Source organism: Microbacterium sp. NPDC055903 (assembly GCF_053615555.1).
Window position 1 is genome coordinate 1395912 of the sequence record NZ_JBSHCA010000001.1, and the last position, 57671, is coordinate 1453582.

50 protein-coding genes and 1 tRNA gene (2 of these 51 cut by a window edge) are annotated in these 57671 nt (G+C 68.3%); 25 read left to right on the forward strand and 26 right to left on the reverse strand.

Annotated features, from left to right (window positions below):
- Window positions 1-641 carry the 5' portion of an alpha/beta hydrolase gene (locus ACWGJP_RS06450; RefSeq protein ID WP_452328922.1) on the reverse strand. 184 nt of this gene lie to the left of the window's left edge, so 641 of the gene's 825 nt are visible here — the first part of the coding sequence; it begins with the start codon at window positions 639-641; its stop codon lies off the left edge, out of view.
- A gap of 136 nt (window positions 642-777) precedes the next feature.
- On the opposite strand from ACWGJP_RS06450, the gene ACWGJP_RS06455 reads away from it, so the two are divergent.
- The 3 genes from ACWGJP_RS06455 (at window position 778) to ACWGJP_RS06465 (ending at window position 4076) form a co-directional block, all read left to right on the forward strand.
- Complete coding sequence (locus tag ACWGJP_RS06455; protein WP_452328923.1) at window positions 778-1356, forward strand: TetR/AcrR family transcriptional regulator; 579 nt, start codon at window positions 778-780, stop codon at window positions 1354-1356.
- 352 nt (window positions 1357-1708) lie between these two features.
- The gene (locus ACWGJP_RS06460; RefSeq protein ID WP_452328924.1) at window positions 1709-1996 is read left to right on the forward strand and encodes an HU family DNA-binding protein; all 288 of its coding nucleotides are present in this window, start codon (window positions 1709-1711) and stop codon (window positions 1994-1996) included.
- Between the two features lie 85 nt (window positions 1997-2081).
- Entirely contained in the window at window positions 2082-4076 is a 1995-nt protein-coding gene (locus ACWGJP_RS06465; RefSeq protein ID WP_452328925.1) for a cytochrome c oxidase assembly protein, read from the forward strand.
- A 6-nt stretch (window positions 4077-4082) separates the two neighbouring features.
- Here the strand turns inward: ACWGJP_RS06465 and ACWGJP_RS06470 are convergent, their stop codons facing one another.
- Window positions 4083-5153 (reverse strand): hypothetical protein, encoded by a 1071-nt coding sequence (locus ACWGJP_RS06470; RefSeq protein ID WP_452328926.1) that lies wholly within the window; start codon window positions 5151-5153, stop codon window positions 4083-4085.
- 72 nt (window positions 5154-5225) lie between these two features.
- Here ACWGJP_RS06470 and ACWGJP_RS06475 point away from each other — a divergent pair, with 72 nt between their 5' ends.
- Window positions 5226-6614 (forward strand): ATP-dependent DNA helicase, encoded by a 1389-nt coding sequence (locus ACWGJP_RS06475; RefSeq protein ID WP_452328927.1) that lies wholly within the window; start codon window positions 5226-5228, stop codon window positions 6612-6614.
- A 65-nt stretch (window positions 6615-6679) separates the two neighbouring features.
- Here ACWGJP_RS06475 and ACWGJP_RS06480 read toward each other — a convergent pair whose 3' ends face one another.
- Window positions 6680-7327, reverse strand: a complete 648-nt coding sequence (locus ACWGJP_RS06480; protein ID WP_452328928.1) for a biliverdin-producing heme oxygenase — start codon at window positions 7325-7327, stop codon at window positions 6680-6682.
- A 44-nt stretch (window positions 7328-7371) separates the two neighbouring features.
- Complete coding sequence (locus ACWGJP_RS06485; RefSeq protein ID WP_452328929.1) at window positions 7372-7686, reverse strand: DUF2470 domain-containing protein; 315 nt, start codon at window positions 7684-7686, stop codon at window positions 7372-7374.
- A 96-nt stretch (window positions 7687-7782) separates the two neighbouring features.
- Between ACWGJP_RS06485 and ACWGJP_RS06490 the strand changes: the two genes are divergently transcribed.
- Entirely contained in the window at window positions 7783-9063 is a 1281-nt protein-coding gene (locus ACWGJP_RS06490) for a serine hydrolase domain-containing protein (protein ID WP_452328930.1), read from the forward strand.
- 3 nt (window positions 9064-9066) lie between these two features.
- On the opposite strand, the gene ACWGJP_RS06495 is transcribed toward ACWGJP_RS06490, so the two are convergent.
- The 10 genes from ACWGJP_RS06495 to ACWGJP_RS06540 form a co-directional block, all read right to left on the reverse strand.
- Complete coding sequence (locus ACWGJP_RS06495; RefSeq protein ID WP_452328931.1) at window positions 9067-9744, reverse strand: response regulator; 678 nt, start codon at window positions 9742-9744, stop codon at window positions 9067-9069.
- Window positions 9741-11027, reverse strand: coding sequence for a sensor histidine kinase (locus ACWGJP_RS06500; protein WP_452328932.1), 1287 nt, complete (start codon window positions 11025-11027; stop codon window positions 9741-9743). Before ACWGJP_RS06500 ends, ACWGJP_RS06495 begins: the two co-directional genes overlap by 4 nt.
- 27 nt (window positions 11028-11054) lie before the next feature.
- Window positions 11055-11870 carry an ABC transporter permease subunit gene (locus ACWGJP_RS06505; protein ID WP_452328933.1) on the reverse strand — a complete coding sequence of 272 codons (816 nt, stop codon included), beginning with the start codon at window positions 11868-11870 and terminating at the stop codon, window positions 11055-11057.
- Window positions 11867-12796: an ABC transporter ATP-binding protein gene (locus tag ACWGJP_RS06510; protein ID WP_452328934.1), complete on the reverse strand. Its 930-nt coding sequence runs from the start codon at window positions 12794-12796 to the stop codon at window positions 11867-11869. Before ACWGJP_RS06510 ends, ACWGJP_RS06505 begins: the two co-directional genes overlap by 4 nt.
- Window positions 12797-13022: 226 nt before the next feature.
- Window positions 13023-13526: a hypothetical protein gene (locus ACWGJP_RS06515; protein ID WP_452328935.1), complete on the reverse strand. Its 504-nt coding sequence runs from the start codon at window positions 13524-13526 to the stop codon at window positions 13023-13025.
- Window positions 13527-13628: 102 nt separating this feature from the next.
- The gene (locus ACWGJP_RS06520; RefSeq protein WP_452328936.1) at window positions 13629-14435 is read right to left on the reverse strand and encodes an ABC transporter ATP-binding protein; all 807 of its coding nucleotides are present in this window, start codon (window positions 14433-14435) and stop codon (window positions 13629-13631) included.
- Between the two features lie 7 nt (window positions 14436-14442).
- On the reverse strand, window positions 14443-15333 hold the full coding sequence (locus ACWGJP_RS06525; protein WP_452328937.1) for an ABC transporter permease: 891 nt from the start codon (window positions 15331-15333) through the stop codon (window positions 14443-14445).
- 2 nt (window positions 15334-15335) lie between these two features.
- Complete coding sequence (locus ACWGJP_RS06530) at window positions 15336-16310, reverse strand: ABC transporter substrate-binding protein (RefSeq protein ID WP_452328938.1); 975 nt, start codon at window positions 16308-16310, stop codon at window positions 15336-15338.
- Window positions 16311-16360: 50 nt separating this feature from the next.
- Window positions 16361-18082 (reverse strand): allophanate hydrolase, encoded by a 1722-nt coding sequence (atzF, locus tag ACWGJP_RS06535; protein WP_452328939.1) that lies wholly within the window; start codon window positions 18080-18082, stop codon window positions 16361-16363.
- Window positions 18079-18810: a GntR family transcriptional regulator gene (locus ACWGJP_RS06540; RefSeq protein WP_452328940.1), complete on the reverse strand. Its 732-nt coding sequence runs from the start codon at window positions 18808-18810 to the stop codon at window positions 18079-18081. The genes atzF and ACWGJP_RS06540 overlap by 4 nt, the downstream gene beginning before the upstream one ends.
- A 170-nt stretch (window positions 18811-18980) precedes the next feature.
- Between ACWGJP_RS06540 and ACWGJP_RS06545 the strand changes: the two genes are divergently transcribed.
- From ACWGJP_RS06545 to ACWGJP_RS06565, 5 genes are all read left to right on the forward strand, one after another.
- Window positions 18981-20144: a MalY/PatB family protein gene (locus ACWGJP_RS06545; protein WP_452328941.1), complete on the forward strand. Its 1164-nt coding sequence runs from the start codon at window positions 18981-18983 to the stop codon at window positions 20142-20144.
- 31 nt (window positions 20145-20175) lie between these two features.
- Window positions 20176-20952, forward strand: coding sequence for an alpha/beta fold hydrolase (locus tag ACWGJP_RS06550; RefSeq protein WP_452328942.1), 777 nt, complete (start codon window positions 20176-20178; stop codon window positions 20950-20952).
- Between the two features lie 112 nt (window positions 20953-21064).
- The gene (locus tag ACWGJP_RS06555) at window positions 21065-21625 is read left to right on the forward strand and encodes a Dps family protein (protein ID WP_452329503.1); all 561 of its coding nucleotides are present in this window, start codon (window positions 21065-21067) and stop codon (window positions 21623-21625) included.
- A gap of 183 nt (window positions 21626-21808) precedes the next feature.
- Entirely contained in the window at window positions 21809-22813 is a 1005-nt protein-coding gene (locus tag ACWGJP_RS06560) for a TerC family protein (RefSeq protein WP_452328943.1), read from the forward strand.
- A 97-nt stretch (window positions 22814-22910) separates the two neighbouring features.
- Window positions 22911-24212 carry a hemolysin family protein gene (locus ACWGJP_RS06565; protein WP_452329504.1) on the forward strand — a complete coding sequence of 434 codons (1302 nt, stop codon included), beginning with the start codon at window positions 22911-22913 and terminating at the stop codon, window positions 24210-24212.
- On the opposite strand, the gene ACWGJP_RS06570 is transcribed toward ACWGJP_RS06565, so the two are convergent.
- The 3 genes from ACWGJP_RS06570 to ACWGJP_RS06580 form a co-directional block, all read right to left on the reverse strand.
- Window positions 24202-25188 (reverse strand): aldo/keto reductase, encoded by a 987-nt coding sequence (locus tag ACWGJP_RS06570; RefSeq protein ID WP_452328944.1) that lies wholly within the window; start codon window positions 25186-25188, stop codon window positions 24202-24204. The genes ACWGJP_RS06565 and ACWGJP_RS06570 overlap by 11 nt on opposite strands.
- Window positions 25189-25517: 329 nt before the next feature.
- Entirely contained in the window at window positions 25518-26609 is a 1092-nt protein-coding gene (locus ACWGJP_RS06575) for a zinc-binding dehydrogenase (RefSeq protein WP_452328945.1), read from the reverse strand.
- Entirely contained in the window at window positions 26606-27250 is a 645-nt protein-coding gene (locus tag ACWGJP_RS06580; protein WP_452328946.1) for a TetR/AcrR family transcriptional regulator, read from the reverse strand. Before ACWGJP_RS06580 ends, ACWGJP_RS06575 begins: the two co-directional genes overlap by 4 nt.
- Window positions 27251-27522: 272 nt before the next feature.
- Here ACWGJP_RS06580 and ACWGJP_RS06585 point away from each other — a divergent pair, with 272 nt between their 5' ends.
- Window positions 27523-29169 (forward strand): alkyl/aryl-sulfatase, encoded by a 1647-nt coding sequence (locus tag ACWGJP_RS06585; protein ID WP_452328947.1) that lies wholly within the window; start codon window positions 27523-27525, stop codon window positions 29167-29169.
- A gap of 52 nt (window positions 29170-29221) precedes the next feature.
- Here ACWGJP_RS06585 and ACWGJP_RS06590 read toward each other — a convergent pair.
- Window positions 29222-29295, reverse strand: a tRNA-Gly gene (locus tag ACWGJP_RS06590).
- A 113-nt stretch (window positions 29296-29408) separates the two neighbouring features.
- On the opposite strand from ACWGJP_RS06590, the gene ACWGJP_RS06595 reads away from it, so the two are divergent.
- A complete protein-coding gene (locus ACWGJP_RS06595) occupies window positions 29409-30083 on the forward strand; it encodes a GAP family protein (protein ID WP_452328948.1) in 675 nt (224 codons plus the stop codon).
- Between the two features lie 66 nt (window positions 30084-30149).
- Here the strand turns inward: ACWGJP_RS06595 and ACWGJP_RS06600 are convergent, their stop codons facing one another.
- Entirely contained in the window at window positions 30150-30566 is a 417-nt protein-coding gene (locus ACWGJP_RS06600; RefSeq protein ID WP_452328949.1) for a GNAT family N-acetyltransferase, read from the reverse strand.
- Between the two features lie 79 nt (window positions 30567-30645).
- On the opposite strand from ACWGJP_RS06600, the gene dcd reads away from it, so the two are divergent.
- Window positions 30646-31251, forward strand: a complete 606-nt coding sequence (gene dcd, locus ACWGJP_RS06605; RefSeq protein WP_452328950.1) for a dCTP deaminase — start codon at window positions 30646-30648, stop codon at window positions 31249-31251.
- A gap of 38 nt (window positions 31252-31289) precedes the next feature.
- Here dcd and ACWGJP_RS06610 read toward each other — a convergent pair whose 3' ends face one another.
- Window positions 31290-32120, reverse strand: a complete 831-nt coding sequence (locus tag ACWGJP_RS06610) for a DUF1684 domain-containing protein (protein ID WP_452328951.1) — start codon at window positions 32118-32120, stop codon at window positions 31290-31292.
- A gap of 177 nt (window positions 32121-32297) precedes the next feature.
- On the opposite strand from ACWGJP_RS06610, the gene ACWGJP_RS06615 reads away from it, so the two are divergent.
- Entirely contained in the window at window positions 32298-34061 is a 1764-nt protein-coding gene (locus ACWGJP_RS06615) for an FAD-dependent oxidoreductase (RefSeq protein ID WP_452328952.1), read from the forward strand.
- Between the two features lie 68 nt (window positions 34062-34129).
- On the opposite strand, the gene ACWGJP_RS06620 is transcribed toward ACWGJP_RS06615, so the two are convergent.
- Window positions 34130-35107, reverse strand: coding sequence for an LLM class flavin-dependent oxidoreductase (locus ACWGJP_RS06620; RefSeq protein ID WP_452328953.1), 978 nt, complete (start codon window positions 35105-35107; stop codon window positions 34130-34132).
- A gap of 161 nt (window positions 35108-35268) precedes the next feature.
- Here ACWGJP_RS06620 and ACWGJP_RS06625 point away from each other — a divergent pair, with 161 nt between their 5' ends.
- Window positions 35269-36807, forward strand: coding sequence for an ABC transporter substrate-binding protein (locus ACWGJP_RS06625; protein ID WP_452328954.1), 1539 nt, complete (start codon window positions 35269-35271; stop codon window positions 36805-36807).
- Between the two features lie 44 nt (window positions 36808-36851).
- Here the strand turns inward: ACWGJP_RS06625 and ACWGJP_RS06630 are convergent, their stop codons facing one another.
- On the reverse strand, window positions 36852-38297 hold the full coding sequence (locus tag ACWGJP_RS06630; RefSeq protein WP_452328955.1) for a DUF222 domain-containing protein: 1446 nt from the start codon (window positions 38295-38297) through the stop codon (window positions 36852-36854).
- Between the two features lie 175 nt (window positions 38298-38472).
- Here ACWGJP_RS06630 and ACWGJP_RS06635 point away from each other — a divergent pair, with 175 nt between their 5' ends.
- The 7 genes from ACWGJP_RS06635 (at window position 38473) to ACWGJP_RS06665 (ending at window position 46844) form a co-directional block, all read left to right on the forward strand.
- Window positions 38473-40005, forward strand: coding sequence for an ABC transporter substrate-binding protein (locus tag ACWGJP_RS06635; RefSeq protein ID WP_452328956.1), 1533 nt, complete (start codon window positions 38473-38475; stop codon window positions 40003-40005).
- Window positions 40006-40170: 165 nt separating this feature from the next.
- A complete protein-coding gene (locus ACWGJP_RS06640) occupies window positions 40171-41190 on the forward strand; it encodes an ABC transporter permease (RefSeq protein ID WP_452328957.1) in 1020 nt (339 codons plus the stop codon).
- A 1-nt stretch (window position 41191) separates the two neighbouring features.
- Window positions 41192-42103, forward strand: a complete 912-nt coding sequence (locus tag ACWGJP_RS06645; RefSeq protein WP_452328958.1) for an ABC transporter permease — start codon at window positions 41192-41194, stop codon at window positions 42101-42103.
- Window positions 42100-43068: an ABC transporter ATP-binding protein gene (locus ACWGJP_RS06650; RefSeq protein ID WP_452328959.1), complete on the forward strand. Its 969-nt coding sequence runs from the start codon at window positions 42100-42102 to the stop codon at window positions 43066-43068. The genes ACWGJP_RS06645 and ACWGJP_RS06650 overlap by 4 nt, the downstream gene beginning before the upstream one ends.
- Window positions 43061-43906, forward strand: coding sequence for an ABC transporter ATP-binding protein (locus tag ACWGJP_RS06655; protein WP_452328960.1), 846 nt, complete (start codon window positions 43061-43063; stop codon window positions 43904-43906). Before ACWGJP_RS06650 ends, ACWGJP_RS06655 begins: the two co-directional genes overlap by 8 nt.
- A gap of 107 nt (window positions 43907-44013) precedes the next feature.
- Window positions 44014-45384, forward strand: a complete 1371-nt coding sequence (locus ACWGJP_RS06660) for an NtaA/DmoA family FMN-dependent monooxygenase (protein WP_452328961.1) — start codon at window positions 44014-44016, stop codon at window positions 45382-45384.
- 104 nt (window positions 45385-45488) lie between these two features.
- Window positions 45489-46844, forward strand: a complete 1356-nt coding sequence (locus ACWGJP_RS06665; protein WP_452328962.1) for an LLM class flavin-dependent oxidoreductase — start codon at window positions 45489-45491, stop codon at window positions 46842-46844.
- 76 nt (window positions 46845-46920) lie between these two features.
- Here ACWGJP_RS06665 and ACWGJP_RS06670 read toward each other — a convergent pair whose 3' ends face one another.
- Window positions 46921-47709, reverse strand: coding sequence for a MarR family winged helix-turn-helix transcriptional regulator (locus ACWGJP_RS06670; protein ID WP_452328963.1), 789 nt, complete (start codon window positions 47707-47709; stop codon window positions 46921-46923).
- Between the two features lie 88 nt (window positions 47710-47797).
- On the opposite strand from ACWGJP_RS06670, the gene ACWGJP_RS06675 reads away from it, so the two are divergent.
- Window positions 47798-48340: a MarR family winged helix-turn-helix transcriptional regulator gene (locus ACWGJP_RS06675; RefSeq protein ID WP_452328964.1), complete on the forward strand. Its 543-nt coding sequence runs from the start codon at window positions 47798-47800 to the stop codon at window positions 48338-48340.
- 27 nt (window positions 48341-48367) lie between these two features.
- Here ACWGJP_RS06675 and ACWGJP_RS06680 read toward each other — a convergent pair whose 3' ends face one another.
- Entirely contained in the window at window positions 48368-50383 is a 2016-nt protein-coding gene (locus ACWGJP_RS06680) for an acyltransferase family protein (RefSeq protein ID WP_452328965.1), read from the reverse strand.
- Between the two features lie 343 nt (window positions 50384-50726).
- Between ACWGJP_RS06680 and galE the strand changes: the two genes are divergently transcribed.
- Window positions 50727-51731 carry a UDP-glucose 4-epimerase GalE gene (gene galE / locus ACWGJP_RS06685; RefSeq protein WP_452328966.1) on the forward strand — a complete coding sequence of 335 codons (1005 nt, stop codon included), beginning with the start codon at window positions 50727-50729 and terminating at the stop codon, window positions 51729-51731.
- Window positions 51732-51733: 2 nt separating this feature from the next.
- Window positions 51734-54445: a bifunctional glycosyltransferase/CDP-glycerol:glycerophosphate glycerophosphotransferase gene (locus ACWGJP_RS06690; protein ID WP_452329505.1), complete on the forward strand. Its 2712-nt coding sequence runs from the start codon at window positions 51734-51736 to the stop codon at window positions 54443-54445.
- A gap of 4 nt (window positions 54446-54449) precedes the next feature.
- On the opposite strand, the gene ACWGJP_RS06695 is transcribed toward ACWGJP_RS06690, so the two are convergent.
- The gene (locus ACWGJP_RS06695) at window positions 54450-56984 is read right to left on the reverse strand and encodes a bifunctional glycosyltransferase/CDP-glycerol:glycerophosphate glycerophosphotransferase (protein ID WP_452328967.1); all 2535 of its coding nucleotides are present in this window, start codon (window positions 56982-56984) and stop codon (window positions 54450-54452) included.
- Window positions 56974-57671, reverse strand: partial view of a glycosyltransferase gene (locus tag ACWGJP_RS06700; RefSeq protein ID WP_452328968.1) — the final stretch only. Its footprint extends 1213 nt past the window's final position; only the last 698 of its 1911 coding nucleotides appear in the window; the start codon falls outside the window, past its right edge; it ends in the stop codon at window positions 56974-56976. Before ACWGJP_RS06700 ends, ACWGJP_RS06695 begins: the two co-directional genes overlap by 11 nt.

Genomic DNA, 57671 nt, shown 5'->3' on the forward strand with positions numbered 1-57671 from the left:
ACGACGTGGTCGATCTCGCCGGTGAGCACGAACAGGGGCGCCCTGTCGCTGCGGCCGTAGTCGACGTGCGTGACTCCGCCCGCCTCGTTGAACGCGGAGGCCACGCCCTCGAAGAAGACCCGATTGTAGGAGTTCACGGCGTACTCCTCCCACAGGCGATCGGATGCCTCGCGCGACAGGTCGTTGCCGAAGGTGAAGTGGAAGTGCCGCTTCGAGAGCGGCTTGGCGCCGTTGCGGCCGAACGGGTTCGAGAGGATCGGTGTTCCGGTCCACAGCGTCGACAGCGGAAGCGTGGTGATGCCTGCGGTCTGCCCAGGGGCGACGGCGACGTACGCCGCTCCGACGCCCCGGTCGGCGAGCATCTGCGTGATCACGCCGCCGAACGAGTGCCCCATGATGATCGGCTTCTCGGGCAGCGCGCGGATGATGCGCTCGTAGTGGTCGACGATCTGCTTCAGGCCGATCCCCTTGAGCGCGGACGGATCGCGACGGATGTCCTCGACGCTGCGGTCGTCGATCCCGGGCCAGCCCGGGACGATCACCTCGTGGCCGCGGGCGCGGTAACGCTCCGCCCAGGTGTTCCAGCTCTTCGGGGTCATCCAGAGGCCGTGGATGAGAACGATGGGGGTCTGAGTGCTCATTGCTTCTTCTCCTTGTCCGAGCCCTCGTGTCGGGGCTGCGATAAGCTGATAGTAGACCGAACGTTCTATCTACCGCAACCTCTTTCTCAGAAAAGATTTCTCCGGAACGTGCCACGATGTTCCAGGAAGGATCCCTATGACCACCCCGCACACCACCAGCAGACCCAGCGCAGCGCGCACGCGCCTGCTTGATGCCGCAACCCGGCTCTTCTACGAGCAGGGCATCCACGCCGTCGGAGTCGACCGGGTGATCGAGGAGGCGGGCGTCACGCGTGCCACCCTCTACAAGCAGTTCGCGGGCAAGGAGAACCTCGTCCTGGCCTATCTGCAGGGTGAGGATGAGGCGTTGCGGAGCCTGTTCGCTGCCGTGGGAGCGCAGACCGATGACCCCGATGCGCTCCTCGCCGCAGTCATCGACGGCATCGCCGCCGACGTAGAGCACCGCCACACCCGCGGCTGCCCGTTCATCAACGCCGCCGCCGAGTACCCCGATGCGGACGGCCCCGTCCGCGCCCTCATCGCGGCGCATCGAGAGTGGTTCCGATCGACGCTGGAGGGCCTCGCTGAAGCGGCAGGGCTCACGGATGCGGCGGATGCTGCGGCATCTCTCGTCCTGCTCCGCGACGCCGCCCTTGTCGGCGGATACCTCGACGGGTTGACGCCCTCCTTCGCGCGCAGCGCGCGCACCCTCATCGACGCGCACCGTCCGCGCTGAGCATCCCGCCCGAACCGGAGGAGAACGCCGGAAAGGGAGGAGAGAACGCCCGCATCCGCTCCTCCGAATCCTGTCTTCTCCTCCCTTCGAGACGTGCGAGCGACCCCGTCGAGACGTGCGAGCGACCCTTTCACGACGCGCGAGCGACCCCTTCACGACGCGCGAGCGACCGCGACTGCTGTGACGAATGGGGCCAAAGTGGCGCGACACGCCAAGGAAACGGCCAAAACCCGCGAAATGACGCGGAAATGTCGGTCAACATTGATACATTCGAGGCGGTCGACCGACCGACGGAGGCATGAGCCCCCGTTTCCCAACGAATGCGACGGGATCTTCGTCGCTGGAGGATGACATGGCTGACAAGTCCATCACCAAGACCGAGCTCGTCGCGAGCATCGCTTCCGCCACCGGCCAGAGCCAGGCCACCGTCTCCGGTGTTCTCGACGCGCTGTTCGGCACCGTCTCCGAGGCCGTCGCCAAGGGCAGCAAGGTCTCGATCCCGGGCTGGATCTCGTTCGAGCAGGTCGACACGGCCGCCCGCACGGGCCGCAACCCGCAGACCGGCGCCGAGATCAAGATCCCGGCCGGCAAGCGCGTCAAGGTGACCGCTGGTTCCAAGCTCAAGGCTGCCGTCAAGTAAGACCGCTCCTTCCGTCGAAGGCCGCTCCCGCATGGGGGCGGCCTTCGCGCGTTTCCGCCCGGCATCCGGCGCGTAGGCTGGAGGGATGACCGCCCAGAGGACCACCGCGTACCGCGCTGCCGGCATCGCGATCCTCCTCGTCGCCGCCGGGGCAGCCATCGTCGCGGCCCTCCTCTACGGCGGCGCCGCCGACCCGCTCCAGCTCAGCGACTCGGGCCCGGTCGTCCGATGGGGGATGCCCATCGTCAAGATGCTCAGCAGCATCGCAGGGTCCGTCATGCTGGGCGCGCTCGTGCTCGCGCTGTTCGCGCTCCCCGCCGGCACCAAGCCCTTCGATCGCGCCCTCGACGTCTCCTCGCTCGCTGCGGCGATCTTCACCGTCGCCTCCGGCGCCGGCGCCTTCCTCAACTTCATGCTCGTGTTCAACCCGACCCTGAGCGCCGATCCGCTCTTCGGAGAGCAGCTGGGCAACTTCCTGCTGAACATCCCGCTCGGGCAAGCCTGGCTGATCACGACGCTGATGGGCGCTGTCGTCACGATCCTCGCGTTCGCCTGGCGCACATGGACGCCGACGCTGCTGACCGCCGTCCTCGCCGCGGCGTCCTTCCTGCCGCTGGCCACCCAGGGCCACTCCGGTGACCTCGCCGGCCACAACATCGCGGTCAACTCGATCCTCCTGCACACCGTCGGCGCCGCCGTCTGGCTCGGCGGCCTGCTCTCGCTCGTGCTGCTGAGGGGAGCGGCCGGGCTCGACACGGCCGCTCTCGTGCGGCGCTACTCCTCGATCGCGCTCGCCGCGTTCGCCGTCGTCGCGATCTCGGGCCTCGCGCGCTCCGTGGTCGCATTGGGATCGTGGAGCGCCCTGATGACGCCCTACGGCGGTATCCTCATCGCCAAGGCGGCCCTGCTGGTCGCGATGGGAGCGCTGGGAGCCTGGTACCGCATCCGCCTCATCCCGAAGCTGTCGGGGGAGCGCTCTGCGCGCTGGTTCTGGATGCTCGTGCTCTGCGAGGTCTCGCTGATGGGGCTCGCCTCCGGCGCGGCCGCTGCGCTGGCGCGCACGGAGCCCCCGGCCGGCGATACTGCCGCGATCGTCCGCACTCCGGCCGAGTACCTCACCGATTCGCCGCTGCCGCCCGAGTTCACGATCGACCGCTGGTTCACCGAGTGGGACATCGACATCCTCTGGCTCGTCGCCGCCGGCTTCGGCATCGTCTTCTACCTCGTCGGAGCGATCCGTCTGGCCCGCCGCGGTGACCGATGGCCGATCCATCGCACCGTGTTCTGGATGCTCGGCATGCTGCTGCTCGTCTGGGTCACCGGCGGGCCGATCAACGCCTACCAGGACTACCTCTTCAGCGTGCACATGCTCGGCCACATGCTGCTGAGCATGGCCATTCCGCTGCTGCTCGTCTCCGGCGCGCCCATCACCCTGGCGCTGCGCGCCATCGACAAGCGCTCCGACGGCACCCGTGGCGGAAGGGAGTGGATCCTCTGGGCGGTGCACTCGCCCTTCTCCCGCATCGTCACCCACCCCTTCGTCGCGGCGGCGATCTTCGTCGGGTCCCTCTGGGGCTTCTACTACACCGATCTGTTCCGCTGGTCGATGTACGAGCACCTCGGGCACGAGTGGATGGTCGCGCACTTCCTCATCTCGGGGTATCTCTTCGTGATGAGCCTCGTCGGAGTGGACCCCGTGCCCTACCGTTTGCCGTACCCCGGCCGCCTCATCACGCTCATCGCGGTCATGGCGATGCACGCGTTCTTCGGCATCGCGATCATGATGCAGACCGGCCTGATGGTGTCGGAATGGTTCGGTGCGATGGGGCGCACCTGGGGACCGACGCCGCTGGAGGACCAGTACATCGGCGGTGGCATCGCGTGGTCCATCGGCGAGATCCCCACCTTGATCCTGGCGATTACCGTGGCGATCCAGTGGAGCAGGGACGACACCAAGGTCCAGCGACGCCGTGACCGCCACGCGGATCGCACCGGCGACGCCGAGCTGGAGGAGTACAACGCCCGCCTCGCCGCGATCGCCGAGCGGGACCGGAAGGCAGAGCAGCGCGCAGGACGCTGAGCCCGGTCAGTCCTCCGGTGCCTGTGCCGGGGATCCGACCCTGATCGACGCCGAGCCGTCGGCGAGGATCGTGATCGCGCCGTTCACCTGGAACGGGACGTCCTCGGACACGTGCTCGATCGAGCCGTCGAAGAGCGAGCGGATGTCGACCTCGATGTGCGCGACGGCATCCGTCGTCGGGATGACCCAGGAGGAGCCGTCCGGTTCCACGGCGATCTGCGGCTGCTGGACGATGCTCCACGTCGGAACGCCGTCGATGCGGTTGCGCACCTCGAATCCGAACGGGCACGCTGTCGGCTGGAGCACCTCCTGCGTCGTGCACCCGGTGAGGAACTCCTCGACGCGCTGCTGCACGACCCCGACGAACTCGGGCGTGGCGGTGGCCTGCACATCGACCGGCGTCGCAGTGAGCGGCGAATCGGCCAGCACGCTCACCCCTGGTGAGGAGGAGATGGCGGTCTCCACGGTGACCGAGTAGACCCCGGGCGTGAAGACGAGCATCGGCAGCGCCTCGGAGGGGTCGGCGGATCCGCCGGATGCCGAGACCTGCCCGCGTTGCAGCGTGAAGCTGTTGACCCGGAACTCGTCCGCTCCGTGAAGGGTGAGCCGCACGGCGGCGAGCGGGCTCTCGCTGAAGCGCCACCGTGGCGCGACGCCGATCCAGCCCTCCTGCACCACCTGGAACGTGCTCGCGCCCTCGTGGCCGTTCGCGCGGTATGTCACCGAGACCGCGGTCACGCCGTCCGTCGTCTCCTGCGCCGCGATCTCGATGTCGGTGAGGGGTGCCAGCGCGGTGCTGCGCAGCAGGGCCTCGGATGCCGAGGGGTCGATGCCCGCCGCCGAGAGCGCCTCCCGGTCGACCGCGACGCCTGGCACCTGCAGGGCATCCGCCGCCTGACCGGTGGACAGCAGTGAGAGATAGCGCTCCACGAACGCGGCGGGGCTGTAGAACTGCTGGTACAGCGCGCTGCCGCCCGCCCAGAGCGCGCCGACGAGGAGCACGCCGACGAGAGCGAGGATCGACAGATCGACACCGAGGCGGATTCGCCGGGGTGACGTCTTCGCAGACCGCTCCATGGCGCCAGTCTAAGAGGACGCCCTGAGCCGGAGCCGTGCGTTGCCCCGGATGACCTGTCGTGCCGACGTACGATGGAAGCCGTGTCCATTCCCGCCCTCTCCGCCGAGCAGGAGGCCCTGTTCCGGCTGATCGAGGACACCGACGAGCACGTCTTCGTGACAGGACGCGCCGGCACGGGAAAGTCGACCCTGCTGCAGTACTTCGCCTGGAACACGAAGAAGCAGATCGCTATCTGCGCCCCCACCGGGGTCGCGGCGCTGAACGTCGAGGGCCAGACGATCCACTCGCTGTTCCGGCTCCCCATCGGCCTCATCGCCGACAGCGAGATCGACCAGAACGACGCGACCCGGCGCATCCTGAACGCCATCGAGACGCTCGTGATCGATGAGATCTCGATGGTCAACGCCGACCTGATGGATGCCATGGACCGCGCTCTGCGCCAGGCCAGGGGCCGCAGGGGACAGCCCTTCGGCGGCGTCCAGGTGGTGATGTTCGGCGACCCCTACCAGCTCGCCCCCGTGCCGCCGCGCGGCGACGAGGCGCGCTACGTGCAGGATCACTACCGCTCCTTCTGGTTCTTCGACGCGAAGGTCTGGGCAGGGGATGCGGCGACCGACGGGCTTCTCGATCTCGGCAGGCACGGTGCCGAGCTGCACGTGCGCGAGCTCGTCGAGATCCATCGTCAGTCGGACGACGGGTTCAAGTCGATGCTGAACGCGGTGCGCTACGGTCGCGTCACCGCGGACATCGCCGAGGTGCTCAACGACCAGGGCGCGCGCCCTCAGCCGGTGCCGGAGCCCGGCGAGGTGCCGATGATCACGCTCGCGACCCGCAACGACATCGTGAACAGCATCAACAGCCGCCATCTCGCCGCCCTCGCAGGTCGAGAGCAGACCGCGAAGGCGGACATCAACGGAGACTTCGGCAGAGGCGAGGCCAGCTTCCCCGCCGAGACCGAGCTGAAGCTCAAGATCGGCGCCCAGGTGATGTTCCTGCGCAACGACACCGCCATGGCCGGCGAGCCGCCGCGCTGGGTCAACGGCACGATCGGCACGGTCAAGCGGATCATGGGCGAGAGCGTCCGCGTCGAGATCGATGGCGAGGACGTCGATGTCGAGCCGGCCGTCTGGGAGAGGTTCCGGTACTCGTACAACCCGCTGACGAAGACCCTCTCGCGCGACGTCGTCGCCGAGTTCACGCAGTTCCCGTTGCGACTCGCCTGGGCCGTGACCATCCACAAGTCGCAGGGGAAGACCTACGACCGGGCGCTCATCGACCTCGGATCCGGCGCTTTCGCGCCGGGGCAGACGTATGTGGCGCTCAGTCGGCTGACATCACTGGACGGGCTGTACCTCTCGAGGCCGCTGAGGCCCAGCGACATCAAGGTCGACGAGGACGTCCGCCGGTTCATGCGCGCCGCATGGGAGAAGCGCTCGACGCCCGAGCTCCCCGCTCGCTGAGCGGTTGCTTTCCCCGCTTGCTGAGCCGCTACCTCCCCGCTCGCTGAGCCTGTCGAAGCGACGCCTCAGGCGGCGAGGCGCGCGCGGTCGAGGTCTTCGAAGAGCTCGGTGTTGAAGCGGTAGGCCAGCAGCACCTCGTCGATCACGCGCTCGCGCTCCGCCTCGTCCCAGGGCGCTGCGTCCAGCTGCTCGCGATAGACGTCTTTGAAGGCCTTCGGGTCGGCGATGTCGTCGAAGAGGTAGAAGCCGACCCCATTGGTCTCGAAGCCGAAGCGGCGCTGCATGACGCGGCCGATGAAGATCCCGCCGGACAGGTCTCCGAGATAGCGGGTGTAGTGGTGCGCGACGAACCCACCGGGCCAGGTCGCGCCGACCTGGTTGATGCGGTCGACGTAGCGGCGCGTGGTCGGAAGCGGCTGGATCTCCTCGCGCCAGTCCGGTCCGACGAGGAACTCCAGGTCGGCCTCGAGCGCGGGAAGGCGGGTCAGCTTGTCGCTGATGAACACCGAGGCGACCGGGTCGTTGCGCATCCTGTCGCCGGCCGACTCCAGTGCCTCGTAGATGAAGAAGTGCTGGGCGACGAGGGCGATGTAGTCCTCGCGGGATCCCTCGCCCTTCAGCAGGTCGGCCATGAAGCCGGCGTGCTCGCTGCGCGAGTGCGAGCCGGAGGAGCGCTCGCGCAGAGCGGCGGAGAAGGACAGGATGTCAGCCATGCGTCAAGTGTAAGGGCATCCTAACCTTCATGAAAGCCCGCGGGTCAGGCGTGCGGCCGCGGCTCCAGGCCCAGGCGAGCGCAGGCGGCGTCATACAGTGCGACGACCTCGCGGCGCACCGCAGGGCGCTGATCGATCGGGCCACCGGGCCACGGGACGCGAACGGTCTCATCGATGCCGCCCCTGACGAACGCCCATTCCCCGGCTTCGCCGTCGAAGCCCGTCATCACCGCGTCTGCGACCGCGAGGTCGGATGCCGGTGCGAAGGCGCGGACGATGAGGGTGTTGTCGTCGGTGTGATCGCCGTTCATGTGGCGCAGGACCGCGGAGACGACGTCGGGCTCGAACAGGTAAGGCATGCCTCAACTGTAGGCGTTGAGCTCGTCCAGGGTGTGCGGTGCCGTCTTTCAGGATGCGCGCCCTAGACTCGGGTGATACGTCCTCTGGAGAGTTACATGCACCTTCTGTCGTCGCGCCGTTGGCGCGCAGCAGCCGCCGGCGCTGCCGCTCTCGCCCTGGTCCTCACGGGGTGCAGCTCCGAGCCGACCGTCACGTACACGCCGCCGCCCCAGGTCGATGCCTCGCTGCCGGACGACATGGTCGCCCAGCTGCAGGCGGCGGTCGAGAACGCGATGACGTCGTCGGGATCGAGCGGCGCGATCGTCGGCGTCTGGGCGCCCTGGAGCGGCGAATGGGTCGCAGGGCTCGGCACGCAGGCGCCGGACGACGACACCCCCGTCACCACGGACATGGCCTTCCGCGTCGGCGATGTCACGCGCCTGATGACCTGCGACGTGCTCTACGGGCTCGTGGACGACGACATCGTGGAGCTGGACGCCCCCGTCCCCGACTACGTCTCGGGCGTCGCCGACCTGCGCGACATCACGCTGCTCGATCTGTGCAACGGCACGGCGGGAACGGGCTCGTCCGAGGCGAGCGTGAAGAGCGCCTGGCTGAACACCCCGGATCGCATTTGGTCGCCGCTGGAGCTCGCGGGCTTCGGGCTGGGTCGTGCGCCGGGAACCGCGCACACCACCTGGCGCGAGTCGGACGCGGGGTACCTGCTGCTCGGGCTCGCGCTGCAGCGTGCATCCGGCCTCAGCGCAGCGGAGCTCATCGAGAAGTACGTCACTGAGCCGCTCTCGCTGGACAGCACCTATCTTCCCGGCAGCACGCCGGCGGCCCCGGCGGGCGACGCCGTCCTGCGGGGCAACTACTCGCTCGCCGTCGAGGGCGGCTACGACTGCACCGCGCCGGTGGACATCACGGTCGCCTCGGCGAGCATGGGCTTCACCGATTCCGGCGCCGTCTCCACCATCGAGGACCTCGGGCGCTACGCGCAGGCCGAAGCCGCGCAGGCGCTGCGTGCGGAAGGCGCCGAGCCCGCCCGATACGGGAGCCCGCTGCCGGTGTCGACGTCCGCCCCCGCCTGGTACCAGGCGACCGGCGGCGGCTACGTCGTCGGAGGGATGATCGGTGCGCACGGCTGGACACCCGGCTACGCCACGGCGGCCTACTCCGACCCGACCACCGGATTCACCGTCGCGGTCACCCTGAACAACTCGGCGACCTCCGGGAACATCGCGGCGTATCTGGCGTGGGAACTCGCGGCGATCGGCTCCAAGGCGCCGGCCGCCGAGGGACAGACGGCGCCGGAGTTCGGCCTGCCGTTCACCGCGGAGCAGTACCACCAGGCCATCACGGACGCAGCAGTCTGCGTCGCGCCGGCGGGCTGATCGTCAGCTCGGCAGCGGCGCGTCGGGGTCTGCGAGACCGAGCCGATGGGCGAGGATCACGGCGTGGATGCGGTCGCGGGCATCGAGCTTCGTCAGCACGCGCCCGACATGCGTCTTCACGGTCGATTCGCTGAGGAAGAGCGCCTGCGCGATCTCCGTGTTGCTCAGCCCCCGCGCCATGGCGAGGAAGACGTCCCGCTCGCGCTCGGTGAGCGCCCCCGTCGGGTCCTCGGCGGCTGCCGCGTGCGCGATCCTCGCGCCGACATGCTCCAGCAGGCGTTTCGTCACCCGCGGCGACAGCGCCGCATCCCCGCGATGCACCGCCCGCACGGCGGAGATCAGCTCGTGACGCTGGGCGTCCTTGAGGAGGAAGCCGCTCGCGCCGGCGTGAATGGCGCCGAAGGCGTACTCGTCCAGATCGAACGTGGTGAGCACGAGGACGCGCGTCTCAGGGCGGGCTGAGACGACGGCGGATGTCGCGGCGATGCCGTCGGTGCCTGGCATCCGCACGTCCATGAGGACGACGTCGGGTGCCAGCTGGGCGGCGGCGGTGATGGCTCGATCGCCGTCGCCCGCCTCCCCGACGACCACGATGTCGTCCTCGGCCTCGAGGACGAGCCGGAATCCCACCCTGATCAGCTCCTGATCGTCGACGAGGAGCACCCGGATCGGTTCGGTCATGGCGTGTCCTCGGTGTCGGTGGAGGATGCCGCGGCATCCGTCGTGTGCGGGAGCTCCGCGCGCAGCGACCAGCGCCCGTGACCGGCAGGACCTGAGGTGACGCTTCCCCCGACGTGGGCGGCCCGTTCGGCGAGGCCGCGGAGGCCGAAGCCGTCGCCGCGCCCGGTAGCCGAGGCGCCGTCGTTGTCGATCGTCACGATGATCCGCTCCTCCGAGCGGTCGATGCGCACATCGATGCCTGTCGCGCCGGGGGCGTGGCGCATGGCGTTGGTCACGCCCTCCTGCACGATCCGCCCGATCGCGAACTCGACGGCGGGGGCGGCCTCGCCGTCGCCGCGCGTGGTCAACACGACGGGGAAGCCCGCTCGCTGGGCCGCCGCCACCGTGACCTGGGGTGAGACGGGCTCGACGGGCGTCAGCGGGGCGGCGGTATCGCCCTCGCGGAGGACGCCGAGCATGGCTCGCATCTCCGTGAGGGCGCCGCGGGCCGTCGCCGCTGCCGCCGAAGAGGCATCCTTGGCCCTGGATGGATCGGCCGTCGCCGCTGCCCCCTCGGAGAGAGCCACGATCACGGTCAGCGAGTGCGACACGATGTCGTGCATCTCCCTGGCGATGCGCGATCGTTCGGCGGCGGCCGCGATCGTCGCCTGCTGATCGCGCTCCACGAGCAACTGCCGCGAGCGGTCGATGATCGCCTCCAGATAGCGCTTGCGCCCGCCGACGTTCGCGCCGATCAGGGTCCCGATCAACGCGAGGACGACCGCCCCGGCGATGCCGTTCACGGCCGTCTGCACGTCGAGGAGGCTGCCGCTGAGCGCCCAGGCGAAGAGCGAGATCACGCCGATGCCGACGCCGAAGACCACCCAGGCCGCGCGTGTGGAGCGGTACACCGCGACCCCGTATCCGGTGATGAGCAGGAGCGGACCGCTGCCGGTCGGCGCCGCCGAGAACAGCGTGGCGACCGAGACGGCGTAGGCGCCGACGGCGGCGATCACCGGCCATTGCCTGCGTCGCAGCAGCAGCGCACAGGAGAGGACGATGATCACCGTCAGCACGATGTTGGACGTGATGAGCTGCGTCTCGCTCCTCGTCACGCCGCTCGTCGTCGATGTGCGCAGCACCGTGCCGGGAGCCGCAGAGAGGAAGAGGAAGAGGAGCGCGATGAGCGCGTCGGCGAGCACAGGATGCCTGGACCAGAACCGCCGGATGATGCCGGGCGGACGCGGCAGCCGCAGCTCCTCCTCCGCGGGGAGGACGAAGCTGCGGCTGCGCGTGCGGGACACGCGCTCGACTCTACGCGTCACGCGTGCTCAGGCGTCGCGGGTGCGCAGCACCGCCCAGGCCCCGAGCATCCCCGCAGCGACCCAGCCCGCCAGCGTGAGGTATGCCTCGCCGGCAGAGATCCCGTCCGGTGGGGGGAGGATGGCGGACTGCGCCGCGAGCATCGGCAGGTGCGCCGCGACATCGCCGATCCACTCCCAGCCCTCGCCGGGCATCGAGAACATGCTCATGATGATCGGCATGACGAACAGCAGACCGACGGTGGCGGCGATCGCACCCGCGCCGGAGCGGATCATGAAGCCGAAAGCGACCCCGATGAGCGCGAACACGGCCATCGCGACGGCGGCGCCGAGGATCGGGAGCCAGGACTGCTCGGGATCCGACCAATCCACCGCGGCTCCCTTCGTCTCGAGCACGGGGGCGCAGGCCAGCGCGGCGACGAGGAAGATGACGGCGGAGGAGACGAACAGCAGCGCTGCGACGACGATCGCCTTGGCGGCGAGCACGAGACCGCGCACTGGCACGGCGGCGAGGGTCGAGCGGATCATCCCGGTCGAGTATTCACCCGTCACCGCGATGGCTCCGAGGACTCCGGCGAGCAGCATCGTGAACTGGATCGGCGAGACGACGGCCTGGATGCCTCCGAAACCCGGCGCGTTCATGGTCTGGGCGATGAGCAGGGCGATGCCGATCGTGAGCACCGCGGTGATCCCGATCGACCACCAGGTGGATCGGAGCGTGGCGAGCTTGATCCATTCGCCGCGCAGCGCGCGGGTGAAGGTCAACCGGTAGGGCGTCGTGTGCGTGGCTCGGCGCAGCGCCGGTTCGGCGGTGAGGGTGCTCATTTGTTCTCCTGGGGTGCGGGGGCGACGGATGCCCGGTACTCGACGGCCTCGCCGGTGAGCGCGAGGTAGGCGTCCTCGAGGGACCCCGTGGTCGGGGTGAGCTCGTGCAGGGCGATAGCGCGGGCGGCGGCGATGTCGCCGATCCGCGAGGCGGGAAGGCCGACGACGTCGAGCGTCTCGGGGCTCGATCGGACGATCTCCACCTGAGGCGCCGTGAGTGCGTCGGCGAGTTCATCCGCTCGCGGCGCGCGGACCCGTACGGTCGTGGTCGTCCACTCCCGGACGAGGTCCGCGAGCGGGGCGTCGGCGAGCACCCGGCCGCGTCCCATCACGATCACGTGGTCCGCGGTCTGCGCCATCTCGCTCATCAGGTGGCTGGAGAGCAGGACCGTGCGTCCTTCGGATGCGGCGCTGCGGACGAACTGGCGCACCCACCGGACGCCTTCCGGGTCGAGGCCGTTGACCGGCTCGTCGAGGATGAGCGTGTGCGGGTCGCCGAGGAGTGCGGAGGCGATGCCGAGACGCTGCCCCATTCCCAGCGAGAACTTGCCGGCCTTCTTGCGGGCCACCGAGGCGATGCCGGCGAGGTCGATCACCTCATCCACGCGGGAGGAGGGGATGCCGTGCGTCGCGGCCATGGCGCGCAGGTGATCGCGTGCGGATCGCCCGGTGTGCACGGCCTTGGCGTCGAGGAGCAGGCCCACCTCGGTGAGGGGAGCGCTCAGCCGACGGTACTCGACGCCGCTCACGGTCGCGCGCCCGGAGGTGGGGCGGTCGAGACCGGCGATCATGCGCATCGTGGTGGACTTTCCCGCGCCGTTCGGCCCGAGGAAGCCGGTGACGAGCCCTGGTCGGATGGTGAAGGAGACATCCTGCACGGCGGTCTTGTCGCCGAACCTCTTCGTGAGGCCTTCTGCTGTGATCATGCTTCGACGCTACGAGGGGCGGTGACCGTCGCGCGTCCTCCTGGGGTGCCGTCGTGGTGGTACCGCGGGAGGACTTCGCACGCTTCGACAGGCTCAGCGAGCTCTGTTGCGCTTCGACGGGCTCAGCGAGATTTGTTGCCGCACGCTTCGACGGGCTCAGCGAGCTTTGTTCCCTGATCATGGTTCTCCCGTTCCCTGAGCCTGTCGAAGGGAACCTGACGTCGCGTCACCCGTGGGCGAGCAGCTCCAGCCCGATGACGGCGAGCCCCAGCACCGCCTCGCCGGCGAGCGCGACGAGGCGCTGCCACCAGGTGAGCGGCACCCGGCGGATGGCGATCCAGCCGATGAGCACGAGGGTCGCGACCAGCGCGATGACCCCGGCACGGATCGCGGTCTCGACTGTCCAGACGCCGAGACCGGCGAGCCCGAGGAAGAGGAAGGGGATGATCAGCGCACCGAAGGCGCCGACCGATACGGAGACGGCGTGACCCAGCTCGGCGCGGTTCATGAAGGCCTCGTGGGCGACCAGGTGCGAGATGATGTCGGCGACGAGGATCGCCAGCAGCATGCCGGCTGCGGTGATGAACAGCGTCAGCGCGACTTCTCCGGCGGTCGGATGCCCGTGCGAGCCGGTCGCGATGAGCACGGCGAGAGCGGTGAAGGTCAGGTAGATGCGCTCCTTGAGCGCGGCTGCGCGGGCGGCCCTGGCGTCGGAAGTCGGTGCGGTCACGGCATCCATTCTCCGCCCGCCCCGCCGCCGGTCGCCTGTGTGCGGGGCGGGAATGCGCTTCGACAGGCTCAGCGAACGGGGCGGGAATGCGCTTCGACAGCCTCAGACGAGCGCAGCATCCATCCTGTGGCCGTTGCCGGCGTGCACGAGGGCGTCGATGCGTCGCTCGATGGCGTTGAACTCGGGGGAGTTCACGTCGCGCTCGCCGGGGAGGTCGACCGCCACGATCTCCCGCACATGCCCCGAGATGCCGTGCGCCGTGCCACCCGCCATGACGAGCACGCGATCGCCGAGGTAGACGGCCTCCTCGATGCTGTGCGTCACGAACAGCACGGTGATGCCGGCATCCCGCTGGATGCGCTGCAGCTCGTGCTGCATCTCGGTGCGGGTGAGGGCGTCGAGTGCGCCGAAGGGCTCGTCCATCAGCATCACGGACGGAGTGTTCGCCAGCAGCCTGGCGATCGCCACGCGCTGCTGCATGCCTCCGGAGAGCTGGTGCGGGAAGGACGCGGCGACGCGGCTGAGGCCGACCGATTCCAGCGCGGCGGTCGCCCGCTCCTTCACGACCGCGCGGGGCAGGCGCGCCTGCCGCGGGCCGTACTCGATGTTCTCCCGGACGGTCAGCCAGGGGAAGAGGCCGTAGTCCTGGAAGACCACGCCGCGGTCGGGGCCGGGGCCGGTCACCTCGGCGCCCGCGACGGTCAGTGAGCCGTCGGTGATCGTCTCGAAGCCTGCGACCATGCGCAGCAGCGTCGACTTGCCGCATCCGGATGCGCCGACGATGCAGACCACCTCGCCGGCCGCGATCGTGATGTCGACCCCGTCGACGGCGGCAATGGGAGAACCGGGGTAGCGCTTGCCGACACCGCTCATGACGATGTCTGCGGCGTGCTGGGGAGGAAGGCTCATGGAGTCCTCACTTCTGGATCGGTCGGCGCCCGAAGGCGATGGCGAAGATGAGCGTGAGCAGGCGGTCGGCCACGAAGCCGGCCAGGCCGATGACGACCATGCCCACGATGATGAGGTCGGTGCGCGACTGCTCCCTGGCCTGGGTGATGAGCGCGCCGAGACCGGTGCTGATGCCCACCGTCTCGCCGACGACGAGGATCACCCAGGCGAGCCCCATCGCGATCCGCATGCCGCTGATGATCTGCGGTGCAGCGGCCGGGATGACCACCTTGTACAGCGACTGCAGTCGGGGTGTGCCGAGCATCGCTGCTGCCTCGAGGAGGCGACCAGGCACCTGGTGCACCCCGCTGATCGTGTTCAGCAGGATCGGGAACACCGCGGCGATGAACACGAGGAACACGGTCGAGCGGTCGCCGAAGCCGATGATGAGCAGCGTCAGCGGAGCCCAGGCGGTGACCGGGATGGGGCGGACGAGGTTGATGGTCGGCTCGAGCATCCGGAACAGCAGCCTCGAGCGTCCCATCAGCACGCCCAGCGGAACGGCGACCGCCACCGCGAGGCCGAAGCCTTGCAGCACCCGCAGCGTCGAGGCGCCGAGATGACCCCAGAGCGTGCCGCTGAAGGAGTCGTCGTAGATGCCGCCGACGGCGAAGTCGACACCGCGCAGGGCGACCTCGCCCGGAGTGGGCAGGAACGTCATCTTGATGTCGAAGGGCAGCGTCCAGGCGTTCTGGACGCCCAGGTGCCAGCCGATGAGGATGAGGATCGGCACGGGCAGGGCGATGGCCCACCCGAAGGACAGCCGTCGGCGCGGCCGGGGTGCCGTGGCGTTGCCGCTGGAGGGCGTCGCGGCGCCCCCGACGCTCTGGGTCGGATCGGCGAGCGCGGTCGTCGTCATGATCACTCCGTCCGTGCGGTCTCGACGAACGAGGCGTCGGTGAGGAGGTCCTGATCGACCTCGGCGGAGACCTGGTCGAAGGCGAGCATCTCCTCGCTCATCGCGGCGAGCGTCGCGAGGTAGTCGGCGTCCAGGTCCCATCGCGGCCAGATGTTCTCGATGGCGAGGTCGACGATCGCCGGGTCCAGGGCGAACTCCTCGACCAGGCCGTCGGCCCACGCCGTGGAGTCCTCGGCCATGTGCTCGACCGCCGCGATATGCGTGTCGACGACGGCGTGGACGAGCTCGGGGTCGGATTCGATGAGGGTGTTGCTCGTCGCCAGCACGATGTTCGTCTGACCGATCGGGGTGTCGTAGGCGGACATCAGCTCATGCGCGCCGCCATCGATCGCGATGGACGGGCCCACCTCGGCCGAGATGAACGCGTCGATCTGCCCGGAGGAGAAGGCGGTCGCCATATCGGCGAAGGGCAGGTTGACCAGCTCCACGTCCGCCTCCGGGTCGATGCCCTGCGCCTCGAGCGTGCGCTTGAGAAGGATCTCCTGCGTCGCGCCCATCGGGAAGCCCACCTTCGCGCCGATCAGGTCTTCCGGCGAGGCGATGTCCTCGGTGGCGACGATGCGGGTGCCGCCATCGGCTGCGGCGGCGACGATGCGGACGTCCTGCTGCTCAGCGACACCGGCGATGACGGATGCGGCACCGGTCACCCCGAAATCGACCGAGCCCGAGACGATCGCGTTCTTGATGTCGCTGGAGGTGTCGAAGAGCACGATCTCGACATCGATGCCGTCTTCGGCGACCTCCTCGTAGAAGAACGGGCTGAACAGGTGCGGCTGCGCGCGCAGAGTACCGATCGTGACGGTCTGTCCGTCCTCGGCGCCGGAGTCGGCGGAGGACGAGGCGGACGAGCAGCCGGTGAGGACGAGGGCTGCTGCGGTCAGGGAGGCGACAGCGAGGGCCGGGGTGCGGAAGGTCATGGGTTCTCCTGGGGGATGGGGGATGTCAGGCGAGCGGGGTCGAGGCGGGTTCAGGCGGTGACGGGAAGCGAGGATGCTGCGCGGTAGGCGCGCCATCCTCCGAAGGCGGTGATATCGCGCTGCGTGAGGTCGACGGAGGCGGTGAAGCCGAGCACGGTCGAACCGTCGGAGAGCTCGATCTCGCCCAGCGCGAGCGGTGCGGCGATGCTGCGCAGCAGTGTCGAGAGCGCGAGCGGGGAGAGACGCCAGAGTTCGCCGGGGAGCTCAGCACCCTCCGTCGAGCGGATGACGGCCGGCCGGTCGACGGCGCCCTCGACGAGCAGCATCCGGAACCGGTCGGAGGTGCGGATCTCCCCGATGAGCCGTGCGCCGAGCGCCTGCAGCTGGGGGTTGAGCGGTTCGCCGCTGAGGTGCGCGCCGAAGACGGCCACGTCCACGCCGGGGGCGCCGAGCACGGCATCCTGCTCGGGCTCGCCGAGGAGGCGGGCGGCGAGGTCGAGCGCGACCTGGTCGTGGAAACGAGCGGTCACGATCGAGACGCCGAACCGCCCCTCGCCGGGGACCTCTCCCGTCGGCACCGCGACGGCGGCCATGTCCATGAGGTTCACGAAGTTCGTGAAGGTGCCGACGGTGCTGTTCACTCCGAGCGGGTCGGCCGAGACCTCGGCGACCGTCGGATGGATCGGCGCGGTCGGGATGACCAGGGCGTCTGTGCCGTCGAGGATCTCACGAGCGCGGCGGGTGGCGGCGGCGACGGCCTGCTGCGCGTCGATCACGGCGGTTCCATCGACCTCGCCCGCGCGGGCGGCGATCGCCGCCACCGAGGGGTCGGCGTCGTCCGGATGCTCGGCGAGGAACGCCCCGTACGACCAGGCGCGCTCGCTGACGAGCCCGCCGCCGTACAGCAGCCTCGCGGTGGCGAGGAAGGGGGCGAGATCGATCGTGCGGGTCTCCGCCCCCAGGGTCTCGAAGCGGGAGATCGTCTCGTCGAACGCGGCGAGGACGGCCGGCGACAGCGCGGCGAGATCTGCCCGCCCAGGGACGGCGATCACCGGTCGGGGCGGGGCCGCCTGCGGAGCATCCGGTGCCCAGGCGCGGCTCTTGGGGGCCGGCGCGGAGGGGCCGACGGCGACGGCCATCACGCGCGCGGCCAGAGCGGTGGTCCGGGTGAACACCGAGACGGTGTCGTAGGACGGGGATGCCGGGATGACACCGTCCAGCGGCAGCAGGCCGAGGGTCGGCTTCACGCCGATCACGCCGTTGAAGGCACCCGGCACGCGCCCTGAGCCCGCCGTGTCGGTCCCCAGCGAGAAGTCGACGAGCCCGTGCCCGACCGCGGCACCCGAGCCGGAGCTCGACCCGCCGGCGACGCGTTCGGGATCGAGCGCGCTCCTCACGATGCCGTAGGGGCTGCGCGTTCCGACGAGGCCGGTGGCGAACTGGTCCATGTTCGTCTTGCCGACGAGGATCGCTCCGGCGGCGATGAGCCGCTCGACGACGGTCGCGGTCCGCGCCGGCACCCTGGCGAAGGCGGGATGTGCGGCCGTCGTGGGGAGCCCGGCGACATCGATGTTGTCCTTGACGGCGAAGGTGAGCCCGGCGAGCGGCAGAGCGGCGCCGCCGTCGACGAGCATGCGCACGCGCTCGGTATCCGTGCGGATCTCCTCGGCGCTGCGGCGGGTGATCCAGATGGTCGCCGGGGCCGCGTCCAGCGCGGCGAGGAGCGAGGCGATGTCGTCCGATACAGATGCGGGGGAGGAGAGGGAGATCACAGGTGCTGGTCCAATCCGGGGTTCATGTGGGAGATCTGCATGGCGCGGGCGGCGCGGGCCTCGACGATCGACTGGGACTGGCCGACGTGGGTGCGCAGGAAGTCTCGGGCTTCGGGAAGGCGGCCGCGGAGGACGAGCTCGAGGATCTCCAGGTGCTCGCGGATGGTCGCGTCGACGCGATCCTGCGTGAGGTAGTCGTGCATGCGGATCGGGCGGATGCGGCGGTTCACGCGCTCCAGCGCGCCCACCAGCTCACGGTTGCCCGCTGCGCCGAGGAGAGCGAGGTGGAAGTGCTCATCGGCGTCGACGAAGCCGGGGTCGGGGGTGATGCCCGCCTCGAGCCTGGCGATCCAGAGCTCCTGCTCTGCGGTGAGCCTGCCTCGCTCGTGCGTGATGGTCGGATCGGCGATGGCGCGGTCGATGCCCTGGGACTCCAGGAGGATGCGCAGCTCGTACAGCTCGGTGAACTCCTCGAGCGTGGGCATGTAGCGGTACAGCGCGCCGTCGCGCTTGACGAGCAGACCATCGGCCTCGAGCCGCGCCAGTGCATCTCGGACGGGCGTGCGCGAGAGCTGGAAGCGCTCGGCGACGTTCTCCTCCGTGAAGCGGTGGAACGGCGAGTAGGCCGCGGTGAGGAGCTCGGTGCGCAGCTGCTCGTAGACGCGGGTGCGGGCGGGACGCCGACGCTCGGCACCGGGGTCCTGCGATGTGGCCAGTGATGTATCCATTGCTGGATATCGTTCGGGATCCATGTTTCGGCGGTGTGTACGCCCGGTCTCCCCGGCGTAACCGTTCCGGCGGTTTGTTACACGGATGCCCTGCTGCGTTACACGGGGCTCGCGCCATGCCGACACGACCCGAGCGCCTCTCTCCCTCGGCGAACGGGAAGAATGGATGCATGGCGCCCGCAACCTTCGACCAGATCACCGAAGCCGACCTCCGCTCCGCCGGAAGCGTGAAGTGGACGGCGTATCCCGACACGATCGGGGCCTTCGTCGCCGAGATGGACTTCGGCGTCGCGCCCGCCATCACGGCCGCGATCGATGCATCGCTGCAGACCGGTCTCACCGGTTACCTTCCCGCACATCTGCGCGACGCGCTCGCCGAGGCCACGGCGTCTTGGTACGCGTCGCACTACGGCTGGGCGGTGAGCCCCGATCAGGTGCGCGCCGTGCCCGATGTGATCAGCGCCCTCGAGTTCGCGATCGAGACGTTCACGAGTCCCGGATCGGCGATCATCGTGCCGACCCCCGCGTACATGCCGTTCCTCACGGTGCCGCCGCGCCACGGACGCCGGGTCATCGAGGTGCCGAGCATCGAGGTCGACGGGCGCTGGGTGATGGACCTCGACGGCGTCGCACGCGCTTTCGCGGACGGAGGCGAGCTGCTGGTGCTCTGCAATCCGCACAACCCGCTCGGCACGGTCTCGACGCGCGAGGAGCTGCTGCGCATCGCAGACACCGTCACGGCCGCCGGCGGCCACGTCTTCTCCGACGAGATCCATGCGCCGCTGGTCTACGCCCCGGCGACGCACATCCCCTACGCCTCGGTCTCCGATGCCGCCGCAGCGCACACTCTCACTGCGGCATCCGCGTCGAAGGCCTGGAATCTCGCAGGCCTCAAGTGCGCGCAGATCATCCTCACCGACGAGGGATCCGTGCGCGCCTGGCAGGCCGAGAACGGCTGGACGGGCCATGGCACCGCGACGATCGGAGCGATCGCGAACGTCGCCGCCTACAACCAGGGTGGGGGCTGGCTCGACGAGGTGCGCGACTACCTCGACGGCAATCGTCGTCTGCTCGTGGAGCTCGTGCGAGACCTCCTTCCCGGAGTGCGCATGACGGTACCGGAGGGCACCTACATCGCCCTGCTCGACTTCCGTGGCACCGGCCTCACCGGGGATCTCTCCCTCTGGTTCCGTGAGCACGCGGGCGTCGCGATGACCGACGGGGCGGCGTGCGGGGAGGCCGCGATCGGATTCACGCGCTTCGTGTTCGCCACGCCGCGGCCGATCCTGCGCGCGGCGATCGAGCGGATCGCCGCTGCGCTCGAAGCCGCTTGACGCGACCGCGGCACGGGTGTTGCCTGAGGTGATGGAACACGTCACCTCCGCAGACGGAACATCCATCGCCATGCACTCCACCGGCACGGGGCCGACGGCGGTGATCGTGAACGGGGCGCTGTCCACCGCGCGGGACGCCGAGGCCGTCGCGACGGCGTTCGCCGATGCGGGCCTGCGCGCGATCACCTACGACCGTCGTGCCCGCGGCGACAGTGGCGACACGCCGCCCCGTCTCCCGGAGCGCGAGGTGGAGGACCTGGCGGCCGTGATCGCAGCGACCGGTGGGGACGCCGCCGTGATCGGACACTCGTCAGGCGCCGTGCTGGCCCTGTACGCGGCGGGGAACGGCGTCGCGATGTCGCGCCTGTTCCTCTCCGAGCCGCCGTTCCGCTTCGGCGTCGACGACCCGGCCCCCGATCTCGCCGATCGGCTGCAGGCCCATGTCGACCGCGGTGAGCCGGGCAAAGCGGTCGTGCTGTTCCAGCGGGAGGGCATCGGCCTGCCAGAGGCGATGATCGAGCAGTTCCGCGCGTCGCCGGCGTTCGACGCGGTCGCGCCGCTCGGGCAGTCCACCGTCTACGACACGCTCGTCACGCGTCTCACCTCGACGCCGTCCCCCGAGATGCTCGGCGTCGGGATGCCGGTGACGATCCTGCGCGGCTCCGAGACGATGCCGATCCTCATCACCGCGGCCGCACTGCTCGCCGAGGCGATGCCGCAGGCCGAGTTCATCGAGGTGCCGGAGTCGATCGGCCACCGCATGGACCCCGAGGCCACCGCACGGATCGTCGCCGCCAGGATGCTCTGACCGGGGCTCCCGGTCGGCCGACCCCCGCGGTCGGCCGACTCAACCTGCCGACTCCTCACCGCTGTCAAGCCCCTCCAGCATCCGCCGTCGCGTCGTTATCGTCGGGCGCATGATGGCGACGACCAAGACGACGAAGAAGACTTCGACCACCGCACGCAGCGCTCGCGGGGGCAGCGGTGAGAAGCGCACGCGCAGGCAGAACGCCGAGAAGGGGTTCTCCGCATCCGCCGAGTTGAGCCGGGACCTGCAGGCCGTCCTCGTGGATCTGCTCGAGCTGGCCATGCAGGGCAAGCAGGCGCACTGGAACGTGATCGGCCGCAACTTCCGCGACACGCATCGCCAGCTCGACGAGATCATCGACGCAGCCCGCGAGTTCAGCGACACCGTGGCCGAGCGGATGCGTGCGCTGCACGCGATCCCCGACGGTCGCAGCGACACGGTCGCCGCGACGACGACGCTGCCCGAGTACCCGCAGGGTGAGATCGACACCGCAGAGACCGTCGATCTCATCACCGCGCGCCTGGAAGCGGTGGTCGGGACGATGCGCGACGTGCACGATGCGGTCGATGAGGCGGACCCCACCAGTGCGGACATCCTGCACGCGGTCATCGAGAAGCTCGAGCAGTTCGCATGGATGGTCAGCGCCGAGAACCGCACTCCTGCCGGATCCTGAGCCGACTCGGCGGCTTCTCAGGAAGCGTCATGGTGATGCCCCTAGGCTGAGAACCCCAAGGGGAGTACTCCGACACGATCGGCTCGTCATTACGGATGCACGCGCATCCCGGGCCATCGGTTCCGATCTCGGAATGGAGAAGACCTTGGCGTCCTTCTTGCACGCCACCGTCTGGAGCACCCTGTGAACGTCACCCCTCTCGTCTGGGGCATCACGATCGCGGTCACGATCGCGTTCTTCGTCTACGAGTTCTACGCGCACGTCCGCAAGCCCCATGAGCCGACCATCGGCGAATCCGCGCGCTGGTCGATCTTCTACATCAGCCTCGCCCTGCTGTTCGGCGTGGGCATCGGCATGGTCTCCGGCTGGACGTACGGCGGGGAGTACTTCGCCGGCTACCTCACCGAGAAGGCGCTGTCGATCGACAACCTCTTCGTCTTCCTCATCGTGATGACCGGCTTCGCGGTGCCGAAGATTTATCAGCAGAAGGTGCTGATGATCGGCATCGTCATCGCGCTGATCCTGCGCGGCGCCTTCATCGCCGTCGGCGCGACGCTCATCTCGAACTTCTCGTGGATCTTCTACCTCTTCGGCGCCCTGCTGCTCGTGCTCGCGTACCGGCAGGCCTTCACGCACGGCGAATCCGACCCCGCCAACGGCCGGTTCATGCGGTTCGTGCGGCGCATCCTCCCCGTCACCGACGAGTACGACCGCGACCGACTCACCACGGTGAAGGACGGGCGCCGATTCGTCACGCCGATGCTGCTCACGATCATCGCGATCGGCTTCATCGACCTCATCTTCGCGGTCGACTCGATCCCCGCCATCTACGGCCTCACCGAGCAGGCGTACATCGTGTTCACGGCCAACGCCTTCGCGCTGATGGGCCTTCGCCAGCTCTACTTCCTCATCGGCGGGCTGCTCGAGCGTCTCGTCTACCTCGCCCAGGGGCTCGCGGTGATCCTCGCGTTCATCGGCGTCAAGCTCGTCCTGCACGCGATGCACGTCAACGAGCTGCCGTTCATCAACGGCGGGGAGCCGATGCTGTGGGCGCCGGAGATCCCGATCTGGTTCTCGCTGCTCTTCATCGGCGCGACCATCGCGGTCGCCACCGTCGCCAGCCTCCTCAAGACCCGCCGGGGGATCCCGGACCACACCACCACCGACTCACAGAAGGAACTCCAGTGACCTGCACGCGCAGTGCCGCATCCTCGTCCGACTCCGACAGACCGAGCGCCCGGGTGACCCCGGGCGTGCCTGAAGCCGCACGAGGGGCGGTGCGATGATGGGCGATCTCGCTCTCAACATCGGACTGGTCCTCCTCTTCGTCCTCGTGGGCGGTGTGTTCGCCGCCACCGAGATGGCCCTCGTGACCCTGCGTGAGAGCCAGATCAACACGATCGCCGCTCGCGGTCGCCGCGGGCAGAAGGTCGCGGGCCTCGCCCGCAACCCCAACACCTTCCTCTCCGCCGTGCAGATCGGCGTCACGGTCGCCGGATTCGCCTCGGCGGCCTACGGGGCGACATCCATCGCGCCGTCCGTGTCGCCGCTGCTGGAGGCATGGGGTCTCGCGCAGCAGGCGGCGTCGACCGTGGCGACGATCGCGCTCACCCTGGTGATCGCCTATCTGTCGCTCGTGCTGGGCGAGCTCGTGCCCAAGCGTCTGGCCATCCAGCGCAACGCGCAGTTCGCGTATGCGGTCGCCCCGGTGCTCGACGGCTTCGCCGTGGTGATGCGGCCGGTGATCTGGTTGCTGTCGGTGTCGACGAACGCGCTCGTGCGTCTCCTCGGCGGCGACCCCGACAAGACGGCCGACGAGCTGACGGACGAGGAGTTCCGCGACATCGTCGCCACCCATCAGGGGCTGCCCGACGACGAGCGCCGCATCCTCGACGACGTGCTCTCGCTCCGCGGCAGGCAGGTCAGCGAGGTCATGCGCCCGCGCCCCGAGGTCGTCGCCATCGATGAGACCGGCACGGTGGCGGATGCCGTCGCGCAGCTGCGCGATCTGCCGTTCTCGCGTTTCCCGGTGGTCGACAAGTCGATCGACGACATCGTCGGCTTCGTGCACGTGCGCGACCTCTTCGAGGCTGCGGCCGAGGACGGCGCGCGACCGCTCGCCGGGCTCATCCGCCCGATCCCGTACTTCCCCTCGACCGCGCGGGTGCTGCCGACGCTCACCAGGATGCGCGCGGACGGACATCAGATCGCGGTCGTCGTGGACGAGTACGGCGGGACGGACGGCATCGTCACCCTGGAGGACCTCGTGGAGGAGGTCGTCGGCGAGATCTTCGACGAGTACGACACCGCCGCCGAGCCCGGCTCCGCGGGCGGGGTGGTCGACGGGCGCCTCAACCTCTCGGAGTTCGAGGAGCTGACGGGTCTCGAGCTCGTCCGCGGTTCCTCGGACACCATCGCGGGATTCGTCACCGAGCAGCTCGGTCGACTCGCCGTCGTCGGCGACCAGATCGAGGTGGAGGGCGCGACCATCCAGGTCGCCGCGATGGATCGCCGCCGCATCGCCGGGGTCACCGTGACGACGCACGACACGGGCGACGCCGACGGGGAGGACGACGTCAGAGGTTGACCGCGCGCATCCCGTCCGCGTTGTAGCGGTCGCCCGCGACGCCGAAGCGCGCGACGAGCGCGTCGAGCTCCGCGATGTCGTCCGCAGAGAGGGCGACCGTGGTCGACCCGGCGTTCTCGTCGATGCGCTCGCGACGGCGGGTGCCGGGGATCGGCACGATGAAGGGATGCTGCGCGAGCAGCCACGCCAGAGCGATCTGGCTCGGCGTGACACCGCGCTGCGCGGCGAGGGCCTTCACCTGATCGACGAGGCGCAGGTTCGCAGCGAGGTTGTCGGCTTCGAAGCGGGGGACCCGCGCGCGGATCTCGTCGGCGCCGAAGGTGGTCTCTGCGGTCACCGTGCCGGTGAGGAAGCCCTTGCCGAGGGGGCTGAACGGCACGAAGCCGATCCCGAGCTCGATGCAGGTCGGGAGCACCTCGGATTCGGGGTCGCGCGTCCAGAGGGAGTACTCGCTCTGGACAGCGGTCACGGGGTGCACGGCGTGGGCGCGGCGGATCGTGGCGGCGGAGGCCTCGGACAGCCCGAAGTGCCGGACCTTGCCCTCCGCGATCAGCTCGCCGAGGGTGCCGGCGACGTCTTCGATGGGCACGGCCGGATCCACCCGGTGCTGATAGAGCAGATCGATGGTCTCGATGCCCAGGCGCTTCAGCGACCCCTCGGCTGCGGCGCGGATGCGTTCTGGGCGCGAGTCGACACCCACGGAGGCGCCGTCCCGGATGTCGAAGCCGAACTTCGTCGCGATCGTGACACTATCCCGGATCGGTCGCAGGGCCTCGCCGACGAGCTCCTCGTTGTCGTAGGGGCCGTAGACCTCTGCGGTGTCGATGAGGGTGATCCCGTGATCGACGGCGTACCGGAGCACGCCGATCATGTCCTGCCGGTCGCCAGGGTTCGGGCCGTAGCTCTGTGACATCCCCATCGCTCCGAGTCCGATCGCCGAGACCTCGAGGCCTTGACCGAGTGCGCGTGTGTGCATGGTGGTTCCTTCCGACTCGGACAGGTTACGGTTGCCTTGGACCGAGAACCAGGCACTGCTGGACACCCCCAGGCAGCCTCGTCGGACGTCCTCTCCAGGTGTCCGTGACGCTGCTCGTACGAAATCACCCCCGCACGGGGGTCAAAATCGGGGGTCATGCGTCGTTCGAGGCCGGCGGCAATATTCTGGCTGAGTCGCGTCGGACGGATGCTCCTGGTCAACCCAAGGCCGTGAAGGACTCCGCCCAGGCGACACCCCAAACACCCCTACCCTGAGGGCACGGCCTCCCACCCGCATCAACGCGGATGCCGGGAGGCCGTGCTCGTCTCTCAGGCCAGGTCGGTGATGACGACGCGGGCGATGTCGGGGTTCTTCAGCGAGGCGTATCCCTCGTTCACCTCGGAGAGCGAGATCTCCTTGGAGACGAGGGCGTCGAGCTCGAAGCGGCCCTCGAGGTAGAGGCGCGCGTAGAGCGGGATGTCGCGCTTGGCCGTGGTGCTTCCCATGTACACGCCCTCGACGTGGCGCTTGGTGGAGAGCAGTTCGACGGGGGAGATCGAGAGCGTCGCCGTCGGGTCGAGGACGCCGATCAGGTAGAGTCCGCCGCCGGGGGCGACCATCTGCAACGCCTGCTGGGTGACGGGGCCGAGACCGACGAAGTCGAAGACCGCGTCCGCGCCGACGCCGGTGATGGCGAGGACCGCCTGCACCGGGTCCTCCTTGGTCGAGTTGATGACGTGCGTCGCGCCGAACGCACGGGCTCGCTCGAGCTTCTCGTCGGCGATGTCGATGGCGATGATGGTCGCGGCGCCGGCCGTGACGGCGCCGTTGAGGGCGTTCAGCCCGACGCCGCCGGTGCCGATGATGACGACGGCATCCGATGCCTGCACGTTCGCGCTGTTGAGGACGGCGCCCGCGCCGGTGACGACGCCGCAGCCGAGGAGCGCGGCCTGCGGCCAGGGGATCTCCGCAGGGACGACGGCGAGCTGGTGCTCGTGCACGAGGACCTGCTGGGCGAAGCCGCCGAGGCCCATGCCCTGCGCGACCGGAGTGCCGTTCTCGGAGAGGCGGGGGGTCTCGTCGGCGCCGCGCTCGGTGTAGGTGGGGTTGATGCACAGGGTCTGCTTGCCCTCGATGCAGCGGCGGCAGGTGCCGCAGTACTGCACGAGGCAACCGACGACGTGGTCGCCGATCGCGACCTGCGTCACGTCGGGGCCGACGGCGGTGACGACGCCGGCGACCTCGTGGCCGAGGACCATCGGCGGCTCGTAGCCGAGCGGATGCGTGGCCGCGAGTTCGTCGGAGTGGCACAGGCCGGAGGCGCGGACCTCGACGAGGACCTCCCGTCCGATCGGTGCGGCGATGTCGATGTCGGCGAGTTCGAACCCCTTGCCGAACTCGCGGACGATGGATGCCTTCATGGCGTTCCCTTCTCTTCGGCCGTCGACTCCGACGGCTCGCTCGTCGGCTCATGCATCCAGGTCGGCATGAGCACGTACAGGTGGTCCGCGATCTCGGCCGGGCTCGCCTCGATACGGCCGGTGACCCAGTCGGCGAGCACCGTGGTGGCGGCGCCCGCGACGTATCGGGCCGCCAGTTCGGCGCGCAGGCCCGTGGGAGGACGGACGGCGTCGATGTGGGCTGCGATCGGGGCGATCATCGCTTCGCGGATGCGTTCGAGCAGGGTGCCGCCTGGGAGGAGAAAGGCGGCGCGGTAGAGAGCGCGGTCGGCGTGGACGTGCGCGGCGAGGCGATCCTGCGCTTCGCGCATCGCCCGATGCGGGTCCTCGTCGCGGGCGGCGGCTGCGGTCTCGGCGATCTCCACGAACGCGGGTTCGAGCATGCGCAGTGCGAGCTCGCCGAGATCGGCGAAGTGCGTGTAGAAGGCCGATCGGCTCACGCCCGCCTCTCGCACCAGGGCGCTGACGGAGACGTCTGCGTCCTTCGCGCTCAGCACCTGGGCGGCGTCGAAGAGGCGACGGCGGGTGCGGTCGGCGCGGGGGTCGGCGGATTCCTGCAGGCCACGGCGGACGAGGTCGGACCCGACGGCGATGTCACTCACCTCATCGACGATAGTCCTGTTCTGGACAGGTGTCCATGAATGCGGTCAGGGCCGGTTTCGGGCCGCGCATCCCTGCCTACTGTGAAAGGATCCGAATCGTGAACCCGAACGACTTCTCCCACGAGGACTTCACTGACGTTGAACGCGGCTTCCTCGGCACCATCTCGCCCTGCATCATCTCTGACGCTGCCGGCGAGACCGTCTGGGATGGTGAAAGCTATGCATTCCTCCAAGGCGAAGCTCCCCTCACGGTCCATCCGAGCCTGTGGCGGATGAGCAAGCTCGTGGCTCGACACGGCCTGTTCGAAGTCGTCGATGGCATCTACCAGGTGCGCGGGTTCGACTTGTCGAACATCACCTTCGTCGAGAGCGACGAGGGCATCATCGTCATCGATCCGCTCATCTCCACCGAGACTGCCTCTGCTGCGCTCGACCTGTACCGTGCGCATCGCGGCGACCGGCCCGTGAAGGCAGTCATCTACACCCACAGCCACGTCGACCACTTCGGTGGTGTCCTCGGAGTCACTTCGCTCGACGACGTCGACAGCGGGCGAGTGCAGATCATCGCACCCGCCGGATTCCTCGAGCACGCCGTGTCCGAGAACGTCTACGCCGGCACGGCGATGGGGCGGAGGGCGGGGTACATGTACGGCGCCGCCCTCCCGCGCAGTCCGCGCGGATCTGTCGGCGCTGGACTCGGACATACGACGTCCACGGGCGAGGTGGGGATCATCCCACCGACTGTGGAGATCACCCGCACGGGTGAGACGCTCACCGTCGATGGCGTAGAGATCGAGTTCCAAATGACACCGGACTCCGAAGCACCCGCCGAGATGCACTTCTACTTCCCGAGGTTCCGCGCGCTGTGCGTCGCAGAGAATGCCACGCACACGCTGCACAACATCCTCACGCTCCGAGGTGCCCTCGTCCGGGACTCCCGCGCGTGGGCCGGTTACCTCACCGACTCCATCGACCGATTCGCGTCCCGCTCCGACGTCGTCTTCGCCTCCCACCACTGGCCCACCTGGGACTCCGAACGGGTGACCTCCTACCTGACCCGCCAGCGCGACATCTACGCGTACCTTCATGATGAGACGCTCCGTTACATCAACCTCGGCTATCAAGGCGCCGAGATCGCCGAGCTCATCCAGCTTCCGCCCGCGCTGGCCGACGACTGGGCAACCCGCGGCTACTACGGATCCGTCAACCACAACGTCAAAGCGATCTACCAGCGCTACATGGGGTGGTTCGACGCCAACCCTTCCGACCTGTGGGCGCACACGCCCCGGGAAGAGGCGGTCCGGTATACGGAGGCCCTCGGGGGGAGTGCACGCGTACGGGAGCTCGCGCGAGGGGCTGAAGACGCGAACGACCTTCGCTGGGCCGCCACGCTGCTCAAGCACGCCGTGTTCGCCGACGATTCGGACGCCGAGTCAAAGAACCAACTCGCCGGCGTGTACGAGAAGCTGGGCTTCGGAAGCGAGAATGCCACCTGGCGCAACTTCTACCTCGCCGGAGCGCTTGAGCTCCGCGAGGGACGCTTCGGTACCCCTACCCGCGGCAACAGCTCCGCGCTGAGCAAGCACATTCAGGTGAGTCAGATCCTCGATGCCCTGGCCATCGCCATCGAAGGGCCGAAAGCCTGGGACCTCGACCTCGAGCTGGACTTGGTCATCGACGATCTCGGCGAGCGGCACAGGCTCACGCTCCGAAACGGTGTCCTCATCCACCGCCAGGTGCCGGCAGGCCGTGAGGCGGCGGCGACAACGGTCACACTGGCGAAGGAGAGGTTGATGCGTCTGCTCGCAGGGGACGGCGACTCACGCGGCATCGTCACTGACGGCGACTCGCGAACGCTGCCGGCCATCCTCTCGGTCACATCGAAGGGCGACACGGGCTTCGCCATCGTCACCCCCTGAAACCCTCACTCGTTCCCGGCTGAAGGTCCGGAATAGCTTTGGAAGCGACAAGTGGAGGGACTGACGGGAATCGAACCCGCGCTGTCTGCTTGGGAAGCAGAAGTTCTACCATTGAACTACAGTCCCGCACCGGCATCCGAAGAGCCGGGCATGGTCAGCCTACCCGTCCCGCGCCCGATGGCCAAAGCGTCCGCGTCAGGCCATGCTGGGATCGGTCTGGTCGGATGAGAGGCGGACGCGTGGGAACGGTGATCGGGGGCTTCCTCCCCTTTGCGATGGGCATCGCGATCAGCCCGTTGCCCATCATCGTGGTCATTCTCACCCTCCTGAGCCCGAATGCCGGACGCAGCAGCACCGGTTTCCTGCTCGGCTGGCTCGGCGGCATCGCCGCCCTCATCACGGTGCTGACCAGCGTGTCGGGATTCCTGCCCAACCCGGCTGGAGACGAACCGGGCGTTACAGCAGGGATCATCAAGCTGATACTCGGCGCCCTGTTGCTGTGGCTCGCGCTCGGTCAGTGGCGCAAGCGGGAAGCGGGCGGCGCGGACACGGCTCCGGGCTGGATGCGCAGCGTCGACGCCCTCGGTTTCGGAGGGGCGCTGCGAACGGGGGTCCTCCTGTCGGTCGCGAATCCCAAGAACGTCGTCCTCAGCGTCAGCGTGGCCGTCGATCTCGCGACCTCAGAGCTCGATGTCAACGTGACGGTCGCGGCGGCCGCGATCTTCGTGCTGCTCGCAGGGATCACGATCCTCCTTCCTGTGCTCGCCTACGCCGTCGCACGTGAGCGGATGAAGCCCGCCCTCGACGCCGTGCACGGCTGGTTGAGCCGCGAGAGCCGCACCATCATGTGCGTGCTCTTCCTTCTGCTCGGGACGTCCGCGATCGGCAACGGCATCGGCATCCTCTGGCCATGACGGGGGGCAGGGCCCCGAAGGCCGGCGGCACCGGTGCAGCCATTGACTCCTTCCGGCTCCCGCCCCTCAGCCCTCCGACGCCTCCACGATCCGGAACAGCCCAGTCATGTCTCCGCGACGGAAGCCGATGGCCTCGTAGAGCGCGGCGCCGGCCTCGGTCGAGAACAGGCCGACGAAGGCGGGACTCGGCGCGCGCTGCGCGATGAGCTCCAGCGTGCGGTCGAGGAGCGCAGCGCCCACGCCCATCCGCTGGAAGGCGGGATCCACGGCGACGTCCTGGATGTAGAAGTACTTCACGCCGTCGCCGACCACCCGTGCCATGCCGATGACGCGTGTCCCGGAGACGGCGACGATACCGAGCGTCGATCCGGCGAGCGAGTCGGCGGTCGTCGTCCAGTCGAAGGCGTCGTGCCAGCCCACGGCCTCGGCGAGGGCGCGGTGCTCGGATGCCGTGGGCATGCGGTTCTCGATCGACCAGGTCATCTGCCGAGTCAACCACGATCCGGCGTCGCGCCGTGACGCAGGATCGGATGCCGCAGCGCCCTCCCGTTAGGCTGTTCCCGTGCTTCTCAGCGACCGCGACATCACCGCAGAACTCGCCACCGGCCGGATCGGCCTCGCCCCGCACGACCCGGCGATGGTCCAGCCCTCCAGCGTCGACGTGCGCCTGGACAGGTACTTCCGGCTGTTTGACAACCACAAGTACCCGTTCATCGATCCCTCGGAGGACCAGCCCGAACTCACCCGCCTCATCGAGGTGAAGCCGGACGAGCCCTTCATCCTGCACCCCGGGGAGTTCGCGCTCGGTGCGACCTTCGAGCAGGTGACCCTGCCTGATGATGTCGCCGCGCGTCTGGAGGGCAAGTCCTCGCTCGGGCGGCTGGGCCTCATCACCCACTCCACGGCGGGGTTCATCGACCCGGGCTTCACGGGTCACGTGACGCTCGAGCTCGCGAACGTGGCGACCCTCCCCATCAAGCTCTGGCCGGGCATGAAGATCGGCCAGCTGTGCTTCTTCCGCCTTACCTCGCCGGCGGAGAACCCCTACGGCTCAGGCCCCTACGGCAACCGCTACCAGGGACAGCGCGGCCCCACGGCATCCCGCTCGTTCCAGAACTTCCACCGCACCGACGTCGGCGTCACGGACGTCGGCTCGCTCGGCGGCTGAGAGCCACCAGTCGGTTGCCGGAGCTGTGGACTGCCTGCCTACGACGTCCGATCCAGCGGCGTCTTCTCCCCCGCCTGCACGGCGAACGGCAGCCAGTTCTCCCTGGGTGCCAGCGGGCACGGGGAGAAGTCGGTGTAGGCGCACTGCAGGTTGCTGGCGCGGTTGAAGTCGAGCACGATCCGCTGCTCTCCGGCAGGCGGGAGCGTCACGGCCAGGGTGCGGCTCGCGCCGTAGGTCGTCACTCCGCTCGTCGCATCGCGGAAGAGCAGGGTCGCGGCGTCGCCGCCGCGGGAGATGAGCGTGGCCGACACCTCGACGCCGCCGACGGCGAACCGCACGTTCCCTGGCGTCGTATGGGTGTGCTCGATGGTGTCGATCGCCGCCGCTATGGGGATCTCGCGTTCCTCTGACGGCTCGAACACCCCCTCGATGACCCAGCGCTCGTCCGGAGCGAACGTCGGCGTCCCGCGGTATTCCGTGCGCAGGTCATGATCGGGATGCAGCGGCCGGACGATGTCGCGCCCTCCGCGCCGGGACACCTCGATGACGGCATCCTCGAACCGGGCGCGGTGGAAGGTCCGCTCGCCGATGACGCCCCAGACGTGCCGCCCTCGCACGGCGACGCCGTCGACGTCCAGCACCTGACCGGCATCCAGCTGGACGATCACGCCCTCGTCGCCGCTCGTCCACGTGCCCGGCACGTCGTCGAAGCGCTGCGGTTCGGTGCCGAGCAGATTGAAGCTCGTGTAAGCGAGGAAGCCATGCGGCTCGCGCCGGCGGTGCTCCAGCTCGTCATGCCACTGCTGCCAGGCCTCCTCGAACAGCGACGTCTCCGTGAGGACCGGTGCGGACGGGGGAGGGACGCTCATGGCGGACACCTTTCGACGGATTCCAGCGGATGCGTGCCACGGTAGCCAGCGCTCGGGGCGCCGCTTCGGCTGCGTCGTCGTGTGACGGCAGGGTACGGAATGTGACGGGATCGCGTCTGTGCGACGGCGATGGAGGCGAAGGATGACGACGTTTCCCTATGCCCCAGGAGGTATCCCATGGTCGCCCAGAACGAGATCAACCGCGGCGAGCGGCACGTCGACACGGTGCTGCTCGCACGCAGCACGCCGCCGCGCGAGGTGGAGGTGCTTGTCGTCGGCGCAGGACCCGCAGGCCTCGCGACGGCGCTTGATCTGAACCGGCACGGCGTGGACGTCGCCGTCATCGATGCGGCGGCCTCGTTCCGGCTCGTGAGGGCCGGGGCGATGGGGCACAGCGCGCGCACCGTCGAGCTCTTCCAGCAATGGCGGGTCGAAGACCGCATCCGCCGCGGCTGGACGTTCCCGCCGGAGTGGAACCTCGGCACGACGCTGCGCACCTCCCTCGTCGGCCACGACCTGAAGCTCGAAGGGTCCCCGACCGGACGGCCGGCCTTCGGCGCACGACCGTCGAACCCCTACTCGCTGGCGGCTCCGCTCCGGCGCCCGCAGACCGCCCTCCAGCAGGCGTTCCTCGACCAGCTCGCCGAGCTCGACGTCCCCGTCGCCGGAGGCTGGCGGCTGACGAGTCTGCAGGAGGAGGACGACGCGATCGTCGCAGGCATCGAGCACTTCGAGACTGGCGTCGTGCGCAGCATCCGCGCCAAGTACGTCGTCGGCGCAGACGGCGCGCGCAGCACTGTGCGCACGCTTGCGGGCATCGAGCGCGAGGGCGCGTACGCGACCGAGCGGCACTTCCGCTTCGTGGTGCGCACGATCGGCGAGTACGCCGGGCGCGATCCCTTCCCCAGCGCCGTGAACGTCATCGTCAACGGCGTGCACGACGGCTTCCTCGCGGCGCTGAACGAGACCGACTGGCGGGTGTACGCGGGGCCGTTCCCGCTCGACCGCACGCCCGACGAGCAGGAGCTGCGTCACCTGGCGCAGGCGGCCTTCGGCTCAGACGTCGAGCTGGAGATCGTGGACGTCAGCCCGTACTTCAAGAGCACCCGGATCGCGAAGGAGTTCCGGCGCGGGCGCGTGCTGCTCGTGGGCGACGCCGCACACGTCCGCACGCCGGGCGGCAACCTCGGCGAGGGCTTCGGCGATGTGTTCAATCTGGGCTGGAAGCTCGCAGCCGTACTGCGGGGCACGGGCGGCGACGAGTTGCTGGCGTCGTACGACGACGAGCGCCGCCCGCACAACGCGCGGGTCGGCGCGGCAGCGAAGGAGCGTGCCGAGCGTTCGGCGCGCAATGTCGCTGAGGCCAGGGCGCTCGGCTTCCCGGACGACGCGGATCTCAGCGCGGATGCCGAGCACCGCCGCGACCGAATCCGAGAGATCCTCGCGCGGTCGGGCGGTCCGCACATCGGCGTGTACTTCGACGAGCGCTACGACGCCTCGCCTGTGATCGCCTACGACGCCGGCCAGGATGCCACCGAACGCGCATGGGACGCCGAGGTCTACGAGCCGAGCGGACGGCCGGGGCACCGCGCGCCGAACGGCGTGCTCGACCCGTACGGCGTCACGCTGTACGACCGGATCGGATCGGATGCCGCGCTCCTCGTCCTTTCCTCCGACACCTCTGCGGTCGAGGGCTTCGTCGCGGCGGCGGCGGAGCGCGCGATCGATCTGGAGGTCCTGCACGTCGCGGATGCCGGAGCAGAGGCTCTCTACGGGGCGCCGTTCGTGCTCGTCCGCCCCGATCATCACGTGGCATGGCGGGGGACGGATGCCGCAGAGGCCGGTGCCGTGCTCGATCGCGTCTATGGACGGGAGGGCTCGGGCGGCTCGGCTCCTCGCTGGCTGAGCCCGTCGACGCGTGTCGAGTCGTCCGCTCGCTGAGCGCGTCGCGTCCCGCTCGCTGAGCCTGGCGCGTCCCGCTCGCTGAGCCTGTCGAAGCGCGCCGAGCCTCAGCGCCGCACGGTCGCCACGGCGCTCACGCGGGGGTGGATCTCCTCCATCACCCGCGTGAGCGCCCGCCGGAACTCCGGTGCATCGAAGGGCAGCGGGACGCTGTACAGCACCGTGCTCGATCGGGCGACGGCGGCGTCCGCGGCGAGGCGATCGGCGATCTCGTCCGTCGTGCCGAAGGCGATGTTCGCGTCCGCGAGGTAGGCGGCGGCATCGGATGCCGGATCGAACCGTGCATAGTGCTCCGGGCGTTCCTGTACGCCCCGGCGGAAGAGCTCGACTGCGGCGGCTCGGCTCGCCGCGGGCAGCACGACCCTGGACGCCGCGATCCGAGGCTCCGCGTCCGCGGGGAGCGCATCGAGGTAGGCGTCGGCGAGACCCGCCTGCACGCGCCCGGTCTCGCCGCCCGCCGCCTTGCGGTGCAGGAGGAGACCGTCGCCCGCCTGCCCGATCGCGGTCGCGGTCTCCGCGCTGCCGGTCGCCTGCCAGATCCGCCCGCGCACGCTTCCGGCAGGCGGGTACAGCGGCAGCTCGCGGCCGTCCACGATTCCGTCGAGGGCGTCGCGTAGCCCATCGATCGCCCGCGCGAAGAGCGCATCGCGTTCGGCCTCGTCGAGGGAGAACGCCGAGAAGGCCGGTGAGGACCACCCGCCGCCGTTGCTCTTGCCGAGCCCCAGCTCGAGTCGTCCGCCGCTCAGGGCGTCGACGACGCCGACCGCCTCGGCAAGGCGGATCGGATGCTCGAAGGCGGGGGTGATCACCGCCGTCCCGAGCCGCACCCGTGACGTCCGCTGGCTCAGCGCGGCGAGGAACGTGAGCGCCGATGGCAGGCCGTTGCCGCGCACGTGTCCCTCGGCCAACCAGACGGAGTCGAATCCGACGCGTTCGGCCTCTGCGGCGGCATCCAGCGCTGCGCGGTAGCCGAGGGTCGGATCGGGCGAGAGGGGCGGGATGAGGAAGAGTCCTGCGGTGCTCATGTCGACCGACGGTAGGCGCGGCTCGCTGCCGCGGCGGCTCTGTGTCATCAGGTGAATCCCTGTGACGCGCCATGACGGGCGCCCTGTCCCGTGCCGCTGCCGCCTCGGAACACTCTCCACCCAGCGGCATCTCGGCCGCACCAGAAGAGAACCGGAGCATCATGTCCTTCCCCCGCCGACGCGCACGCGTCGCCGTCGTCCTGACCGCGGCCGCCGTGCTGCTCACCGCCTGCGCCGGTCCGGCGAACACCACAGGCTCGCCTGCCGAGGACGACAGCGTGCTGCGCTGGGCCGTCTCGCAGTCGTTCGCGAACTGGGACCCGATCGTCACGGGCAGCACCGCGAGCACGCGCTACCTCACCCCGATCTACGAATCCCTCACCTCGATCGATGAGAACGGCGAGCTCGCGCCCGGCCTCGCCGAGACGTGGGAGTACAACGAGGACGGCACCGCCGTGACCTTCCGCCTCAGGGAGGGGGCGACCTTCCACGACGGGACGCCGGTGAACGCCGAGGCCGTGCAGAAGTTCATCGATCGCGCCAAGACGCAGACCAACTCCGCGCTCATCGGTGACTACGCCACCATCGATCACGTCACCGTCGATGACGAGCTCACCTTCACCGTGCATCTCACGCAGGTGGACTATCAGATCCCGTACCTGCTCAGCGTGCGCGGGGCGCTCATCACGAGCGCCGTCGCCGCCGAGGAGGACCCCGACCAGCTCAACGTCTCCTTGCCCGTCGGGGCGGGACCCTTCAAGGTCGTCGAGCTCATTCCCGAGAGCCGCATCGTGCTCGAGAAGTTCGACGACTACTGGGATGCCGACAGCATCCACATCGACAGGATCGAGATCGAGTTCGGCATCGACGGCTCGACGATCGTGAAGTCGGTGCAGACCGGCGTCTACAACTTCGCCATCATCGAGGCGCCCGCCGTGAAGGAGGCCGAGGATGCCGGGCTCGACGTCTGGTTCGGCGACGAGTACGCCTGGTTCGTGAACTTCCTCAGCATCAACATCCACAAGGCGCCCTTCGACGACCCGGCGGTCGTCGAGGCGATCAAGTACGCCGTCGATCGCGAGGAGATCGTGGACAAGGTGACGCTCGGCTACGGCAGGGCCGTCGACCAGCCCTTCCCTCCGGGATACATCGCGTACGACGAGGAGTCGGAGGATGTCTGGCCGTACGACCCGGAGAAGGCGAGGGAGATCCTGGAGGATGCCGGATACGCCGACGGGGATCTCGATGTCACCCTCACGCTGTCGGCGGAGAACCCCACCGCGGAGATCCTGCAGGAGCAGCTCGGAGAGATCGGGATCGACGTCACGATCTCGGTCGATCCGAACTGGCGGGTCGGCTACTTCGGCAAGGAGACGGCTCTGTCGCTGTACGGCTACTTCGGCCGCGACTCGCACGTGCAGGCGCTCACGGCGAACTACGACACCGACGGTGTGCTGAACCTCAGCTCGCCCTTCGCCTCGGACGAGTTCACCCAGGCGCTGAAGACGATCCGTGAGACGCCGCTGGATTCCCCCGACTACGAGGAGCTGCTGCAGGCCGCCACGCGTGCCGGGGTCGCGACCTCGCCGACGGTGCACCTGTACACGGTGCCCGCGTTCTACGCGAAGACGGATGCCGTCTCGGACCTGCCCACCATCCAGGGGCAGCTGAGCTGGAAGGGCGTCACGGTCGAGGAATGACCCGGCCTGATCAGCCCGCCGGCGTGATCAGCCGGCCGGCGCGATCAGACGACGGCGGGTGCCCGCTGATGGAGGCGCCGGTGCGGTGATCGGGCGCGGTGCCAGTGCTGGTGCGGATCCCACCATGCGGGCCCCCGCACCTCCGGCATGCCGTCGGCGAAGCGGATGAGCCAGTTGCTCAGGTGGAGCGTGCGGTGGTGGAACCAGCACAGCAGCACGCCGTTGTCTGTGTGGGTGGGCCCGCCGGCGGCGTGCTCGGTCACATGATGGATCTCGCACCAGCTCGCCGGAACCGTGCACCCTGGGATGATGCACCCGCCGTCGCGGAGGGTGATCGCGCGCCGCTGCAGGGCGTTGAAGATCCGTGCGCTCGTGCCGAGCGAGGCGATCCGCCCGCTGTCGTCGAAGAGCACGCGCTGGATGCCTCCCGCGCATGCCGCCTGCAGCGCGACGGCCAGCGGTGCGCGCTCCCCCGTGCGGGGCAGGGTCGCCCAGCCTGCCCCGCGGGCGAGGTCCTCTGCGGTCGCGGTCACCACGAGGGTAGGCGCCGCGCCGCCCAGATGCGGGAAGAGGTCGGTGCCGGCCGCGACCGTGAGGATCGTCGCGAAGGCGTCGTGCAGCCGCTGTGCGCGGGTGCGTGTGTCTGCCGGGGCGTCATCAGCGGGCTCGACCCCCTCTTCGAAACGCACCGCTCCCAGCGGCGCGCTCGGCGCGGCGTTCTTCGGGTTGAGGATACTGTCCTGCAGAAGGCCGAGTTGGGCCGCGGCCTCGGGGAGCAGGGCGCCGCGCACCGGGTGCACGCCGTTCTTCAGCGCGCCGACCTGGAGGAAACGCCGTGCCAGAAGGTCCTCTTCGTCGAGCGGAGCGGGCCCGTCTTGATCGAGATAGGCCCCGATCGCCTTCGCGAAGACGCTGAGATCCTCCGGCAGCGGCGTCGGGTGCGGAGCGGCATCCGCAGGCCGATCGGGATCGATGCCCCGCGCGAGGACCGCCAGCTGGTCGTCTGCCTGAAGGATCTCCTCGAGGGTCAGTCGCTTCGCCGCGTCGACGATCGGCTCCGTCGCCGCCAGGAGACCCGCGACGCCGAACGCGCCGTCGGCCAGCGCTGCGCGCAGCGCGGGGAACCTCGGCGGCAGCCAGGCGCCGTCTGTGATGCCGCGTTCGCGGTGCACGAGCTTCGCCGCCTTGACCAGACGTGCCGCCGAGCGCGCATCCTCGGCCATCAGCATCCGCACCAGGTCGATCGCGCCGGCGCACCCGAATGCGGTGGTCATGCGCTCTTCCCTGAAGCGATCGGAGCGGGTGACCACCACGTCGGTCGCCTCGACGGCGATGCCGTCCAACCGACGTCGGATGCGACCGGCGATCGTCAGCAGCTCTGCAGTCTCGTCATCGGAGAGCTGCTGCACGGCGTCCGAGCCGAACGACTCGCTCGCCGTGAGGTCGAGGCGGGCCTCTATGTCACGGAGTCGTGCAAGCAGTTCGTTCATAGCTCCTATTGAACACCTGGCCACGGACATTGGGATGGGAACGGAAGTACGAGTCGTATTTCGCCGTGTGACGTCGCCGGAAGCTTTGTGACGCCGACGCTCGGGCGCCGTGGGGGTGCGGTTCCAAGATGACCAGCACCCGCTTGGACCTTCACACAGCAGATCGGACCCTCCCATGGCATTCAGATTCCCCCGGCTTCGAACGGCGGCCGCCGCCGTGCTGGTGAGCGCGCTCGCGCTGACCGCATGCGCGACCGGCCCCTCCGACGATGCGTCAGGCGACAGCGGCGAGGAGAGCGTGCTGCGCTGGGCCGCCGACATCCCCGCCCATTGGGACCCGGTCGTGCTGGGCTCGGGCTTCGGGTTCAACCTCACCGCGCTCGCCTACGCCTCGCTCACCGAGATCGATGAGAACGGCGAGGCGGCCCCGGGGCTCGCGGAGAGCTGGGATTACAACGACGAGGGCACCGAGGTCACCTTCCACCTGCGCGAAGGCCTGGTGTTCCAGGGCGGCGAGCCGCTGAACGCCGAAGCCGTGAAGCTCTACATCGAGCGCGCCAAGACGCAGGAGAACTCGGCGCTGTTCGGCGACCTGACCTCCATCGAATCCGTCACGGCCGACAGCGAGCTCGACGTCACCGTGCACCTCAACCAGGTCGACCACCAGATCCCGCTGCTGCTGGGCAAGCGCACCGCGCAGATCACGAGCCCCAAGGCCGCGGAGGACCCGGAGAAGCTCGACCAGTGGCCCGTCGGCGCCGGTCCCTTCACGGTGACGGAGTACGTGCCCGAGTCGCACATCTACTTCGAGAAGAACGAGGACTACTGGGATGCGGAGAACATCCACATCGATCGCCTCGAGCTCTCCACCGCACCCGACCCCTCGACCCTCGTCGCGTCGATCGAGACCGGGGTGTACGACTTCGCCTACGGCCTCGCCCCCGCGCAGTACCAGACCGCGATCGACGCGGGGCTGGATGTCGCCGAGCACCCGGTGTACTCGGCATCCAACATCAGCCTGAACATCAACAAGGCGCCGTTCGACGACCCCGCCGTCGTGGAAGCCGTGCGCTACGCCATCAACCGCGACGAGTTCGTGGAGAAGGTCACCTTCGGCCTGGGCTACGCCACGACGCAGCCGTTCCCGGAGGGCTACATCGCGTACGACGAGGAGTCGGCAGACCTCTGGCCGTACGACCCGGAGAAGGCGAAGCAGACCCTCACCGACGCCGGCTATGAGGACGGCGAGATCGTCGTCGACTTCGTCGTGACCGCGGATGCCGTCGCCAATGAGATCATCCAGTCGCAGCTGGCGGCGATCGGCATCACCGCCAACATCACGGTGGCTCCCGACTGGGCGACGCCCTTCTTCGCGAAGGACCTCACGCTGACGACCTACGGCACGACGGGCCGCGAGTCCCCGGTGCAGACGCTCACCGCGCACTTCGGGCAGGACGGACCGCTGAACCTCTCCAGCCCCTACGTCCCCGACGGCTTCGCGGAGGCGATCAAGGTCGCGCGGGAGACGCCGCTGGACTCGCCGGACTACGCCGAGAACCTGCAGGCCGCGACGCGCGCAGGGCTGCAGAGCCAGGCGCTGATCTTCACCTACGGCTCGCCCACGCTCGTCGTGAAGTCGCCGAAGGTGTCCGACCTGCTGCAGATTCCTGGTCAGATCAGCCTCACGGGCGTCACGATCGGCGACTGACCGGGGCGCGCGCGCTTCGACAGGCTCAGCGAGCGAGAAGTCAGGCTCAGCGAGCGAGAAGTCAGGCTCAGCGAGCGAGAGTCCAAGGCTCAGCGAGCTATGGCGGGCTGAGCCTGTCGAAGCCCACCAGCACACCGAATCGCACCGAACAGAAAGGAGTGCCGCATGACCGCGACAGCCACCGTCACGGCATCCGCCATCGCACCGCCGCGCGCACGAGCGCATCTCGCAGCCGCGGGCCGCCTCGCCGCGCACACCGTGATCGTCTTCGCGACCGTCTTCCTGTTCGCGACCTTCATCACCTTCGGTCTGCAGGGTCTCAGCGGCCTGAGCCCCGCCCATCTGCAGCTCGGGGAGTCGGCGACACCCGAGCAGGTCGCAGCGCTCGAGCATCAATGGGGGCTGGATCGTCCGTTCCTCGTGCAGTACGCGGACTGGTTCTCCCGCATCCTGCTGGGCGACCTCGGCAGCAGCTGGTACAACGGTGCGAGCGTGAGCGAGCTGCTCGCCTCCCGCGCGGCCATCAGCCTCTCGGTCGCGGGTCTCGCGCTCGTGATCGGCATCGTTCTCGGCTTCGGTCTCGGCGTCCTCGCCGCCGCCTATCCCACGAGCCTGCTGGATCGCGGGATCACCGGCTTCACGACGATCATCTCCGTCATGCCGTCGTTCGTCGTCGGCATCGCCCTCGTGGCCGTCTTCGCCGTCACGCTGGGGTGGTTCCCCTCTGCCGGATACGTGCCGATCGAACGCGGCGGCGTCGGTCTGTGGCTCTGGCACCTGTGGCTGCCCGCCATCGCGCTGAGCTTCGACACCGTCGCCGACCTCGCCCGTCAGATGCGCGTCGGCCTCATCCAGGCGGGCAGGGAGAACTACGTCATCGGTGCGCAGATGCGCGGTCTCGGTTCGCGCCGCATCTTCTTCGGACACGTGCTGCGCAACGGCGCGGGCCCCGCGCTCACCGTGCTCGGCATGAAGTTCCCCGCCCTGCTCGGCGGCGCCGTCGTCACCGAGGCGATCTTCGGGCTGGCCGGATTCGGCAAGTTCGCCGCCGACTCCGCGAGCCGCGGCGACGTGCCATCCGTCCAGGGCGTGCTCGTCGTCGCGATCGTGCTCGTCGTCGTCTTCAACCTCATCGTCAACCTGCTGCTCGTGCGCCTGAACCCCGCCTCGGCGAGAGGAGTCTGACATGCTGCGCCGCATCCTCGCCCTGCCCGCCGGCCGCTTCGCCGCCGCGTTCCTCGTGTTCATCACGTTCCTCGCGGTCGCAGGCCCCGCCCTGGCCCCCTATGACCCGCTGGCCGGCACCGACGCCATCCTCGCCCATCCCTCCCCAGCGCACTGGCTCGGCACCGATTACCTCGGACGCGACGTGCTCAGCCGGATTCTCGCCGGCTCCACGATCAGCGTGTTCGGCGCCGTGCAGGTCGCCGCCATCGCCCTCGTCGTGGGCGCGATCCCCGGCATCCTCTCGGTGTATCTCGGCCGCGTCTTCGAATGGCTCACCCTGCGCTTCGTCGACACGCTCATCGCGCTGCCGTTCCTCGTCTTCGCGGTTGCGGCGACGGCCCTCCTCGGCAACGGCATCCCGCAGGCCATGCTCACCGTCGGCATCCTCGTCTCGCCGCTGTTCTACCGCGTCTCCCGCGCCGCGACGCTGAGCGTCGCCCGGTCGCAGTACGTCGAGGCCGCTCTGCTGTCCGGCGCGCGCACCGACTGGATCGTGCGCACCCACGTCGTCAGCAAGGTGCTGCCGCCCATCGCGATCGCCACGGCCAACACCCTCGGCATCGGCTTCGTCGTGGTGTCGAGCCTGACGTTCCTCGGCATCGGCATCCAGCCCCCGGCGCCCTCGTGGGGCGGGGTGCTCGCCAGTGACCTCGGCTATCTGAACTACCGGCCGTACGCGCCGATCTTCACCACCGTGCTCATCATGCTCACGGTGTGGGCGTTCAACCTGCTCGCCGATGTCATCCGTGACGTGGCGGGCGAGTCGGGGCGCACCCTGCTCGCCGAGCGGGATGCCGTGCGCGCGAGACGCCGGAGCAGGAACAGCGATGCGCGGAACACGGCCGCGCTCAGCGGAACGAGTACGTCATGACCGACAGCATCCTGAGACTGTCCGATGTGCGCATCGCGCATCGCCACTCCGGAGAGGAGATCGTCCACGGTGTGACGTTCGATCTGCATCCCGGCAGGGTGGTGGGGATCGTCGGCGAGTCGGGCAGCGGCAAGACGCTGACCTGTCGGGCGATCCTCGGCATCCTGCCTCGGCTGTTCGAGGTCTCCGGTGGCCGGATCGAGCTGCTCGGCAGGGACATCGCGACGTTCGGCAAGCGGGAGTGGGAGGAGGTGCGCGGGGTGAGCATCACGGCCGTGTTCCAGGACCCCGGCTCGTATCTCAACCCCTCGTTGCGCGTCGGTCCGCAGCTCGCGGAAGGGCTGCGCGTGCGCGGCGGGCTGAGTCGCCGCGAGGCGAAGCGTCGCGTCCTCGCGCTCCTCGACGACGTCCGGCTGCGCGACCCGGAGCTCGTGTACCGCAGTTATCCGCACGAGCTCTCCGGCGGGATGCTGCAGCGGGTTCTCATCGCGTCGGCGATCTCGCTGGAGCCGCAGATCCTCATCGCCGACGAGGTCACCACGGCGCTGGACGTCACCGTCCAGGCCGAGGTGCTCGACCTGCTTCTCGATCTCAAGGACAGCCACGGCCTCGCGCTCATCGTCGTCTCGCACGACCTCGCGGTCGTCGCGCAGACCTGCGACGACGTGCTCGTGCTGCGCAACGGCGAGGTCGTCGAGCAGGGGTACGCCAAGCGCATCCTCTTCGCTCCCGAGCACGAGTACACGCGGCTGCTCATCGACGAGCACAACACCTACGGGCTCGACCGGTTCCGTTCGGCGGCGGATGCCGTGGGCGAGGGCGCTTCGGCGGGCTCAGCGAGCTTCGACGCTTCGACGGGCTCAGCGAGCGAAGAGGCGCGTTCCCTGAGCGAGCACCCGAGTTCCCTGAGCGAGCACCCGAGTTCCCTGAGCCTGTCGAAGGGAACGGAGGCCCACCATGTCTGAGAACGTCATCGAGGTCGACAACCTCGACGTCTCCTACGGCGTCGGTCGGCAGCGCACGCGTGTCATCCGGGATGCCTCCTTCACCGTCGCTGCGGGCGAGTCGGTCGGCGTGATCGGCGAGACGGGCTCAGGGAAGTCGACGCTCGCCCGTGCCGTCGTCGGACTCGTTCCGGCCGCCGCGGGGACGATCCGCGTCGGGGGCGAGGAGGTGACGGCGTTCCGCTCCGCCGCCTGGCGCGAGTTCCGCCGCCGCGGTGTGGTGCAGTACGTGTTCCAGGATCCTCTCCGCGCGCTCGATCCCGATCTCACGATCGGGGAGTCGCTCGCCGAGCCGCTGCGCCTGCAGCGCCGGCTGTCGAAGGCGCAGATTCGCGACCGCATCGCGTTCCGGCTGGAGCAGGTGAAGCTCGATGCCGATCTGCTCGAACGCTTCCCCGGTGAGCTGTCCGGAGGACAGCGCCAGCGCATCCTCCTCGCCCGCGCGCTCGCCACCGAACCGCGCGTGCTGATCCTCGACGAGCCGGTCAGCGCCCTGGACGCGGCCAACCGGGTGTCCGTGCTCGAGATCCTGAACGAGCTGCGCGCGGCGGGCACCTCGCTCGTGTTCATCTCGCACGACCTCGGCTCGGTCGCCGGTGTCACCGACCGCGTGATCGTGCTGTACCGCGGAGAGCTGGTCGAGACCGGTCGCACCGTCGACGTGGTGAACGATCCGCAGCATCCGTACACCCGCCTGCTCGTCGGGTCGGCACCGAGCCTGCACACCGGGGCGATCGCCCGCGAGGAGCGGGCCGAGCTCCGGCGGCTTCTCGAGGCATCCACCCCACCCGCTCGCTGAGCCCACACCCCCACCCGCTCGCTGATCCCACCCCACCCGCTCGCTGAACCCACACCCCACCCGCTCGCTGAGCCTGTCGAAGCGCGCGGCATCCGAAGGAGAACATCATGACCGATCGCAAGCTCAAGCTCGCCCTCAGCGTCTACGGCGTGGGCGGCCCGGGACAGCACAGCCTGTGGAAGGACCCCCGCGTCCCGAAGGACGCCTCCATCGACATCGACTGGTACATCGCCAGGGCCAAGCAGGCAGAGGCGGCGCTGTTCGACGCCCTGTTCATCGTGGACAGCCAGTTCATCAACGCGACCTACCCCGCTCACTATCTGAACCGGTTGGAGCCGCTCACGCTGCTCTCCGCCATCGCCACGCACACGACACGCCTCGGGCTCATCGGGACGGCGAGCTCCACCTACAACTCCCCGTTCAACCTCGCCCGCCGGTTCGGATCGCTCGATCTCATCAGCCACGGTCGGGCCGGGTGGAACGTCGTCACCAGCTTCGACACGGGCACATCGCGCAACTACGGGCTCGAGGAGCACCTCGACTACGCGACCCGCTACGGCCGTGCGCTCGAGGCGGTCGAGGTCGTGCGCGGTCTCTGGGACTCCTACGAGGACGATGCCTTCGTCGCGGACGTCGAGAACGATCTCTTCCTCGATCCGACCAAGCTGCACGCGCTCAACCACCGCGGCGAGCACTTCAGGGTGGACGGGCCGCTCAACCTCTCGCGTTCCGCGCAGGGGCAGCCGGTGATCTTCCAGGCGGGCATCTCGGAGGAGGGCAAAGCGCTTGCGGGTCAGGTCGCGGAGGGGATCTACGCGCCGGGCGAGGACTTCGAGACAGCTCGCGCCTACTACGCCGACGTCAAGGGGCGCCTCGCGCAGCACGGCAGGGGATGGGACGATCTCGTCATCCTCGTCGGTGCGACGCCGGTGATCGCTTCGACGGATGCCGAGGCGCAGCGCCTCGCCCGCGAGATCTATGAGGCCGACAATGACTTCGATCGCAAGCTCGCCGCTTTCGGGCGCGGGTTCGGGGCATACGACTTCTCGCAGCACGATCTCGACGCTCCGTTCCCCGATGTCGCCGCCCTCGCCGAGAAGGGCGGGCGCACGCGATCGGCGCAGATCATCGAGGTCGCGCGGGACGAGAAGCTGACCCTTCGGCAGGTGATCGAGAGGTTCACGGAGTACAAGCCGTCGCCCTTCATCGGCAGCCCGGAGACCGTCGCGGACACGATCCAGGAGTGGTTCCTCGGGCGGGCGGCCGATGGGCTGAACCTGCGCACCCGCACCCCGGACGACATCGACGCGTTCACCGGCGAAGTGCTGCCGATCCTGCAGAAGCGTGGCCTGTTCCGCACCGAATATGAGGCGGACACCCTACGCGGCAACCTCGGGCTGCGCGTGCCGGAGAACCGCTATGCGGCATCCGCAGATTCCCTTCGACAGGCTCAGGGAACTCTGGAAGAGGCGCGCTGAGCCGACCCCCACCTCGCTCGCTGATCCACCCCCACCTCGCTCGCCGATCCACCCCCACCTCGCTCGCTGAGCCCGTCGAAGCGCGCGAGCCCCAAGGAGACCTCATGACCAAACGACAGCTCAAGCTCGGCCTCGTGCTCACCGGTTCCGGTGGACCGGGCAACCACAACCTCTGGCTCGACCCCGACATCCCCGCCGACGCCAGCGTGGACATCGACTGGTACATCCAGCACGCGAAGAAGGCGGAGGAGGCGAAGTTCGACCTCGTCTTCATCGTGGACAGTCAGTACATCACGCCTGATTCGCCACCCCACTACCTGAGTCGGCTGGAGCCGCTGACGCTGTTGTCCGGCGTCGCCACGCACACCAGCCGCATCGGTCTGGTGGGCACGCTGACCACGTCGTACAACGCGCCGTTCAACGTGGCGCGGCGGTTCGGGTCGCTCGATCACATCAGCAGGGGTCGCGCGGGATGGAACGTCGTGACGAGCGGCGATGCCGGCACGGCGGCGAACTACGGTCTCGACGAGCACTACGACTACGACACCCGTTACGGCAGGGCGAGCGAGCACGTGAAGCTCGTGCAGGCGCTGTGGGACTCGTACGAGCCCGATGCGCTGCCGCGGGATCGGGCGACAGGGCAGTTCCTGGATGCCTCGAAGCTGCACGAGCTCGATCATCGGGGGAAGTACTTCTCGGTCAAGGGTCCGCTGAATCTGGAGCGTCCGCCGCAGGGCCGTCCGGTGATCTTCCAGGCCGGTGACTCCGAGCAGGGACGAGACCTGGGAGCGGAGATCGGTGAGGGCATCTTCACCCACGCCGCCTCGCTCGCGCAGGCGAAGGCGTTCTACGACGACATCAAGGGCCGGGCGGTGACGACCTACGGGCGCCGCCCGGAGGACCTCGTGATCCTCCCCGGTGTCGGGGTGATCATCGGCGACACCGAAGAGGAGGCGGTGGAGCTGGAGCAGCACTACCGCTCCAGCGATCATTCGTTCGCGCAGGCGCTGGGCGAGTTCGGTCGATCGTTCGGATGGCACGACTTCCGCCAGTACGACCTGGATGCGCCGTTCCCGCAGGAGACGCTGCGGCATGCGCAGACGAGCTTCCGAACGCAGGCGGAGCGGATCGCGGGTCTCGCCGCAGAGCAGGGCTGGTCGCTGCGGCAGACCGTGCAGCAGAGCCTCCGGCGCGAACGCGGCCCCTTCACCGGCACGGCCGAGGGGGTGGCCGACCGTCTGCAGGAGTGGTTCGAGGCACGCGGTGTGGACGGGTTCAACATCCATGCGGGCCATCCGGCTCAGTTGACGCGGTTCATCGAAGAGGTGGTGCCGATTCTGCAGGACCGCGGCGTCTTCCGTTCCGAGTACGAGGCGGACACGCTGCGCGGCAACCTGGGCCTGGAGACTCCGGTCAACAGGTACTCGGCGCGGCGCGCAGAGGGGGCCGTCGCCCGCTGAGCGCCAGAGACGCGAAGAGCGTCCTCCTGAGCCGAAGCCCTGAGAAGACGCTCTTCGCGTTGGTCACCGGAGGCCGTCAGCGGATGCCGGCGCCACGGTCGAAGCCTGCGTCGAAGCCGCGCTGGTAGGCGTGCTCTGCGGCGTGCGCAGCGTGGTGACGTGCGCCATGGAGAGCGCCGTCGTGGCGAGGGCCCTCGTGGCCGCACGCGGCCCCGGCCCACTCTGGGCGACCATGGCCGGAGCGACCGAAGTCGCGCCGACGGCCGTGTCCGTGCTCGCCGCCGAAGCGGTCGTGGCGCGGGTCATCGCGGTGCGCGCTGTGCGGGTCGAAACCGTCGGCGTCGTGGTTGCCGAATCGAGGGCCGCCGTGGCCGAACCCACGGTGGTGACCGTGACCGAAGCCGCGACCGAAGCCATGACGATGGCCGCGCCCGCCGTGCCGGCGACCGCGGGGCAGTTCGATGCCCTCTTCCCAGCCGTATGCCTCAGCGATCTGCTGCAGGGTGGCGATGGTGGTCGCATAGTCGTCCGCGGAGACCGCGTCTGCGGCCTTAATCCGGATGCCGTCGACGATCACGGCGAGGCGCTCCTTGGCGGCGCGACCCTCGTCGGTGAGCGTCCAGCCGTCGTCGGTGCGGGCGACCCAGCCGCGCTCGGAGAGACGGCCCAGCTTGTGTGCGGGGAGCCGACGCTCGGTGCGCGCTGTTCCGTCGACGACGTTGAGAAGTCGCCAGTCGCGGCGGGTGATGCCCTCGTTCTCGAAGGCGGCGGCGAACTCCGCCGCCATGAGGCGGTCGGCGGCCTTGAGCCAGTATCCGATCGGACGATCGGGGGAATCTGCGTTCTGTGTGGTGGAGGTGTTCATGAGTGAAGTCCTTTGCTTGTAACTGTGCATGTATATGTAGTGTGACATGCAATGTAGAAGCATGTCAAGTCGCATGTAAAATTGAGAGGTGAACACCCCCGACCCCGCAGACGTCATCGCCGAAGCGCTCGCGCGCCTGCGCGGACGCAGACATCCCCGCGGATTCGACGGTCCGCATCGCCCTGGCGAAGGCGGAGGGCCGCACGGTGGTCCGTTCGGTCACCACGGCGACCACGGCGAAGGCCACGGAAGGCATCCCGGCCCGCCCTGGCACGCCGCTCCCGGATCGCGATTCGGCGGTATGGCGTGGATGCGGATGCTGGAGGCGCTGGCCGCGGCATCCGAACCCCTCAGCGTCAGCGCCCTCGGCGAGGCGATCGGCGTCGACCAGCCGCGCGCCTCCCGGCTCGTGCAGCAGGGGGTTCAGCGCGGATTGGTGCTGCGCGAGGTGGACCCGGAGGACGCGCGGCGCACCAGGATCGCGCTCACCGAGGAGGGGTGGCGGATCGCGCGCGGTGCGAGAGGGGAGCGCCGACAAGCACTGTCGACGGCGCTCGAGGCCTTCAGCGACGAGGAGCGGGAAGAGCTCGCCAGGCTGCTGAACAAGCTCGCCGACAACTGGGGGGCGTGAAGGGGCGGCGGGCGCTGAGCTGAAGCGTCAGAACAGCCAGGGAGCCTTCTGCTCCAGCTGTTCCCGAAGCACGGGGGCGAGAGTCTGCGCGAAGGTCGCCGTCAGATGGTGCTGATCGCGGTAGGCGACGATGTTGCCGATCACGGCTTCGCATCGGTCATCGTCGCAGAGAGCGTCACTGAGATCGATCTCCACGGTGTTGGCCGGGATGCCCTCAGCGATGGTGAAAGGTGAAACCTCGGCCAGCGCGTCCTCTCTATCTCGTCCGCAGGATGCCGGGTCCGCGGGATGCATCACGAGGCACTCGGGAACCAGCTCGGGGAATCGGGGGTTGTCTCTGACCGCGATGACGGGGACGCCCACGCCATCCAGCTCGCGCCAGGCGGCGATCTCGGCGGGGCTCATCTCTTCGGACTCGTCATCGCGGAGCGAAGTCCGGGTGCCCATCGTGATCACCGCGTCAGGGCTGATCTCCGCGACCTCGGCGAAGAACCGAGACAGCCAGGTCGCGCACGCTTGCGTCACGCCGTCGGTGTCGACAGCTGTGATCCTGCAGGCGTTTCGCGACATGACGATCAGCCGCCAGCCTTCCTCCTTCGCGATCGGTGCGATCGCGGGGTAGAGATGGCTGGCATGCGAGTCACCGGCGAGGATGATCGTCCGTGAGGCGTTCTCCGGCGCGCTATCGCACACCTCCAGTTGATCCCCTGGGGCGCTATTCGAGCTCTCGACGCAACCGTCGGCGTAGACGGCGGGCGCGTCATCGAACGCGATGTCAAGTGCGGGCTGGTCGGGCAACGACGCGTCGGCTGCGATTCCATAGGCGAGCTCCAGTGCGCCGACATGGCCGGGCGATAGCTCGGCCGAAGCGATCAATTGTGCGCGGTGGTCATCGACTCCACGGATCGCCGTCGTCGTCGAGGCGACCACGACAAGCGCGACGATGAACGATGTCGCGATCAGCATCGATGGCCGTACAGAAGCGCGCAGTCTGGTCAGGGATGTTCCGGTCAAGGCCTGAGTGCCCCAGGCGAGCAGGATGGACACCCCGAGGATGAGGATCGCTCCCTTCCAGCTCACGCCCTCCTGATCGCGGAGCTGGATGTAGAAGATCAGCACGGGCCAGTGCCATAGATACAGCGCGTACGAGATCCTGGCCATGAACCGCAGAGGCGGGGTATCGATGATGCGCGCGGGGCCGGGCGGGCTGGGCGCTCCGGCTCCGGCCAGCACGAGCGCCGTTCCGACGACGGGCCACAGGGTCCACGGCCCGGGGAAGAGCGCGCCGCCGTCGAGCACGAAGCCGCAGGCGACGATCAGCGTCAGCCCGGACCATGCGAAGACCGTCTTGAGCCATGGAGCGATGCGCATCACGGGGAGCAGGAGGCCCAGCAGCACGCCGATGCCGAGCTCCCAAAATCTCGCGAAAGTCGAGAAGTAGGCGACGGGCTGGTCGATGTCGACCAGCCAGAACGCATACACCGCCGACAGCACAGTCAGCACGGCGCTCACGACGACGAACAGCACCCGCGGTGGGATCGCCGAGCGGCGGGCGACCCACACCACCGCGACGGCCAGGAACGGCCACACCAGGAAGAACTGGCCCTGGACGGCGAGCGACCAGAAGTGCTGGAGCGGGCTCGTGTCAGGACCGGCGGCACCGTACGCGAGCTGCGAGCCGATCAGCTCCCAGTTCTCGTAGTAGAGGGCTGAGGCGAGGATCTCCTGCAGGTTCTGACGCACCGAGGTGCTCGGCACCAGTGTGAGCGTGACCGCGAAGACGAACAGGAGCACGATCGCTGCCGGCGGCACGAGCCGGGCGGCGACCGTGGAGAAGTGCTCGACGAGTCGAGGCCCCTCTGGCCGGGTCGTCTTGCGGATCATCGACCCCGAGAGCAGGAAGGCGGAGATGACGAGGAAGACGTCCACCCCACCGGACACCCGGCCGTCGCCGAACAGGTGGAAGAGCACGACGAGGGTCAGGGCGATGCCGCGCAGGCCCTCGATCTCGACGATGCGGGGGGAAACGGGCGACGAGGTCACCGACGTCGGTGACGCACTCGGGAGGCGGGTATGCACGGGAGTCCTAGTGCCGGGGGGAACACGGGAGTGCGGTCTCCTCGGTGCGGGAATCCGATGAGTCGCTAGAGGAGAGCATAGGGCCAGATCCGGGCCGGATTCTCCTCCGCGCGGTCGTCCGCTTAGGCTGAATCAGATGCCAGAGATCTCATTCGCACCGGAGGGTCTCGCGCTCGCTCGTGAGTCGGGTGGGGAGAACGGTTGCGGTAAGTTCTCTATTTGAGTATCGCCGAGCGGGTGGGCTCGGGTTGCTCCCTTTTCTGGCGCTCCTGAGCCGTTCGGTGCGTCGAGCAAAAGGGGTGATCGGATGAAAGTACTCATCACCGGTGGAGCAGGGTACATCGGTTCGACGGTTGCTTCCTGCTGCTCGGATGCGGGTATCGAACCGGTCATTCTCGATGATCTGAGCACAGGGCTGCGCAGGTTCGGGGAGCAGCACGTCTTCTATCAGGGCGATGTTGCGGACGTATCACTCCTCGACCGCGTTTTTCTCGAGAACCCCGATATCGACACGGTCATCCATTGCGCCGCGAAGATTGTCGTGCCGGAATCGGTCCGCTCGCCGCTGGATTACTACGAGAACAACGTGAGCAAGAGCATCGTGCTCGCACGTTCTGCGGCCGCCCACGGGGTGACCAAGTTCATTGTGAGCTCGACGGCAGCGATGTACGATCCCGAGGCCGGAGAGGTCATCGACGAGGCGTCTCCTGTTCGCCCAGGAAGCCCCTATGCATCATCGAAGATGATGATGGAACGGGTGCTCGAAGACCTCGCGGCAACGGGTGCGATGCGCGTCATCAGCTTGAGGTACTTCAACCCGGTTGGGGCCGATCCGAAGATGCGTACAGGCCTTCAGAACCCGGAACCGACGCATGCGCTGGGACGTTTGATGCACGCGTATCGAGAGTCGACCCCGTTCACGGTGACTGGAACACGGTGGCCGACACGGGACGGCTCCGGGCTGCGAGACTATGTGCACGTCTGGGACCTAGCGCGTGCACACGTTGCGGCCGTGCTGCGATTCCACCAGGTCATGGCTCAGGCGCCCAGCGGATTCGATGTGATCAACCTGGGTACGGGCATAGGGACGACCGTCTTCGAGCTTATCGAAGCGTTCGAGTCCGTTACCGGTGCCACCATCACGGTAGATCACGCCGAACCGCGACCCGGTGACACTCCCGGTTCGATTCCCCGAGCAGAGAAGGCGGCTCGCCTGCTCGACTGGACCGCGCAGACCGACCTCCGCACGGGCATCGTCGACTCGCTCAAGTGGGCGAACAAGTTGTCAGCTGTTGCGGGACAGGATTCGTGACCATGGTGGAAGGCTCGTCTTACGAAATCTCCTTGATCGTCCCGATCTTCAACGTGGAGACATACCTCGGACAATGTCTCGCCTCGATAGAATCCCAGACGGTGTTTGCGAGGACAGAGGTCGTCCTCGTGAACGATGGGTCGACGGACAACAGCGCCGCCGTTGCCGCGGCATTCGCTGATAGGCATGAGAATGTCATCTTGATCGAACAGGAGAACGGCGGGCTCGGTGCTGCGAGGAACACGGGCATCGCGGCGGCATCCGCTCCGTACTTGGCGTTCCTTGATTCGGATGACGTGCTGCCCGACGACAGTCTGGAGATCAGGCTCGGCGCGATGGACGTCGGCGTCGACATAGTCGTAGGGGACATGCGCACTTTTCCGGCGACGACGAAATGGCCTTGGTCGGCGGGGCTCGCGGAGGGGAGCCGTGAGCTCAAGGGAATCGAGGAGTTCCCGGAACTGCTCAGCAACGCGAGTGCGTGCAACAAGCTGTTCCGCGCTGAAGCATTCAGAGAGGCCGGATTCGCTGAGGGGAGGCATTTCGAGGACGCGTTCATCGTTGTTCCGTTGCTCCTTGCCGCAGACCGGATTCGGATTGTCTCCGAGGTCGTGTATTTGTACCGCAAGCGCGCGGTCACCGGCTCGATCATGGATTCGCTGTTCACACGGGTCCAGAACTACTGGGACCATCTCCACGTTGCGGAACTTGTCGATGTGAGATCGGCTGGGCTCGCATCTGGCCGTAGGGAGGCGGCAGAGCTCTTCCTCGTGCGGTCGATGCAGGGCTTTCTCTTGAGGGCTCCTCGTGTGCTCGATCGCGATGAACTGCGAGACTATTTCGAGAGAGCAGCCTTGCTCTTCCGGGGGCTCGATCCGGAAGCGATCCGAAACGGAACACTGAATCTTCATCATAGGTTGCCGTTTGCAGCGATGCTGGCGGGCGACTATCAGCTGTTCGAGAATCCGTGGTCGCGTATCCATGGTGTTGAAAGACTTGTTACGGGCGAATCCGTGAAGGTCAGGCCGAGCCTCCCAGAAGAGCAGTCGGACTTGCTGCGGCTGACACAACCTCAACTCTTCGTTGAACGGCTCGAAGGCGCACCCAACTCGGATCGGCTCGTAGTGGGTGGCCGAGTTGTTTTGCCCGGCGTGCCGGGTACAGGCCTTGAGCGCACGCTTCGCGTTCGGCTGGCCAGCAAGGGCAAGCCAATAACGTCGCTCGGCAACGTGGTTGTGCGACGCGAAGCCACCGTCGAGCGCCCGAGTACGGTCGTCGAGTGGGAGGTGACCGCCGGGAAAGACTCCCTCAGGAAGGGGCTTCACACTCTCGACGCCCATCTCCTGATTGAGAATGGTCAGTTCACGATTCGCGCCCGGCCCTCGCTTGGATTGCTCAGGTCGACTCGCACGATCCGCGGAAAGTCCTTCAGAGCACTCCTCGAGCCGATTGGGCACGATTTTCTCGCCCTTCGCGTTCAACCCAATCGACGCCGTCTGAACCGGTTGCGCTGGAATCTCCTGCGAGCCATGAATGACGTCAGGGCTTTCGTGCAGCGGAAGCCCTTCGGTGGATACCGCGTTCTCAGACTTGTTACTCGGCCTCTCTACTTGGGGAAGCCGATCTGGCTCATGTCCGAGCGAGGCGACACCGCGCAGGACAACGCCTATGCGTTGTTTGAATGGTTGCGCACAAGCGGAGAGCATGTTCGCCCGAGATTCGTGCTTGATCGTGGCAGTGCGGGGTGGTCAAGGCTCTCGAGAACTCAAGGCGTGATCCGGCGAGGCAGTGTGTCTCATCGGCTGGCCGTGCTGCACGCAAGAGTTGTGATATCCAGTCAGGACATAGATGCCTATCTGCTTCCGCCGCAATGGGATCGCAACGACTTTCGTGCTTTCTTGGCGTACCGTCTTGAGCAGCGCCGGGTGTTCCTACAGCACGGCGTCATTTTCAACGATGTCGCCGAGTCGCTGGCCCGAGAGCAGACTGGGCTTGACCTTTTCGTGACCAGCATTGATCAAGAATTGGACTACCTGGCAGCTAGAACGCGCTACACGAGAGAGCTCGTCAAGACCGGTATGCCGCGATACGACCTGCTCTCGCGCGAGTCCCGGCGAACTGTGGTCCTGATGCCGACCTGGCGAAAGTACCTCGTGCTGCCTTCGTATCAGCGCGGAGGCGACGACCCAGGGACATTCGAGGGTTCGGACTACGAACTGTTCTACTCGAGCTTTCTCCAGCACCCGGAGCTTGTCGCCGTGCTCGAGAAACACGGAATCGATCTGATGTTCGCGCCGCATTACGAGGTGATGCCGCATTTCGCCTCGCTGAACCTCGACGCTGAACGCATCAAGCTTGTCGACGCATCCGGACCTCGCGTGAGAGACCTGCTTGCCTCGGCTGCGATTTTTGTCACCGACTATACGTCGGTGATGTTCGATGCGGCGTACATCGGGATACCGGTGCTTCAGCTACCGTTCGATGTCGAGGAGTTTCATGCGCGACACTACGGACGTGGCTGGTTCGACAACGAGGCGGGCGAATACTGGCCCGTAGCCAGATCGGTTGACGAAGCCATTGCGACTCTCGATCGCATTCTTTCTGACGGCGCCGCGGTCGAGGAGCGCTATCAGGAGAAGATTGACATGCTCTTCGCTCATCGGGACAAAGAGAATAGCCGCCGCGTGTATGAGGCGATACGCGCTCTGAGCTGAGAGACTAGGGCGCCGATGGGCGCGTGCGCGCGCCGAGCATCGCTTCATGAACGCGTTGACGGTTTCGTCCGTCCCGCGTCGGGAACGCCCGCCGCATCCGCTGGACGTGCTCGGGATCGATCCCCTCGGTCAGGATCCTCTCCGCGGCTTTCGCGGCATCCTCAGCGGTCGCGGTGACAGGCCCGAAGCCGTCGCGCTCGTAGTCGAAGTACCCCGGCCGCTCGGTGTGCCCGGTGAAGTACTCCTCGGCGTCGAACTGGAAGTACAGCACGGGCGCGTGCAGGTAGGCGGCGTTGAACGCGATCGAAGAGTAGTCGGTGATCAGCATCGATGCGTGCACGATCATCTCGCGGACGTCGGTATCGGCGTACGAGCGGATGCTCACGCTGTCTGGGACCGCGAAGTCCGCCAGATACTGCTGCATGTTGGGGTGGGGCATGAACACGATGCGTCGGCCGGTGCGCTCCGCTGCGTCGAGAAGGCGCGGATCGTTCAGCAGCTCTGAGATCGACCGCGCGTATGCGGTCTCACCGAAATCGGCGATCGGCTCGCGTTCTCCGGAGGTCTTGCCCATCCGGCCGACCAGGTAGTCGCGCCAGGTCGGCATGACGAGGATCAGATCCCTCTCCTCGTCCGGCACCGCGTCGGCACGTTCCTTGAGGACGTCGAAGCGGGGGAGCCCGGCGAGCACGATCTCCTTGGTCGAGTGCCGGTAGGCGGTCGACTCGGTCAGATACCGGTACTCATCCGGAGTCGACGCGATGAAGACCTGGAAGTCCTTCGGATTGAGCCAGTGCGAGATATCGCCCTTGATGACGCCGTGCTGCAGGAACGTGAACGCGTAGTCGGCCGGGCGCATCTTCGGGGGCAGCGCGTGGGTGATGAAGCGATCCGCGTGGCTGGAGGCCAGATGATCCGCGTGCTTGAGGAGCGCGAAGAACGCCGGTGTCCCATAGCCGACGAGCCGCGCACCGGCCGCGGAGAGACGATCCCAGTCCGGTGTTCCCTCACGCACCACGAACCAGGCGTTGATCTCCGGATGATGCTCCTTCACCCACCAGTACTGATCCTCGGCACTGTCGCCGGCGTCGACGTCGCGGTCGATGAACACCCAGGCGTGCGCGAACCGTTCCGCCAGCCGCTTCGACCGGACGGCGGCATCCCGACGGACGACGCGCAGACCTCCTCGGCTGAGTCGTCGTGTGATCGCCTTCGTGGCGCGTCGCAGCTGCCGCCTCGCGCGGGAGTCCGAGACGCGCGTCGGGAAAGCCGGGTCGACCTTCGCAGGCCGATCATGAACGATCTGAACCTGGCCGTCGAGGAGGACCTCGACATCCTCGGCATCGGAGATCCACGCCGTCTCCTGGAAGACGATCGGTCGTCCGGCATACTCCAGCCCGAGGGACTTGCGATGGGCGACAGCGAGTTCGGCACCGTTGCTGCGCACCGTGAGCGCGGGAGCATCACCCCGATAGCGGTACACGATCGAGCGCAGCCCCCGTCGGTGGTCGACCTGTCCGCGATAGACCGGCCCGAAGCCGTCGCCGTGCTTGACCAGCACCAGCGCCTCCCGCATCCACGGGGCGACGTACATCAGGTCGAACGCGAGGATCCGCTCGTCATCGATGTGCTGCAGGACGGTGGGGAGGAGTTCGTCCAGCTCGGCGTGCATCGAAGCGGGGAATCGTGCATTGCGCACCGCGGGCGACTGACTCGAGCGCAGGATCCAGAACTGGTCGTAGAGGAAGAGGTTCTGCAGCCAGCCGGGGAGCGCGTCGGAGCGCTTCAGAGCCTCCGCGATGACGGGCAGGAAGCCGAGGCGCAGGGTGTCGGTGTACTTGGCCGGATCCGCACTGCTGGTCTGGATGGTGGAGGAGCTGTCCGAGCGCTGGCGATACAGATACTCCGCACCCGGGATGAACGTCACGACCGGATCCGCGAAACGCAGCAGGTACCGCGACACGAAGGCGCCGTCCTCGAACCGGAGCCTCAGCTCCTCCGGGAAGTCCAGCCCCGCCTCGGCGACGACGCGGCGCTGCACGAAGCCGGAGGTGATGTGCGGCTGAATCCACGAGGGCGACTCGCGGAGATTCCTCGTAGCGATGCCGTTGCGGAAGCGGCCGTCCAGGGCATGCGTGTCCTTCACCTCGTCATCGGCTTCGAACCACAGCATCAGACGCGTCGAGAGCATCGCCTGGGGGTGGACGGGATCGACGGTGGCGGCGACGGTGGCGAAGTAGCCGTCCGAGAGCACGTCGTCGGGGTCGGGAAAGGTCAGCCACGTGCCCGTGGCGAGAGGGAGCGCGGCATTGCGAGCCGACGCCTGCCCACCGTTCGCCTTGCGGATCACCCGGACGTTCGAGCGCGTGCGCGCGAATGCCTCCGCGATGTCGGCGGTGTCATCCGTCGAGCCATCGTCGACGAGGATCACCTCGATCCGCTCGAAGCCGTATGTCTGTCGCTCGAGCGAGGCGAAGAACTCCGGCAGATAGCGGGCCACGTTGTACATCGGGGATATGACGGTGAATTCAGCGACCACGGCCCGTTCCTCTCCGTCGGTGCGCCAGGCGCTGCGTCTCCTCGTCGATGATCGTGACGAGGAGATCGCCATGGAGCAGTGTCGCGCACCCCTGAACATTCAGGCCTCGCCGGGTCAGTTCTGATGCGGTCTTCTCTGACGCGATCACCAGATCGGGGGCGAACCGTCGCACCGTCAGCGCGAACTCCGTGCTCGGGCTCTCCGACGTCACCAGCACCCTCACACCACGAGTGCGAGAGCGCGCCGAAGGCGGATCCACCGGGCGGGTCGAGACGATCGCTGCCGCGCGCGCCCGCGCGATCCGGTGCTGCAGAGAGCCGAAGCGCAGGCCGCCTTGGACAGCGCTGCTGCGGCGGGCGTTCGCGATGACCACGGAGAAGCCGCTCCGCCGGGCCTCGTCCGCGATGACCTCGGAGAGATCCGTCTCGTCGTCTGGGTCATGCTCGAACAGCCAGGTCCTCCCAGGGCGGAGCATCCTGCCGATCATGGCATCCTTCGACCAGATGCCGCGCCGGCGTCGTTCCCTGCGCAGAGCGGAGCGCCCTGCGCGGTCGTCCGCCCAGGCCCTGGTGCGGCGGACGTACACCTCGTGCTCCAACGCCGGCACGTAGGCGACGGCATCGCCGATCACCTCGCGACGGTGCCTGTCCTGCGCCTGCGCGACGGTCTCGCCCGGTCGCGGGTGCA

Coding starts and splice junctions, on each gene's coding strand:
- ACWGJP_RS06585 (WP_452328947.1), top strand. CDS start 27,523: ATGAGCAAGCTCGTGGCTCGACACGGCCTGTTCGAAGTCGTCGATGGC.
- ACWGJP_RS06510 (WP_452328934.1), bottom strand. CDS start 12,796: ATGATCACAGCAGAAGGCCTCACGAAGAGGTTCGGCGACAAGACCGCC.
- ACWGJP_RS06565 (WP_452329504.1), top strand. CDS start 22,911: ATGGGCGATCTCGCTCTCAACATCGGACTGGTCCTCCTCTTCGTCCTC.
- ACWGJP_RS06460 (WP_452328924.1), top strand. CDS start 1,709: ATGGCTGACAAGTCCATCACCAAGACCGAGCTCGTCGCGAGCATCGCT.
- ACWGJP_RS06690 (WP_452329505.1), top strand. CDS start 51,734: ATGGTGGAAGGCTCGTCTTACGAAATCTCCTTGATCGTCCCGATCTTC.
- ACWGJP_RS06625 (WP_452328954.1), top strand. CDS start 35,269: ATGTCCTTCCCCCGCCGACGCGCACGCGTCGCCGTCGTCCTGACCGCG.
- galE (WP_452328966.1), top strand. CDS start 50,727: ATGAAAGTACTCATCACCGGTGGAGCAGGGTACATCGGTTCGACGGTT.
- ACWGJP_RS06475 (WP_452328927.1), top strand. CDS start 5,226: ATGGAAGCCGTGTCCATTCCCGCCCTCTCCGCCGAGCAGGAGGCCCTG.
- ACWGJP_RS06660 (WP_452328961.1), top strand. CDS start 44,014: ATGACCGATCGCAAGCTCAAGCTCGCCCTCAGCGTCTACGGCGTGGGC.
- ACWGJP_RS06480 (WP_452328928.1), bottom strand. CDS start 7,327: ATGGCTGACATCCTGTCCTTCTCCGCCGCTCTGCGCGAGCGCTCCTCC.
- ACWGJP_RS06620 (WP_452328953.1), bottom strand. CDS start 35,107: ATGAGCACCGCAGGACTCTTCCTCATCCCGCCCCTCTCGCCCGATCCG.
- ACWGJP_RS06530 (WP_452328938.1), bottom strand. CDS start 16,310: ATGACCTTCCGCACCCCGGCCCTCGCTGTCGCCTCCCTGACCGCAGCA.
- ACWGJP_RS06490 (WP_452328930.1), top strand. CDS start 7,783: ATGCACCTTCTGTCGTCGCGCCGTTGGCGCGCAGCAGCCGCCGGCGCT.
- ACWGJP_RS06655 (WP_452328960.1), top strand. CDS start 43,061: ATGTCTGAGAACGTCATCGAGGTCGACAACCTCGACGTCTCCTACGGC.
- ACWGJP_RS06630 (WP_452328955.1), bottom strand. CDS start 38,297: ATGAACGAACTGCTTGCACGACTCCGTGACATAGAGGCCCGCCTCGAC.
- ACWGJP_RS06665 (WP_452328962.1), top strand. CDS start 45,489: ATGACCAAACGACAGCTCAAGCTCGGCCTCGTGCTCACCGGTTCCGGT.
- ACWGJP_RS06650 (WP_452328959.1), top strand. CDS start 42,100: ATGACCGACAGCATCCTGAGACTGTCCGATGTGCGCATCGCGCATCGC.
- ACWGJP_RS06645 (WP_452328958.1), top strand. CDS start 41,192: ATGCTGCGCCGCATCCTCGCCCTGCCCGCCGGCCGCTTCGCCGCCGCG.
- ACWGJP_RS06550 (WP_452328942.1), top strand. CDS start 20,176: ATGGAACACGTCACCTCCGCAGACGGAACATCCATCGCCATGCACTCC.
- ACWGJP_RS06635 (WP_452328956.1), top strand. CDS start 38,473: ATGGCATTCAGATTCCCCCGGCTTCGAACGGCGGCCGCCGCCGTGCTG.
- ACWGJP_RS06615 (WP_452328952.1), top strand. CDS start 32,298: ATGGTCGCCCAGAACGAGATCAACCGCGGCGAGCGGCACGTCGACACG.
- ACWGJP_RS06640 (WP_452328957.1), top strand. CDS start 40,171: ATGACCGCGACAGCCACCGTCACGGCATCCGCCATCGCACCGCCGCGC.
- ACWGJP_RS06485 (WP_452328929.1), bottom strand. CDS start 7,686: ATGCCTTACCTGTTCGAGCCCGACGTCGTCTCCGCGGTCCTGCGCCAC.
- ACWGJP_RS06600 (WP_452328949.1), bottom strand. CDS start 30,566: ATGACCTGGTCGATCGAGAACCGCATGCCCACGGCATCCGAGCACCGC.
- ACWGJP_RS06505 (WP_452328933.1), bottom strand. CDS start 11,870: ATGAGCACCCTCACCGCCGAACCGGCGCTGCGCCGAGCCACGCACACG.
- ACWGJP_RS06525 (WP_452328937.1), bottom strand. CDS start 15,333: ATGACGACGACCGCGCTCGCCGATCCGACCCAGAGCGTCGGGGGCGCC.
- ACWGJP_RS06470 (WP_452328926.1), bottom strand. CDS start 5,153: ATGGAGCGGTCTGCGAAGACGTCACCCCGGCGAATCCGCCTCGGTGTC.
- ACWGJP_RS06520 (WP_452328936.1), bottom strand. CDS start 14,435: ATGAGCCTTCCTCCCCAGCACGCCGCAGACATCGTCATGAGCGGTGTC.
- ACWGJP_RS06495 (WP_452328931.1), bottom strand. CDS start 9,744: ATGACCGAACCGATCCGGGTGCTCCTCGTCGACGATCAGGAGCTGATC.
- ACWGJP_RS06545 (WP_452328941.1), top strand. CDS start 18,981: ATGGCGCCCGCAACCTTCGACCAGATCACCGAAGCCGACCTCCGCTCC.
- ACWGJP_RS06610 (WP_452328951.1), bottom strand. CDS start 32,120: ATGAGCGTCCCTCCCCCGTCCGCACCGGTCCTCACGGAGACGTCGCTG.
- ACWGJP_RS06455 (WP_452328923.1), top strand. CDS start 778: ATGACCACCCCGCACACCACCAGCAGACCCAGCGCAGCGCGCACGCGC.
- ACWGJP_RS06575 (WP_452328945.1), bottom strand. CDS start 26,609: ATGAAGGCATCCATCGTCCGCGAGTTCGGCAAGGGGTTCGAACTCGCC.
- ACWGJP_RS06570 (WP_452328944.1), bottom strand. CDS start 25,188: ATGCACACACGCGCACTCGGTCAAGGCCTCGAGGTCTCGGCGATCGGA.
- ACWGJP_RS06555 (WP_452329503.1), top strand. CDS start 21,065: ATGGCGACGACCAAGACGACGAAGAAGACTTCGACCACCGCACGCAGC.
- ACWGJP_RS06465 (WP_452328925.1), top strand. CDS start 2,082: ATGACCGCCCAGAGGACCACCGCGTACCGCGCTGCCGGCATCGCGATC.
- ACWGJP_RS06670 (WP_452328963.1), bottom strand. CDS start 47,709: ATGAACACCTCCACCACACAGAACGCAGATTCCCCCGATCGTCCGATC.
- ACWGJP_RS06540 (WP_452328940.1), bottom strand. CDS start 18,810: ATGGATACATCACTGGCCACATCGCAGGACCCCGGTGCCGAGCGTCGG.